Source organism: Cupriavidus sp. 01L415, assembly GCF_056400065.1.
The window spans coordinates 111728-156758 of the sequence record NZ_JBFTSP010000010.1 but is presented as its reverse complement, the minus strand read 5'-3'; the positions used below and the strand labels follow the sequence as shown (position 1 = coordinate 156758).

Sequence of the window (45031 nt, the reverse complement as noted above, 5' to 3'; positions counted from 1 at the left end):
GACCAACTGCGACGCAGCATTGCCGAATACATCCGGTATTACAATCACGACCGCATCAAGCTAAAGCTAAATGGGCTGAGCCCTGTGCAATACAGGACTCAGCCCTTGGCCGCATAACTTACCCGTCCAACTTTACGGGGTCAGTTCACTGCCCCCTTGTTTATTTCGATCGTGCCGCTTGTTCCCTTACTCCTTGTGGAAGAACTGCGCCAGCGACCACTCATCCGTCCGCGCCTCATACTTCAGCCCCTTGCGCATCGCCCACATGGCCAGCTGGCTGTGCGACGGGATGATTGCGTGATCCGCCAGCGCGAACTTTGCCGCCGCGCGGGCATTCTCCTCCCGGGCCTTGTCGCTCGTCACCGTGGTCAGCGACTTCTCGATCAACTGGTCCAGTTGCGGATTGCTGTACTTGCCCCAGTTCCAGGTGCCATAGCCGGTTTTCGGATTCGGCGTGCCTGTGATCGAGCGCAGCGCCACATCGGCCGCGGCCGAACCCCAGCCCAGCATCTCGAACGAGAAATCGCCTTGCCGCGCGCGCGTGAAGTACGCGGCCACCGGCAGCGTTTCCACCTTGGTCTGGATGCCGATGCGCGTCAGCATGCTGGCCGTGGCCTGTGCTACCTGGGCATCGTTCAGGTAACGGTTGTTGGTCGCGTGCAGCGTCAGGCCGAAGCCGTCCGGGTAGCCGGCGGCGGCGAGCAGCTTTTTGGCGCCGTCGGGGTCGTACGCGTCGGGCTTGGTGCCCGGATGGCCAAAGATCTGCGGCGACACGATCGACGACGCCGGCACCGCCAGACCCTCCATGATCCGGCTGACGATGGCATCACGATTCAGGGCCTTGCTGATCGCGTCGCGCACGCGGGCGTCCTTGAACGGGTTCTTGCCGAGCGGCTTGCCGGCCTTGTCGGTCACGTATGGCGGGTTATCGCGCGACTGGTCCATCTGCCAGAAGATCGTGCGCCAGGAGACCGCCTGTTCGATCTTGAATTTCGGATTCTGCCTGAGCTTCGCCACGTCGGCGGACGGCACGCTTTCGATCACGTCGACGTCGCCGGCCAGCAGTGCGGCACTGCGGGCGCCGTTGTCCGTCAGGATGCGGAAGGTCGCATGGTCCCATTCCGCCTTGGGGCCCCAGTAGTCGGGATTCTTCGCCATCACGATTTCCTGCCCGCGCGCAAAGCGCACGAACTTGAACGGGCCCGTGCCGATCATAGCCTTGCCGGAATCGAAGTCCGCCTGGGTCAGGTTGGCGGCGACCTTTTTCGGCATGATCGGCACGCTGTTCAGGTCGTTGGCCAGGTTGGCGTAATTGGGCACGCTCATGGTCAGGCGGACGGTCAGCGGATCGGGCGTGTCGATGCGCGCGATCGGCTTGGTGTAGCTTGTGAACGAGCCCGGGCTGTTGGTCAGCTTCTCCGGTCGCTCCAGCGACGCCTTGACGTCCTCGCTCGTGAACGGTGCGCTGTCGTGCCATTTGACGTTCGGACGCAACTTGATTTCCCACGTGATGGCGTTGACGGGCTTCCACGACAGGGCCAGTCCGGGGATGTAGCGCGCGTTCTTGTCCATGAACACGAGCGACTCGAAGATGTGCAGCGCGATGGCGTTGTTCGGGCCCGAGTTGTTCCATTGCGGGTCCATCGACGTGACGTCGGCGGCCAGGCCGATGCGCAGGTCCTCGGCATGCGCCACGCCCGCCGGCAGCAGCGTGAACGTGGCTGCGCCAAGCACGGCGGACAAGGTGGCCTGCAGCAGCGTGCGGCGGACGGCGGCGGATCGATCGCTGGCTTTCATCGGTGGGCTCCTCGTTCAGGGTCAGGCGGTGTCAGGGGCTTGCAGTGGCTTGCATACGCTCGCTTGCACTCGCGTTCGCTCGCATTGTGCCGGCAAATGTACATCGTTGCGCAATGCGGCGCAGCCCCCTGGCGGCGAGGCCGGTAAAATCGCGCCCATGTTTGCCAATTCCCGCACGATAACGTCGGCGCAGTCCGATATCCATGAGCATCTGGCCGCCCGCGTGGCGCGCCATCTGGCCGAGCCGTTCCGCAAGCCCGTGGGCGCGCCAAGCCAGCGCGCGTTCGATATGGCCATCGACGCCTGGCAGCAGGCCGGCGGGGCGCCGCTGATCCTCGACGCCGGCTGCGGCGTGGGGGAGAGCACGCTACGGTTGGCGACGCGCTTCCCGGATCACTACGTGATCGGGGTGGATCAGTCCGAGAAGCGGCTGACCGCTGGCAAGGACTGGTGGGAGGCGGCGATGCCTGCCAACTTCCACTGGGCCCGCGCAGATCTGGTTGACGTCTGGCGCCTGATGCAGGAGGCAAAGGTGCCGGTGGCGCGGCACTATGTGCTGTATCCGAACCCCTGGCCCAAGATCGGCCACCTTGGCCGGCGGTGGCAGGGCCACGCGGTGTTTCCGGCGCTGGCGGCCTGCGGCGACTATCTGGAATGCCGCAGCAACTGGAAGATCTACATCGACGAGTTCGCCGCGGCGCTGACGATGGTGGGCCGCCCGACAACGACCGAGGCCTGGCAGCCCGAGACGCCGATGACACCGTTCGAGCGCAAGTACGGCGCATCGGGGCAGGCGCTGTGGCGATGCGTCAGCGAGAGAACGTGACCTCTTGATCCCGCTCACGTAAAAAAGCCCGCTTTCGCGGGCTTTTGGTTCAGTGGAACAGCGGTTGCTGGGTCGGCGCGTCCTCGGGTAGTTCGGCGTGCACGATCTCGCCCGAGCGGTCTGCGTAGAGCGGCGTGCCGCAGTCCTCGCAGTACTCGGGGTCGAACAGCGCGGCATGGCGGAAAATTTCCTCCACGCCGGCGTTACGCAGTTCCTCGCAGATCTGCTCGAGCGGGTTGCCTTTCTCCTCGGCGTCCACCTCGCCGGCCTCGCGGCCATAGACGGGCCAGACGATGCCGTAGATCACATCCTTCTCGCCGCGCATGGTGAAGCCGACGCGGTATTCCTCGACGACTTCCTCGCCAAACGATGCCACCACCGCAGCCAGTTGGCCCGCTGGGACGTCCAGCGTGCCGCACAGGTAGTTGACGGCGGCGCGCACGGTCAGCGGGCGGATGCTCTTGTCCGATTCGCGGCACGACAGGAAGAAGGCGTCCGGCAGCAGCAGTTCAAACTCGCAGCCGGGCAGAAGCACGGCCACCGACGGCTGCACCTGATTGCGCCATTGCTCCAGGCAGACCGTGCGTTCGGCGTGATGCTCCTTGGCATCCTCCTGCCAGCGGAACAGTGCGCCTTCGTGCGGTGCCACCACCACGGCCAGCAGATAGCGCGGATCGGCCAGGATGGGCGCCGTCTCGGGCAGGTCTTTCAGGTCAACCTTGGGCACGGTGCCGGCAAGTGCGGCCGACGCCAGCTTGTGCGTCAGGGCGAAGGTGTCGCTGTGGGTGCGCGGGAGCTGGTCGATGCTGTACAGATAAGGGGACAGTGCAACCTTGGTGCTGGTGGCCAGTACGTGCGCCTGCAGGTGCACGGCCAGGGTCTGCGCCAGTTCGGGCTTTAGCGCGCCGGAGGGAATCGCGTAGCGGGTGTGGGCCAGGATCGGCGCGGCAATCAGCAGGGCATCGTGCAATACGCCATCGATCTCGAGCGTGGCCGATTCGGCGAGCGTCTCGGCCTGCTCGGCCAGCACGTCGGACGCATCGGCGTTGTGCTTGAACAAATGTTCCAGTGCGGCGTCCAGTGCGGTCTGGCTGCCGTTCTTCAGGAGACGGCCAAGCCGTTGCGACAGCCGCCGCTCCCAATACCCGTCCTCCATGCGACTGCCCGAGGCGTCCAGGGCGAGCGCGTCGGCCACCAGTCGCTCGGCATCGGGCGAGAGTCGGGGGGAAGACTTGGGGCGAAAACCTGCCATATGTAGAGACCGTCCGTTTTTCGTAAAACGGTATTCTACTCGCTGCGTTGACAAACACAGCGGCCCGGTGCAGGGCACGTCGCGATGGCCACGACCGATCGTGGCCGGGCGGTGCCCGAATGCGTGCCTAGGGTCGCACGCTTACTTCTGTGCGGCGGGGGCGTGGGTTTCGGTGCCGTGCTGTTCTCCGCCCATGGAAACGTCGCCACCGCCCTTGGTCAGCAGGTACAGGCAGGCGCCGGCCACGACGATGAAAGCGATGAGAATCTTAACCATGGATGTCTCCAGTCAGGGCGGGCGCTTGAAATTCTGCTGCGCCTCAAGGGTTGAGCGCCGGGGTGAACGCCAGTAAGTACATGACGGCCGGCGGTGTGAAGGCCAGTCTGGCAGCGCAGGCTTGCGTGGAACTTACGCGAGGGGGTGGGGATTACCCGGAAGCTGGAAAGGAAAACGGCGCACCGGGTGGTGCGCCGTTGGCTTGCCGCGCGGGCCGCGCCCCCGTGGGGGCGGGCACCGATCACGTGCTGACTACGCTGCCAGCAACTGGCGCAAAACAAACGGCAGGATGCCGCCGTGGTTGTAGTAGTCGACTTCGATCGGCGTGTCGATGCGCAGCAGGACCGGCACGCGCTGCGTGTCGCCATTGGCACGATGGATCACCAGCACCACATCCTGTTGCGGCTTCAGTTCGCCCTCGATGCCTTCCACGTCGAACGTTTCGTTGCCGATGATGCCGAGCGACTGCACGCTGTCACTGCCCTTGAACTGCAGCGGCAGCACGCCCATGCCCACCAGGTTGGAGCGGTGAATCCGTTCGAAGCTGCGCGCGATCACGGCCTTCACGCCGAGCAGTTGCGTGCCCTTGGCCGCCCAGTCGCGCGACGATCCCGTGCCGTACTCTTCGCCGCCAAATACCACCGTGGGCGTGCCCTCGGCGACGTACTTCATGGCGGCGTCGTAGATCGACATCTCGTCGCCGGTCGGCTGGTGCAGCGTAATGCCGCCTTCCACACGCGAGCCGTCGGCCTTCAGCGGGATCATCAGGTTCTTGATGCGCACGTTGGCAAACGTGCCGCGCATCATTACCTCATGGTTGCCGCGGCGCGAGCCGTAGCTGTTGAAGTCGGCCTTCAGCACGCCGTGAGACAGCAGGTACTTGCCTGCCGGCGACGTGTCCTTGATGGAGCCGGCCGGGGAGATGTGGTCGGTGGTCACGGAATCGCCAAACACGCCCAGGGCACGCGCGCCGCGCACGCTGGCGCTGGCTTCGCCCGGCTGCAGCGTGAAGTCCTGGAAGAACGGCGGCTCGGCGATGTAGGTGGACGTCGGCCAGTCGTAGACCTGGCCCTTGGTGCCCTTGATGGCGGCCCACAGCTTGCTCGGCTTCTTCACCTGCTCGTAGTTGCCCTTGAACGTCTTGGCGTCCAGCGCGTACTTCAGCAGCGACTGGATCTCTTCCGAAGTCGGCCAGATATCGCCCAGCCAGATGTCCTTGCCGCCGCGGCCCTTGCCGACCGGCTCGGTCATCAGGTCGCGTGTGACATTGCCGGCGATGGCGTAGGCCACCACCAGCGGCGGCGATGCCAGGAAGTTGGCGCGGATGTTCGGGTGGATGCGTGCTTCGAAGTTGCGGTTGCCCGACAGCACGGCGGCAGCCACCAGATCGTTCTGGACGATGGCTTCGTTCAGCGCCGGGGTCAGGTCGCCGGCGTTGCCGATGCAGGTCGTGCAGCCATACGCGGTCACGCCGAAGCCGAGCTTGTCCAGGTACGGTAGCAGGCCCGTGGCGGTCAGGTACTCGGTCACCACGCGGCTGCCCGGGGCCAGCGAGGTCTTGATGTGCGGCGCAACGGTCAGGCCGGCTTCTACCGCCTTCTTGGCCAGCAGGCCGGCCGCCAGTAGCACGCTCGGGTTGGACGTATTCGTGCACGAGGTGATGGCGGCGATCAGTACGTCGCCGCTCTTCACCTTCACGCCGTCGGACGTGGTGTACTCGCGGTCCAGCTCGGCGGCGTCCTTGTTGAAGCCGTTCTCGGCCACCGGCTTGGTGAACAGCGATGCGAACGTGCTCTTGACGTTGCCGATCTCGATGCGGTCCTGCGGGCGCTTCGGGCCGGCCAGCGACGGGGCCACGGTGCCCAGGTCCAGCGACAGCGTGGTGCTGTAGTCGATGTCACCGGCGCGCGGCACGCCGAACATGCCCTGCGCGCGGAAGTAGCCTTCGAATGCGGCGATTTCCTCTTCGGTGCGGCCCGTGCCCTTGAAGTAGTCGATGGTTTTTTCGTCGACCGGGAAGAAGCCCATCGTGGCGCCATATTCAGGGGCCATGTTGCCGATGGTGGCGCGATCCGGGGTAGTCAGGCTGGCCGTGCCTTCGCCGAAGAACTCGACGAACTTGCCGACGACTTTCTCGCGGCGCAGCATTTCGGTGATGGTCAGCACCAGGTCGGTGGCGGTCACGCCTTCGCGCAGGCGGCCCTTCAGTTCCACGCCGACGACGTCAGGCGTCAGGAAATAGACCGGCTGGCCGAGCATGCCGGCCTCGGCCTCGATGCCGCCGACACCCCAGCCCACCACGCCGATGCCGTTGATCATGGTCGTGTGCGAATCCGTGCCGACCAGGGTGTCCGGGTAGTACACGCCTTCCTTCTTGTGCACGCCGCGGGCCAGGTATTCCAGGTTCACCTGGTGGACGATGCCGAAGCCGGGCTGCACCACGCCGAACGTATCGAAGGCTTGCATGCCCCACTTCATGAACTGGTAGCGCTCGTTGTTGCGCTGGAATTCCAGTTGCATGTTCAGGTCCAGCGCCTTCTTCTCGCGGAAGTGGTCGATCTGCACCGAGTGGTCGACCACCAGGTCCACCGGCACCAGCGGCTCGATCTTCTTGGGGTTCTTGCCCATCTTCTCGGCCACGTTGCGCATGGCGGCCAGGTCGGCCAGCAGCGGCACGCCCGTGAAGTCCTGCAGCACCACGCGTGCGACCACGAAGGGGATTTCGTCAACGCGGTCCGCGTTGGGCTTCCAGTTGGCCAGTTGCCGGACGTGTTCCTCGGTCACCTTCTTGCCATCGCAATTGCGCAGGACCGATTCCAGCACCAGGCGGATCGACATCGGCAGACGCTCGATCTTCACGCCCAGCGCTTTGCCCAGCTGGGGCAGGGAATAGTACTGGCCGCGGCCGCCGGAGCCGATCTTGAATTCTTTCAGTGTGTTATTGAGATTGTGGGGCATTGCCTGACTCCAATCGAAGGATGACGCGGGACTCGACTTCTGGACTTTCTTCTTCTTCAGACCCCGGTGCACGTAAGGGTTCCGCCGCCTGTACGCGGCGCGGCCGGAGCCCGGACGCGCACCGTTGCAACAAACTCAGAGCGACCGCGTGGCGGGTGGTCCGCCACGCGGGGTACGGCAAGGTATGACTTTACTGCTTCGGCGCGGCCTGGGCAGCCGGCTGTTGGGCGTCGGCGGCCTGTTGCGGAGCCGCCGGGGCCATCAGCAGCGGCGTGGTCGCCGGGGCGCGCAGGGCGCCGGCTTGCGTCGGCGCGGAGCCACCGGCCTGCATGTCGGCGTTCTGGCATTCGTCAGCCAGGCGCTGACCCAGGTTCTTGTTGAACAGCATCGCCTTGCTCGGGATCACGACCAGATCCAGGCCGGACCGGGCATCGAAGTAGCGATCGGCTCCGGTGACGGTGCTCTGGCGCGGCAGGCGGTAATCCTTGCCCTGCCAATGCACGGTGAGCACCTCGTCGCGCTGCATGTTGCCGCTGATATAGAGGGCGTTGCCCAGTTCGCATTGCCACTTCTCGCCCGACGGCGTGACAGCGGCTTCCGCGGGGGCGGCCTTGGCGGACTTCTTGGCAGGCGCCTTCTTGGTGGCTGCCGGCTTCTTGGCGGGTTCCTGCGCCATGGCGGTGCTGGCAGCGGTCAGGGTGAGGGCGCCAAGCAGGGTGGCAAGCACGATCTGTTTCATTATGGGTTTCCTTCCGGATTTCAAAGTAGTCAAAAAAAGCTCGTTCTAATAATGGTCCGGGCGGGGCACCGGGGGGCGCTCCGGCAACTTTCCGCCGCTATTCTCTACGATTTGTCTGACCGGGCGAAGTCCATCATTCATTGGTTACATAATCGGACGCGGATCGTTTGCCATGGGGCACATGGAGCCCGGAAAGGGCAGCTTCCGCGCGCGGCCACGTCACCTGCGCGTCGGTCCCGCCTCAGTCAAAAAACAGGTCTGCCACCGGGCCGGGCAGGCTCTTGCCCGTGGCGTGGGCGCGCTGCAGCAAAGACCAGTAGTAGCGATAGCTGGCGCGGTCGTGCAACTGGCCATCATGGCGGATCGGCGCCCAGTTGTTCTCATGGGCTGCCAGCAGGATCTGGCTGGCGGCGCCAATCTCGCCGTCGCTCGGGCGGAACGCCGCCACGATCGGCGCAATCTGGCCCGGATGGATACTCCACTTGCGCAAGTAGCCAAATTCGGCGCGGGCGCGCTGGGCATCGTCGCCGGCTTGCTGGGGGTTCTGCACGTCCGTGCTGACGTTGTGCGAGGGCACCTTGCCGTGCCGGTGGCAGGCGGCGGAGATTTCCAGCATCGCGCGGCGGATCAGCGGGTGCTCGAACTGGCCGGGCGAGCGCATGGCGTTGCCCGGGATGGCGCCGTGGTGGGCGGAAACAAAGTCCATCAGACCAAAGCTCAGGCATTCCACCTGAACCAGCGCGGCAATGTCGAAGGCCTGCTCGAGTGCTGCGTGTGTCTCAATCAGCACGTGAATCGGGATGTGCCGCGCAATGCCGGCCGACTTGGCCACGTGGTTCACGTGGTCGGTGATACGGGCCACCTCGACCACATCGGTCACCTTGGGCACGACCACATAGGCCAGCCGCGCACCGGCCGCGGCCACCAGGATGTCGATGTCTTCACGCCAGCTTGGGTGGGCGGGATCGTGGATGCGCACGCCCACGCGGTTGTGCGCGTTGTCCGCGCTATTGATGAGCTGTGCGCAAAGCATCGCGTGCTCGCGCTCCAGGCCCACGGCTGCGCCGTCCTCGCAGTCGAACGTGATGTCGAACACGGGTCCAAGCTCTTGCTGCAAGGCAAGCGACTTGCGCATGAGCTTTTCGCTGCCGGCATAGTGGTCACACACTGGCAACTGGACCGGAATGGCTTCGCCCTGGAACAAGACCTCGGATGGATGCACGTTGAATACGTATGAGAACAGGGGTTAATGAGAAGACAAAGTCGACGCCCAAGAAAAAACCGGGGTCCGCGCCGATCTTCGAATCGATGCGGGACCCCGGTTTTTCATGAGCGGGAAGCTCCGGAGATCAGCCCAGCAGGTGTTGCACGCCGGCACGCTCTTCTTCCAGTTCCTTGAGCGTGATGTTGATCTTTTCCTGGCTGTAGGCGTCGATTTCCAGGCCCTTCACGATTTCGTACTTGCCGTTGGCGGTGGTCACCGGGAAGCCGAACATCACATCCTTCGGAATGCCGTATTCACCGTTCGACGGGATGCCCATCGTGACAACCTTGCCGTTCGTACCCAGCACCCAGTCGTGCACGTGGTCGATGGCGGCATTAGCGGCCGAGGCAGCCGACGACAGGCCGCGCGCCTCGATGATGGCGGCGCCGCGCTTGCCGACGGTCGGCTGGAACACGTCGTTGTTCCAGACCTGGTCGTTGATGATGTCCTTGACGTTCTTGCCGTCGACGGTGGCGTAGCGGTAGTCGGCGTACATGGTCGGGCTGTGGTTGCCCCACACGAACAGCTTTTCGATCGACGACACCGGCTTGCCGGTCTTGGCGGCGACTTGCGACAGGGCACGGTTGTGGTCCAGGCGCAGCATCGCGGTGAAGTTCTCGCGCGGCAGGCTCGGGGCCGACTTCATGGCGATGTAGGCATTGGTGTTGGCCGGGTTGCCCACCACCAGCACCTTCACATTGCGGCTGGCCACTTCGTCCAGTGCCTTGCCCTGCACAGTGAAGATCTGGGCGTTGGCTTCGAGCAGGTCCTTGCGTTCCATGCCCTTGCTACGCGGACGGGCACCCACCAGCAGGGCCACGTCGACGTCCTTGAAGGCGACCTTGGGGTCGTCGGTGATGACCACGCCAGCCAGCAGCGGGAACGCGCAGTCTTCCAGTTCCATCACCACGCCCTTGACGGCGGCCTGGGCTTGCGGGAGGTCGAGCAGTTGGAGGATGACCGGCTGATCTTTGCCGAGCATGTCGCCGTTGGCGATGCGGAACAGCAGGGAATAGCCGATCTGGCCAGCGGCGCCGGTGACTGCGACGCGCATTGGGGCTTTAGCCATGAGTAATTCTCCAAACGAAAAGAGGGGGAAACCGGTCGGCGGCGGCCGCGGAAAGGGGGCGGCGCGTCACCGGGTGCTGGTCGCGTGTCGCCACGGGGCAGGCGGGCATCCGCCGGGAGCCCGCGGCATTGCCCGTGGCCGGCGACAAGGTGCGCGCGAGCCATTTGCATGCGTCGAGGGCGACAAGGCGTAAGTCTACTACTGCTGCGTGGTGTGCCGCATCCGGACGGATTCGCGAGCAGGGTTTTGAGCTCCCTGGGCGGAAGTCGGCCAGCGGCGGCTCCGCGGACTGCGCGAGTGTAGGGCGGCCCCTGATTGATGTCAATTCATATGTCTTATATAAGACATAAGACATTTCATAGCGCGCTGGACGCGATTCTCGCTTTTGTGGTGAAATCCGGCCTATGTCATCCCTGCCTACGCCCTTGTCCGCCGCGACCAACCCTGGCGCGCCGGAATCTGGCACTGCCCCGAGCGGTGCCGGGGCGCAGCCGTCCGCGAATTCCCCGTCGTCCCTGCCTGCCGCGCAGGGCGTGCCAGCCGGCGCCAATCCGTCGCCGACCTTCAGCCCCCTGTACCAGCAGATCAAGGCCCTGATCACGCAGAGCCTGCAGTCCGGCGAATGGAAGCCGGGCGACATGATCCCCAGCGAGATGGACCTGGCCGCCCGCTACAAGGTCAGCCAGGGCACGGTGCGGAAGGCCATCGACGAACTGGCCGCTGACAACCTGGTGGCGCGCCGGCAGGGCAAGGGCACCTTCGTCACGACGCACTACGAGGATGTGGTCAAGTTCCGCTTTCTGCGGCTGGTGCCGGACGAGGGCGAACCCCATTACGGCGCCAGTCGCGTGCTGGAGTGCAAGCGGCTGCGCGCGCCGGCCGAGATTGCCCGGTTGCTGGATATCCGCACGGGCGACAGCGTGGTGCAGATCCGCCGCGTACTGACTTTTTCGAATGAAGCCACGGTGCTGGATGAAATCTGGCTGCTGGGCGCGAACTTCAAGGGCCTGACGGCCGAGAAGCTCAACGAGTGGAAGGGCCCGATGTACGCGCTCTTCGAAGCCGAGTTCGGGACGCGGATGATCCGCGCCACGGAAAAGATCCGGGCCGTCGGTGCCGATAATACGGCTGCGGAGTTGCTGTCCGTGGAGCCGGGCTCGCCGCTGCTGTCGGTGGAACGTGTGTCGTTCACCTATGGCGATCGTCCGGTGGAGGTTCGCCGCGGACTGTATGTCACTGCGCGGCACTATTATCAGAACGACCTGAGTTGATGACCGGAAGCGATGGACGGGCAGGGCGGCGTGCCGATTGTTGCGGCATGTGGCCACGCTTGTGCCTACCATTGCGGATGGCGAGTGCAATCGCCGGAAATGCCCCGTCCGGCTATCGTGCGCGAATTGTTGCGTGCGATTGTCGGGCACGCCGGATTGGTGCGCGATAGCTGAAAATTATTGGTGCGCTGCGCAACAAAGGCGCTAAAATCATCGGGATTTGCTCCAGTGCATCCATTTGCATCCAGCGACACCCACGCGCAGGATCCAAACCAGTGCGTCCACGGTACCTGCTGTGGCGCATGTATGCAATCCGGGGCAATGGCAGTTTCGTTCTTTTGCAGTTTTTTTCTTACCGCAAATGGGGTCTCGCATGGCTGAAGCCGTCAAACAAGCCAGGCCGGAGTTCCGGAACATCGGTATCGCGCAAATCTCGCGCTACCGGTTGCCCTGGGCCGGCAAGGTATCCATCCTGCATCGTGTCAGCGGTGCAATGATGTTTCTCCTCCTTCCTTTCGTTCTGTACCTGTTTGAGCAGAGCGTCACCTCCGAACTGAGTTTCGCAAAGTTCTCGGCCCTGCTGTCCAACGGCTTCGTCAAGCTGGTGATCCTGGCGCTGATCTGGGGTTATCTGCATCACTTCTGCGCCGGCATCCGTTTTCTGCTGCTCGATGTGCACGTTGGCGTTTCCAAGCCCGCGTCCGCCAAGTCTGCCGTATCCGTGCTGATCGTCAGCCTGCTGCTTACCCTGATTTTCGGGCTGAAGCTTTTCGGCCTGTTCTGAGGAGAATCAAGTGGCAAACAACAATATCGGTCCCAAGCGTCTCGTCGTTGGCGCGCACTACGGTCTGAAAGACTGGCTCGCGCAACGCGTCACCGCCGTCATCATGGTGATCTTCACCGTGGTGCTCGCCGCGGTGTATCTCGCCTTCGGCAATCCTTCGTACGAAGGCTGGTCGGGTCTCTTCGCCAATCAGTGGATGAAGATCCTGACGTTCCTCACCATCCTCTCGCTGCTGTTCCACGCCTGGATCGGCGTACGCGACATCTGGATGGACTATGTGAAGCCGATGGCCGTGCGCCTCGTGCTCCAAGTTCTTACGATTCTGTGGCTCGTCGGTTGCGCGGGCTACGCTGCTCAGATTCTCTGGAGGGTGTAATAAATGGTCGCAGTCAAGACTGGATTGCCGCGTCGTCGGTTCGACGTGGTCATCGTCGGGGCGGGCGGCGCCGGGATGCGCGCATCCCTCCAGCTCGCAGAAGCCGGCCTGAACGTGGCCGTGCTGTCGAAGGTTTTCCCGACCCGCTCGCACACCGTCGCGGCGCAGGGCGGCATCGGTGCCTCGCTCGGCAACATGAGCGAGGACAACTGGCACTATCACTTCTACGACACGATCAAGGGCTCCGACTGGCTGGGCGACCAGGACGCCATCGAGTTCATGTGCCGTGAAGCGCCGAATGTCGTGTACGAGCTCGAGCACTTCGGCATGCCGTTCGACCGTAACGCCGATGGCACGATCTACCAGCGTCCGTTCGGCGGCCACACCGCCAACTACGGCGAGAAGCCCGTGCAGCGTGCCTGCGCCGCGGCCGACCGTACCGGTCACGCGCTGCTGCACACGCTGTATCAGCGCAACGTCCGCGCCAAGACCCACTTCTTCGTCGAGTGGATGGCGCTGGACCTGATCCGCGACGAGGACGGCGACGTCCTGGGCGTGACCGCGCTGGAAATGGAAACCGGCGAAGTCTATATCCTCGAAGCCAAGACCACGCTGTTCGCGACCGGCGGTGCCGGCCGGATCTACGCGGCTTCCACCAACGCCTTCATCAACACCGGTGATGGCCTGGGCATGGCGGCGCGTGCCGGCGTGCCGCTGGAAGACATGGAATTCTGGCAGTTCCACCCGACCGGCGTGGCCGGCGCGGGCGTGCTGATCACGGAAGGCGTGCGCGGCGAGGGCGGCATCCTGCGTAACAAGGATGGCGAACGCTTCATGGAGCGCTATGCGCCGACGCTGAAGGATCTGGCGCCGCGTGACTTCGTCTCGCGCTCGATGGACCAGGAAATCAAGGAAGGCCGTGGCTGCGGCCCGAACGGCGACTACGTGCTGCTCGACCTGACCCACGTCGGTGCCGAGACCATCATGAAGCGCCTGCCGTCGATCCGCGAGATTGGCATGAAGTTCGCCAACGTCGACGCGATCAAGGAACCGATCCCCGTCGTCCCGACCATCCACTACCAGATGGGCGGCATTCCGACGAACTTCCACGGGCAGGTGGTGGTGCCGAAGAACGGCAACCCCAACGAGGTCGTCAACGGTTTCTACGCGATCGGCGAATGCTCGTGCGTGTCGGTGCACGGCGCCAACCGCCTGGGCACGAACTCGCTGCTGGATCTGGTGGTGTTCGGTCGTGCGGCCGGCAACCACATCATCGCCAACGCCTCGAAGCAGAAGGAGCACAAGCCGCTGCCGGCCGATGCCGCCGACCGCGCCATGTCGCGCCTGGCCAAGCTGCAGGCGACGTCCTCGGGCGAGTACACGCAGGACGTGGCCAACGACATCCGCCGCAACATGCAGTCGCATGCCGGCGTGTTCCGGACGCAGAAGCTGATGGACGAGGGTGTCGAGCGCATTCTGGAAGTGGCGGAGCGCGCCAACAATATCCACCTGAAGGACAAGTCGAAGGTCTTCAACACCGCGCTGGTGGAAGCCCTCGAAGTGGCCAACCTGGTGGAAGTGGCCAAGGCGACGATGATCTCGGCCGCGGCCCGCAAGGAATCGCGCGGCGCCCACGCGCACAGCGATTTCCCGAACCGCGACGACCAGAACTGGCTCAAGCACACGCTGTTCTACAGCGAAGGCAACCGCCTCGACTACAAGCCGGTGAAGATGGAGCCCCTGACGGTGGAATCCGTTCCCCCGAAGGCCCGTACCTTCTGAGCACCGCATCGTAGAGAAAACAGGACCCACAGAAATGAAGCGTATTTTCGAAGTCTACCGCTACGATCCGGACAAGGACGCCGCACCCCGCATGCAGACCTACGAGGTGGAACTCGACGGTCACGAGCGCATGCTGCTGGACGCACTGGTCAAGCTGAAGAAGCTGGATGAAACCATCTCGTTCCGTCGCTCGTGCCGTGAAGGCGTGTGCGGCTCGGACGCGATGAACATCAACGGCAAGAATGGCCTGGCCTGCCTGACGAACATGCGCGAGCTGCCGGACCGCATCGTGCTGCGTCCGCTGCCCGGCCTGCCCGTCGTGCGCGACCTGATCGTCGACATGACGCAGTTCTTCAAGCAGTACAACTCGATCAAGCCGTTCCTGATCAACGACGAGCCGCCGCCCGAGAAGGAGCGTCTGCAATCGCCGCAGGAGCGCGACGAGTTGGATGGCCTGTACGAGTGCATCCTGTGCGCCAGCTGCTCCACGTCGTGCCCGTCGTTCTGGTGGAACCCGGACAAGTTCGTCGGCCCGGCCGGTCTGCTGCAGGCTTACCGCTTCATCGCGGACAGCCGCGACCAGGCTACCAACGAGCGTCTGGACAACCTGAACGACCCGTACCGCCTGTTCCGTTGCCACAGCATCATGAACTGCGTCGACGTGTGCCCGAAGGGTCTCAACCCGACCAAGGCCATCGGCAAGATCAAGGAACTGATGGTCCGCCGCGCGGTATAAGGGCGCGGTATAAACTGCCTTCTGCCACCACGCAGAGCCAGCGCAGTGCCGTAGTTTGCAGTTGATGTAGTCGATGTAAGCGGCGCGTCAGCCCGGTGAGGTATATCCGGGGACGCGCCGATCGCAAGAAGGCTGACCATGAGTCTTTCCACCACTTTCTCCCATCAGGCCGATCCGCACAAGCGCGCCCGTCTTCGCTGGCGTGCCCGCCGCGGCCTCCTGGAGAACGACATCATCGTCGAACGTTTCTTCAACCGTTACGAGGAGAGCCTGTCCGATCAGGATGTGGCATCGCTTGGCGAGCTGTTCGAGCTGAGCGACAACGAGTTGATGGACCTGCTGCTTGCCCGCAAGGAGCTGGACGGTGAGCTCGACACGCCCCCGATGCAGCGGGTCCTTGGCCTGCTGCGTTCGGTCTGAGTTTGGTCAACACTATTATTCACAGTATTTGAAGGAACCGACATGACGCCGTCCGATGTGAAAGCCACGCTATCGTTTTCCGATGGTTCCCCCAGCGTTGAGCTGCCGATCTACAAGGGCACTGTTGGCCCGGACGTGATCGACATTCGCAAGCTGTACGGACAAACCGGCAAGTTCACCTATGACCCGGGGTTCATGTCGACAGCTTCGTGCAACTCGAAGATCACCTACATCGATGGTGACAAGGGCGAACTGCTGTATCGCGGCTACCCGATCGAGCAACTGGCACAGAAGTGTGATCACCTCGAAACCTGTTACCTGCTGCTGAAGGGTGAGCTGCCCAACGCCAAGCAGAAGGAAGAATTCGTAAACAGCGTGATGAACCACACGATGGTTCACGAGCAGCTGCAATTCTTCCTGCGTGGCTTCCGCCGCGATGCCCACCCGATGGCCGTGCTGACGGGCCTGGTGGGTGCCATGAGCGCGTTCTACCACGACGCCATGGACATCGACGATCCGCACCAGCGCGAGATCTCGGCCATCCGCCTGATCGCCAAGATGCCGACCCTGGTCGCCATGGCGTACAAGTACAACATCGGCCAGCCGTACATCTATCCGCAGAACGACCTGTCCTATTCGGGCAACTTCATGCGCATGATGTTCGGTACGCCGTGCGCCCCGTACACCGTGAACCCGGTGCTGGAGCGCGCGCTGGACCGCATCTTTATCCTGCACGCCGACCACGAGCAGAACGCCTCGACCTCGACGGTGCGCCTGGCCGGTTCGTCGGGCACGAACCCGTTTGCCGCCATCGCCGCCGGCGTGGCCTGCCTGTGGGGTCCGGCCCACGGCGGTGCGAACGAAGCCGCGCTGAAGATGCTGGAAGAAATCGGCAGCGTCGACCACATCAACGAGTTCATCCGCCAGGTGAAGGACAAGAACTCCGGCGTGCGTCTGATGGGCTTTGGCCACCGCGTGTACAAGAACTACGATCCGCGCGCCAAGCTGATGCGCGAAACCTGCCATGAAGTGCTGAACGAACTGGGCCTGCACAACGACCCGCTGTTCAAGCTGGCCATGGAACTGGAAAAGATCGCGCTGGAAGACGAGTACTTCGTGAGCCGCAAGCTGTACCCGAACGTGGACTTCTACTCGGGTATCGTGCAGCGCGCGCTGGGCATCCCGACCTCGCTGTTCACCTGCATCTTCGCCCTGGCACGTACGCCGGGCTGGATCTCGCAGTGGGAAGAGATGATCACCGATCCGGAATACAAGATCGGTCGTCCGCGCCAGCTGTTCAACGGCAACGCCGCCCGCGACGTGCCGGATATGGCCAAGCGCTGATCCTCGGGCGGCACTCGCCGCCTTGCAGTGCAGCAAATTCGAACGCCCCGGCTTGCCGGGGCGTTTGTCTTTGGGTTGCAACAGGTTGCGTCATGCCGGTCAACCGTCATCGTACGTGTCATGCACAACGGTTGGGAATGTGCCTTTTAGCGGTGATTCATGCCGAAACAGGGTTGCACCTCTCGGTATTAGTTGTCGGTTTTTCCGCAAGCACGGGGACTTTCGCCCCATCCGGTTGCAACTTCCCTCTATAATGCGGGCTGCTTTTCCGACCGGCAGCCGGGCCACCCTTCCGGTGCGTCGAGTTTGGAAAGCGGGGCAGGCGAAGCGCTTGCGCAATAGAGAACGCATCACAACGTTGTCTTTCCGAACTTTGGGCGTCACGGGTATCCGGGGCGCTGACACATGCCGGGCCCCGCACGCTTCACTTGTCTCTATCGCAGGCCCGTCTTCCGCTTCGGGTCTTCTCTCCGCCACCTCCGGCGGACGCTCCCCGCGGGTGTTGTTCGATTGCGCTGGTCATGCCGCCTCTGCCCGGAATGACCCATACATAATCGAGGAGCTCCTGATGACGCTGTCCCGTCTCACGTCCACTGCCATGGCCGCCGTGCTCGCCACTGCCGGCGCAACTGCTTTCACCTCGGCGAACGCCGAAACCGTCAAGATCGCCATCGCCGGCCCCATGAGCGGCTCGGTCGCCCAATACGGCGACATGGTCAAGGCGGGCGCCCTGACCGCCATTGAACAGATCAATGCAGCGGGCGGCGCCGGCGGCAACAAGCTGGAAGTGGTGCTGATGGACGATGCCTGCGAGCCGAAGCAAGCCGTGGCGGTGGCCAACAAGATCGTCAGCCAGGGCATCCACTACGTGATCGGTCATGTGTGCTCGGGTTCCACCATTCCCGCATCGGACATCTACGAAAACGAAGGCATCGTGATGGTCACGCCGTCGGCCACCGCGCCGCAGCTGACCGAGACGAAGAAGCGCAAGTTCGTCTTCCGCACGATCGGCCGTGACGACCAGCAGGGTCCGGCAGCCGCCCAGTACATCATCGGCAAGGTCAAGCCCAAGAAGGTCGCCGTGCTGCACGACAAGCAGTCGTACGGCCAGGGCATCGCCAGTTCGGTGAAGAAGGACCTGGAAGCGGCCAAGATCCCCGTGGCGGTCTTCGAAGGCATCAACGCCGGCGATTCCGACTACTCCGCCGTCATCACCAAGCTGAAGGCGCAAGGCGTGGACTTCGTCTACTTCGGCGGCTACCACCCGGAAATGGGCCTGCTGCTGCGCCAGGCGCGCGAGCAGGGCGTGAAGGCGACCTTCATGGGTCCCGAGGGCGTGGGCAACAAGGACGTGACCGCGATTGCCGGTCCGTCGTCGGAAGGCATGCTGGTAACGCTGCCGGCCGACTTCTCCGCCGACCCGGCCAACGCCGGCCTGGTGAAGGCCTTCGCCGACAAGAAGCGTGACGCCAACGGTCCGTTCCAGATGCCTGCCTACGCCGCCGTGAAGATCATTGGCGACGCCATCGCCGGCGCCAAGAGCACGGACCCGGCCAAGGTGGCGGCGTACATGCACAAGAACGCCTTCCAGACCCCGATCGGCAAGGTCGAGTACGACGATCGTGGCGACCTGAAGTCGTTCAAGTTCGTCGTCTACACGTGGCACAAGGACGCCACGAAGACCGCCGCCAACTAATCCGGCGCCACTCCTGGCAAACGCCCCGCTCGCGACCCGGCGAGCGGGGCGTTTTGGTATCGGTTCGATGTCGGCTTGCCGCCACATGACGGCGGCCAGCGCGCCGCATCGGGCTCTCCGATCCAAAAGGTCCCTCGCATGAACGAATTCCTTCCACAGTTCACCCAGCAGCTGGTCAATGGCCTGACGCTGGGCGCGATCTATGCCCTGATCGCCATCGGCTACACGATGGTCTACGGCATCATCGGCATGATCAACTTTGCCCATGGCGAGATCTACATGATCGGCGCGTATGTGGGCCTGGTCACCCTGACCGCCATCGGCGCGCAGGCCGGCTATCCGCTGCCGCTGGTACTGGGCGCGGCGCTGCTTGTCTCCGTTGCCGTCACGGGCTGCTACGGCTTTGCCGTCGAGCGCGTGGCGTACCGCCCCTTGCGCGGCGGTCCTCGGCTGGTGCCGCTGATCTCCGCCATCGGCATGTCGATCTTTCTCCAGAACTATGTCCAGATCGGGCAGGGCGCACGTGACGTTTCCGTGCCGTTGCTGATCTCGGGCGCCATCGAATTCCAGATGGGCGGCGACTTCACCGTGACCGTGCCGTATTCGCGCCTGCTGATCGTGGGCGTGACGCTGGTGCTGATGGTGGCGCTGACGCTGTTCATTGGCCATTCCCGGATGGGCCGTGCCTGCCGCGCGTGCGCCGAGGACATGCGCATGGCCAATCTGCTGGGCATCGATACGAACCGGGTGATCTCGTTCACGTTCGTGCTGGGCGCGATGCTGGCCGCCGTCGGTGGCGTGCTGATCGGCCTGACGATCGGCAAGCTCAATCCGTTCATCGGCTTCATTGCCGGCATCAAGGCTTTCACGGCCGCGGTGCTGGGCGGCATCGGCAGCATCCCGGGCGCGATGCTCGGTGGCGTGCTGCTCGGGCTGGCCGAAACCTTCGCCTCCGGCTACATGCCGGCCGAATACAAGGATGTAGTCGCCTTCGGCCTGCTGGTCCTAGTGCTGCTGTTCCGTCCGACCGGCCTGCTCGGCAAGCCGGATGTGGAAAAAGTCTGAGGGGAGCGCAAGATGACAAATCAGATTTCGGCAACGCCGGCCGGCCGCACACCGGCGGCCAACGGGGCCTTGCCCGGGCAGACGCTCATGAACGCCGTGACGGCAGCCGTGATGACGGCGATCCTCACCATCCCCGTCCTCGGCCTTCAGTTGAAGCTCGACGGCTACAAGGTCGTGCTGGAGTCGCACTGGCGTCCGGTCTGGATCGCCGTGGCCGCGGTGTTCCTGTTCCAGCTGTTCAAGCCGATGCTGACGCGTGCGCGCAGCGCCGTGAAGCTGCCGACGCTGCCCGCGATGGGTGCGCAGCAGCAGCGCACCGCCGTCTGGGTGCTGCTGGCCGTCGGGCTGGTGTTCCCGTTCTTTGGCTCGCGCGGCGCAGTGGACGTGGCCACGCTGGCGCTGATCTACGTGATCCTGGGCCTGGGCCTGAACATCGTGGTCGGCTACGCCGGCCTGCTCGACCTGGGCTATGTGGGCTTCTATGCCGTGGGTGGCTACACCTACGCGCTGCTCAACCAGTACTTCGGCCTGACGTTCTGGGAATGCCTGCCACTGTCCGCCGGCCTGGCCGCGACGTTTGGCTTCATCCTTGGCTTCCCGGTGCTGCGCCTGCGCGGCGACTACCTGGCGATCGTGACGCTGGGCTTCGGCGAGATTATCCGCCTGCTGCTCAACAACCTGACCAGCCTGACCGGTGGCCCGGATGGCGTGTCGGGCATTCCGAAGCCGAGCGTGTTCGGCATCGAGATGGCGCGCAGCGCAAGCGTGGAAGGCGCGAAGACGTTCCATGACTTGATCGGCATTCCGTACGCCGGCCAGCACATGGTGATCTTCCTGTACCTGCTGGCGCTGCTGCTGGTGGGCTTCACCCTGTTCGTGACCAGCCGCCTGATCCGCATGCCGATGGGCCGTGCCTGGGAAGCGTTGCGCGACGACGAGATCGCCTGCCGCTCGCTGGGCCTGAATCCCACGCGCATCAAGCTTTCCGCATTCACGCTGGGCGCCTCCTTCGCGGGTCTGGCCGGTGCGTTCTTCGCGGCGCGCCAGGGCCTGGTCAATCCGGAGTCCTTCACGTTCATCGAGTCGGCGCTGATCCTGGCGGTGGTGGTGCTGGGCGGCATGGGTTCGCAGCTGGGCGTGATCCTGGCGGCGATCCTGCTGACCGCGCTGCCCGAGGTGGCGCGCGATTTTGCCGAGTACCGCATGCTGATCTTCGGCCTGGTGATGGTGCTGATGATGATGTGGCGTCCGCAGGGCCTGCTGCCCGCGAGCCGTCCCCACGTGGAGTTGCCGCAATGAGCGCGGAAATGCTGAAAGTATCCGGCCTGCAGATGCGCTTTGGCGGTCTGCTGGCCGTGGACGGCGTCGATTTCGATGTGCGTCGCGACGAGGTCTTTGCCATCATCGGCCCCAACGGCGCGGGCAAGACCACGGTGTTCAACTGCGTGGGCGGCTTCTACAAGCCCACGGCGGGCGAGGTGACCCTCGACGGCCACGCGATCGCCGGCCTGCCGAGCCACCTGGTGGCACGACGCGGCCTGGTGCGTACGTTCCAGAACATCCGCTTGTTCAAGTCGCTGACCGTGGTGGAAAACCTGCTGGTCGCGCAACATCTGCAGGTCAAGTCGGGCTTGCTGCGCGGCCTGCTGGCCACGCCGGCCTATCGTCGCGCCGAGCGCGAAGCGCTGGAGCGCGCCGCCGAATGGCTGGAACGCATGGGGCTGACATCGGTGGCCAACCGCGAGGCGGGCACGCTGTCGTACGGTCATCAGCGGCGGCTGGAGATCGCGCGCTGCATGATCACCCGGCCGCGCCTGCTGATGCTGGACGAGCCGGCTGCCGGCCTGAACCCGCAGGAAAAGATCGAGCTGCAACAGCTGATCGACCGCCTGCGCCATGAGTTCAACATCTCCGTGCTGCTGATCGAGCACGACATGAGCCTGGTGATGGGCGTATCGGACCGCATCATGGTGATGGAGCACGGCCGCCCGATCGTGACGGCCGCGCCGGACGAGGTGCGCAACGACCCGCGCGTGATCAAGGCCTACCTGGGAGAGGACTGATGCTGAAGCTGGAACAGGTCCATACCCACTACGGCGCCGTCGAGGCGCTGTCTGGCGTATCGATCGAAGTCAACAAGGGGGAGATCGTCACCCTGATCGGCAGCAACGGCGCCGGCAAGACGACGCTGATGATGACCGTGTGCGGATCGCCGCGCGCCTCGGGCGGCCGCGTGCTGTTCGAGGGGCAGGACATCACGCGCCGCGACACGCACGAGATCATGCGCATGGGCATGGCGATCTCGCCGGAAGGGCGCCGGGTGTTCCCGAGCCTGACCGTGCTGGAAAACCTCAAGATGGGCGCATTCTTCGGCAGCCGCCATGAGATCGAGGCCGGCATCGAGCACGTGTTCAAGCTGTTCCCGCGCCTGAATCAGCGCTCGGGCCAGCGTGCCGGCACGATGTCCGGGGGCGAGCAGCAGATGCTGGCGATCGGCCGCGCGCTGATGAGCCGTCCGCGCCTGCTGTTGCTGGACGAGCCCACGCTCGGCCTGGCACCGCTGATCATCGCGCAGATCTTCGACATCATCCGCACCATCCGTGACGAGGGCGTCACGGTCTTCCTGGTGGAGCAGAACGCCAACAAGGCCCTGCAAGTGGCGGATCGCGGCTATGTGCTGGAAACCGGCCGCGTGGTGCTGGCCGATACCGGCGCAAACCTGCTGGCAAACGACCGCATTCGCAGCGCCTATCTCGGCGGCTGATTCCGGCCCCCGAGCCCCCGTCGTGCCCCCGTTTGTGGGCACGGCGGCGCTTCGTCCGCTTCCTCCGCTTCCTCCGCGTTCCGGGCCGCCCGCCTGGGTCGTGTGCGTTGCCACCTTTTCGCCATCTGCGAAATCCCCCTTTCGCCAATGACCGCCGCAGGTCGCGTCCGGCGCGCCCGTTCCCGGCCGGCGCACATGGCATAATCGATTGCGATGTCAAGCAATCACCGGCGACGCGGGAAAAGCAGCACAATAGTCTGCTTGCCCACGATGGCATCCGGAAAAAACAAATCCCCTGCAAACCAACGCGCGGATCTGCGCCGTTCCTGTCCGGACGGTCGGTCTGCCCCCTCGCATCATGGCCAAGACGCTCTACGACAAACTCTGGGATGACCACACCGTCCACGTCGAGGAAGACGGCACCACGCTGCTCTACATCGATCGCCACCTGCTGCATGAAGTCACCAGCCCGCAGGCGTTCGAAGGGCTGAAACTGGCGTCGCGTCCGGTCTGGCGCATCAGCGCGAACCTGGCCGTGTCCGACCATAACGTGCCGACCACGGACCGCTCGCAAGGCATCGCGGACCCGGTGTCGAAGCTTCAGGTCGATACCCTGGACGCCAACTGCGACAGCTTCGGCATCACCCAGTTCAAGATGAACGATCACCGCCAGGGCATCGTCCACGTGATCGGGCCGGAGCAGGGCGCCACGCTGCCGGGCATGACCGTGGTCTGCGGCGATTCCCACACCAGCACGCATGGCGCGTTCGGCGCACTGGCGCACGGCATCGGCACGTCGGAAGTGGAGCATGTGCTGGCCACGCAGACGCTGCTGGGCAAGAAGGCCAAAAACATGCTGATCAAGGTGGAAGGCAAGCTGCCGCGCGGCTGCACCGCCAAGGACATCGTGCTGGCCATCATCGGCAAGATCGGCACGGCCGGCGGCACGGGCTTCACCATGGAGTTCGCCGGCTCGGCCATTCGCGACCTGACCATGGAAGGCCGCATGACGGTCTGCAACATGGCGATCGAAGCCGGCGCACGCGCCGGGCTGGTTGCCGTGGACGACACCACGCTGGAATACGTGAAGAACCGTCCGTACGCGCCGCAGGGCGTGGAGTGGGAGCAGGCGGTGGGCTACTGGCGCACGCTGCATTCGGACGACGGCGCCCACTTCGACAAGGTCGTGGAGCTGCGCGCCGAGGATATCCGCCCGCAGGTGACCTGGGGCACGTCGCCGGAGATGGTCGTCAGCATCGAAGACCGCGTGCCGGACCCCGAGAAGGAAAAGGACCCGAATAAGCGCAACGCCATGGAGCGCGCGCTGGAATACATGGGCCTGCAGCCGAATGTGCCGATCGAAGCGATCAACGTCGACAAGGTGTTCATCGGCTCCTGCACCAACAGCCGTATCGAGGACATGCGAGCCGCCGCGTGGGTGGTGCAGAAACTCGGCCGCAAGGTGGCGTCGAATGTGAAGCTGGCGATGGTCGTGCCGGGCTCGGGCCTGGTGAAGTCGCAAGCCGAGCGCGAAGGGCTGGACAAGGTCTTCAAGGCCGCCGGCTTTGAATGGCGCGAGCCGGGCTGCTCGATGTGCCTGGCCATGAACGCCGACCGCCTGGAAGCGGGCGAGCGCTGCGCGTCCACCTCCAACCGGAACTTCGAAGGCCGTCAGGGTGCGGGCGGACGTACCCATCTGGTCAGCCCGGCGATGGCCGCCGCAGCCGCCATCGAGGGTCATTTCGTCGATATCCGCAAGCTCGGCTGATCGGGCGGGTCAACCACGACTTTCGAACAGAGAGAACATGAAAAAGATCGTGATCACGCTGCTGGCATGCCTGGGCATGCTGCAATTGGCTGGCTGCAACACGATGGCCGGACTGGGCAAGGACACGCAGGCGGCGGGCCGCTCGCTCGAGAACGCTGCCAAGAAGTAAGGACACCACCATGGAAAAGTTCACCGTACACAGCGGCCTCGTGGCGCCGCTCGATCGTGAGAACGTCGATACCGACGCGATCATCCCGAAGCAATTCCTGAAGTCGATCAAGCGCACGGGCTTTGGTCCGAACCTGTTCGACGAATGGCGCTACAAGGACGTCGGCCAGCCCGGCCAGGACAACAGCAAGCGTCCGCTGAACCCGGACTTCGTGCTGAACCAGCCGCGCTACCAGGGCGCGTCGGTGCTGCTGGCGCGCAGCAACTTCGGCTGCGGCAGCTCGCGCGAGCATGCGCCGTGGGCGCTTTCGCAATACGGCTTCCGCGCCGTCATCGCGCCGAGTTTCGCCGACATCTTCTTCAACAACTGCTACAAGAATGGCCTGCTGCCGGTGGTGCTGACCGACCTGCAGGTCGATCACCTGTTCAACGAGACCAATGCGTTCCCGGGCTACAAGCTGACCATCGATCTCGACAAGCAGGTGGTGCTGACGCCGGGCGGCGAGAGCTATTCCTTCGATATCGCCCCGTTCCGCAAGTACTGCATGCTCAACGGTTTTGACGACATCGGCCTGACGCTGCGCCAGTCGGACAAGATCAAGGCGTACGAAGCCGAGCGCCTGACGAAGATGCCGTGGCTGGGCAATCGCCTGGTTGGTTGAAGACACACTACGAATACAGGAAGACAGATGAAGATTGCAGTCCTGCCGGGTGACGGCATTGGTCCCGAGATCGTTGCCGAAGCCGTCAAGGTGCTCAACGCGCTCGACGAGAAATTCGAAATGGAAACGGCGCCGGTGGGTGGCGCTGGCTACGAGGCCGAAGGCCATCCGCTGCCGGAGAACACCCTGAAGCTGGCAAAGGAAGCTGACGCGATCCTGTTCGGTGCCGTGGGCGACTGGAAGTACGACAGCCTGGAGCGTCCGCTGCGTCCGGAGCAGGCCATCCTGGGCTTGCGCAAGCACCTGCAGCTGTTTGCCAACTTCCGCCCGGCGATCTGCTATCCGGAACTGACCGGCGCCTCGAGCCTGAAGCCCGAGCTGGTGGCGGGCCTGGACATCCTGATTGTGCGCGAGCTGAACGGCGACATCTACTTTGGCCAGCCGCGCGGCCTGCGCGAAGCCCCGGACGGCCTGTTCAAGGGTCATCGCGAAGCCTTCGACACGATGCGCTACAGCGAGCCGGAAATCCGCCGCATCGCGCACGTGGCGTTCCAGGCTGCGGCCAAGCGCGGCAAGAAGCTGTGCAGCGTGGACAAGGCCAATGTGCTGGAGACGTTCCAGTTCTGGAAGGACATCGTGATCGATGTCAGCAAGGAGTATCCGGACGTCGAGCTGTCCCACATGTACGTGGACAACGCCGCGATGCAGCTGGTCAAGGCGCCGAAGAGCTTTGACGTGATCGTCACCGGCAACATGTTCGGCGACATCCTGTCGGACGAGGCTGCCATGCTGACGGGTTCGATCGGCATGCTGCCGTCGGCATCGCTGGACGCGAACAACAAGGGTTTGTATGAGCCGTCGCACGGCTCGGCGCCGGACATCGCCGGCAAGGGCGTGGCCAATCCGCTGGCCACGATCCTGTCCGCCGCGATGATGCTGCGTTACTCGCTGAATCGCGCCGAGCAGGCGGATCGCATCGAGAATGCCGTCAAGAAGGTGCTGTCGCAGGGCTATCGCACGGGCGACATCCTGACGCCGGGCTGCAAGCAGGTTGGCACCCGCGAGATGGGCGAAGCGGTGCTCGCCGCGCTGTAAAGCGGCGTCGACTTGGCAGGGCGGCTTCGTGTCGAGGCGTCCTGCCGGCCGGACCCCCCGGTTCTCCCGGTTGGCAGCGCATTTTTCACAGGTTTGTCTGCTGCGGCAGCGCGGCAAAATCGTGTAGACTCCCCCGCATGGCCCGAATCAACCAGTCCATCCTGACTGCCTCCGTCGCTCCCGCCGCCACCCGCGGCACGGGCGGCGCGGATTCGCTCGGCCCGGCGGTTACCGCAACGACGATTAAAACCATTACCAAAAAAGCGATCGCCTAGATCGTTCGTCGTGCCTGCCCGTCTTCCCCGCGCAGCCACGCCGGGCGAGGAAAATGGCGGGGAAGTTCACATCACATCCGAGGTAAGTCATGATTGTAGGTCTCGTCGGTTGGCGAGGAATGGTCGGCAGCGTCCTGATGCAGCGCATGCAGGAAGAGGGCGATTTCGACCATATCGAGCCCGTTTTCTTCAGCACTTCCAACGCTGGCGGCAAGGCCCCTGCGATGGCAAAGAACGAAACCACGCTGAAAGATGCCAACGACATCGAGGCACTGAAGAAGTGCGACGTGGTGCTCACCGCCCAGGGCGGCGACTACACGAACGATGTCTTCCCGCGCCTGCGTGCGGCCGGCTGGAACGGTTACTGGATCGATGCGGCGTCCTCGCTGCGGATGAAGGACGATGCCATCATCGTGCTGGATCCCGTCAACCTCGGCGTGATCAAGGATGCGCTGTCGAAGGGCGTGAAGAACTTCATTGGCGGCAACTGCACGGTCAGCTGCATGATGATGGGTCTGGGCGGCCTGTTCGAGCATGATCTGGTGGAGTGGATGACCTCCATGACGTACCAGGCCGCATCGGGCGGCGGCGCCCAGCACATGCGCGAGCTGCTGACGCAGTTCGGTACGCTGAACGCCGCGGTCAAGCCGCTGCTGGACAACCCGGCTTCTGCCATCCTGGAAATCGACCGCACCATCCTGGCCACCCAGCACGGGCTGTCGGCGGACGAAACGAAGCAATTCGGCGTGCCGCTGGCCGGCAACCTGATTCCCTGGATCGACAAGGACCTGGGCAACGGCGTTTCCAAGGAAGAGTGGAAGGGCGGCGCCGAGACCAACAAGATCCTGGGTCGCGGCGAAGGTTTCGTGGGCGCCACTGGCGCAGCCCCGATCGCCGTGGACGGCCTGTGCGTGCGGATTGGCGCGATGCGCTGCCATTCGCAGGCGCTGACGATCAAGCTGCGCAAGGATGTGCCGCTGGACGAGATCGAAGGCATGCTGGCGGCCAACAACCAGTGGGCCAAGGTGGTGCCGAACACGCGCGAAGCCAGCATGACGGACCTCACGCCGGCTGCCGTGACGGGTACGCTGACCATCCCGGTCGGCCGCCTGCGCAAGATGCAGATGGGTGGCGAGTACCTGTCGGGCTTCACTGTGGGTGATCAGTTGCTGTGGGGGGCAGCCGAACCCTTGCGGCGTATGCTGCGCATTCTGATCGAGGGCTGAGCCTCCGGTGAGCCCCGCCGCTTTCGTTGCGGCGAGGCAACAGAATTCTCTGCTTTCCCTGCAACGCCGCGCCACAGCGCGGCGTTGTTGCATCCGAGTGCCTATTTTTCCCGGGCTTGCGTCACAATACAGCCGGCATACGCTTGGCTACGGGGTCTTCGTCGCTGTTCTGCGGTGGCGAAAGGGCGAGGTATCCGGGCAGACGTTTCCGTCCGCACCGGCCATCCGCCCGCCAGCCAGGCATTTTGGGTCGGGTTATTTTTCGCTACTAGAAACATAAATGGAGCACGAGGTGAGTGTGAGCCTACATCGCCGGAAAGATGCGCCTACTGTCCGTCAGCGCTGGTCAACGCTGGCCGTCACGGCACTCGGTTTGCTGCTGATGCAGCCGGCCGCGTATGCCGCGGGGTTCGGACAACTACGGGTACAGTCCAACCTGGGGCAGCCGCTCCAGGCTGAAATCGATATCAGCGGCGTCTCGGCCGAGGAAGCGGACAGCCTGACTGTCAAGCTGGCCTCGCCCGCCGCCTATGCCAGGGCAGGGCTGACGTACTTGCCCGCTGTTTCCAGCGTACGGCTCCAGGTGGAGCGTCGCCCCAATGGCAGTTACGTCGCCAGCGTCAAATCCAACCAGCCGATCAGCGAGCCGTTTGTCGACATCCTTGTCGACATGAGCTGGTCCAGCGGCAAGGTGACGCGCGCGTACACGTTCCTGCTCGATCCGGCCGGCGTCAAGTCGACCTCCCAATCGTTCTCGCCGACCACGGTCGTGCAGGCCGCCACGCCGGACGCGTCGCCGGCCCAGGCGCCCGCCGCTGCCGCGTCGGCACCCGCCGCCACATCCGCCGCACCGGCGACCGAGGCTGCGCGCCCCGCACCCGCTGTGCGCCAGCCGCGCCGTGCCGCTGCCGCCCCGTCCCCGACCGCGACGGATGGCGCCCCCGCCAACGGCAACTACACGATCCAGCGTGGCGACACCCTGTACGGTATTGCCGGCGAGGCCGCTCAGGACGGCGTGTCGCTCGAGCAGATGCTGTTCGCGCTGTATCGGAACAATCCGAATGCCTTCATCGGCGGCAATATCAACCGGATCAAATCCGGCGCTGTGCTGAAGGTGCCGAGTGCCCAGCAGGCCCAGTCCGTGAGCCCGCGTGTGGCGCACCGCGAAGTCGTGGCCCGCACGCAGGGCTTCGACAGCTACCGCAGTCGTTTGGCTGCCGCCGCTGCCGCCAAGTCCGTGGAAGCCGGCACCGGCCGCGAGCAGTCGGGCAACATCACCGCGCGCGTGCAGGACACCACGGTGCCTGCGGCAGGTCCGCGTGACGAACTGAAGCTTTCCAAGGCCGACCGTGGCGCGCAAGCCAAGGCGCAAGCCCAGGCGGAAGCTGACGTCGCCAACCAGCGCAAGCTCAAGGATGCGGAATCCAAGCTGGCCCAGCTGGAAAAGAACGTCACCGATATGCAGCGCCTGATGGAGCTGAAGAATTCGGAGATCGCCAAGCTGAATCAGGCAAGCCAGGCGGCGAAGGCGGCTCCGGCCGCGCCGGCTGCCGCAACAGTAGCTGCCGCCGTGCCGGCCGCGACCGCTGCCGCACCGGCACCGGCTGCCAGCACCGAGCCGACGGTGGTGCCGGCCGAACCCGCCAAGACGACGGACGCCCCGAGCACGGCGACGCCGGTGCCTGCGCCGGCCGCGACGGCTGCGGCCTCGGCACCCGAAGCCTCGGCTTCGGCGCCGCAAGCCCAGGCCGCCGCATCGGCGCCGGCCGCTGCAGCCCCGGCCCCCGCGGCCAGGAAGCCGGTGTCGCCGCCGGCCCCGGTGCCGCAACGATCCTTTGTCGACGAACTGCTGGACAACCCGATGCTGTCGCCGGGTGCCGGCCTGCTGGCCGTGCTGCTGGGCGGCTACGCGTTCTACCGTCGCCGCCAGAAGCAGAAGGCGAGCGAGAGCACCGGCTTCGGCGACAGCATCTTGTCGCAGGAAAGCACCGTGATGGCGGGTGGTCACTCGCTGTTCGGCACCGCCGGCGGCCAGAGCGTGGACACCTCGCAGCACAGCGTGTTCGGTGCGGATTTCCGGATTGGCAACAACTCGCCTGAGGCTACCGAGGTCGATCCGATCGCGGAAGCCGAGGTGTATATCGCCTACGGGCGCGACGTGCAGGCCGAGGAAATCCTGCGCGAAGCGCTGCAACAGAGCCCTGAGCGCCAGGCTATCCGCCTGAAGCTCATGGAGATTTACAACACTCGTCAGGATGTGGAAGGTTTCCGAGTGATTGCAGAAGAAATGTTCGCCCAGACGGGCGGGCAAGGTGCGGACTGGTTGCAGGCCGCGGAAATGGGCCGCAAGCTGGACCCGAGCAATGCGTTGTATCTGTCGGTCGCACCAGACACCTCTGCAGGCGTGGATACCACCACGCCCGTCGCGGACCAGTGGCGCACGCAAGATCCTGCACAGAACCCGCAGCAGCCGCCGAAGGAACCCGCCATGGCGGACCTGGCGCTGCCGCTGGACGCCTTCCCGGCGCCTGCGCCGGGGGAGCCCATCGTGGCGCCGGAGTCGGCCTCGCTGGTGTTCGGTGACGAACTCCGAGCGGAACCGGTGGCACGACTGGACGACGTACTCGACGAAAGCCACGACACCGGCCTTGATATGCCGGTGAACGAGGCAAGCCGGCATCTGGCCGAGGTACCGGCACTCGACACCCCGACGCGTTCGCGTCCGCTGGATTTCGACATGTCGGGCATCTCGCTCGACCTGAACGCGGACCAGCAGACGGAAGGCCGCTCGCTGGCGGAGTCCACGGTGCCGCTGCCGGCGCCGACGATGCTGCAGAACGGCCGGCTGGTCGAGCCGATCGACCTGACGCGTGTGACGTCCGAGGGCGGTGCCGATACGACGCATGGCGTGTCCGCCAGTACCCTGTCCGCCACGGGCATGGACGGTGGCCGTGACATGCAGATCAAGCTCGATCTGGCCCGCGCCTACATCGAGATCGGTGACAAGGAAGGGGCCCGCGAGCTGCTGCAGGAAGTGGTGGACCAGTCGCAAGATCCGCTGCAGGCTGAAGCCCGCACGCTGCTCCGCGAAGTGGCCTGACGCCGTGACGGCCTGCAAAGGCCGGTATGATTGAGGGCTTGCGCGGCGTCTCGACGCCGTAGCCCGAAGCGATGCGCCGGAAGCGTCCCTTCCGGCGCATTTTCTTTTTGGGTTCGGCCAGATTGGTTGGCCACTTCACGCATCCATGAACCGCATCGCCATCGGCCTCCACTACGACGGGTCAGCCTTTTCCGGCTGGCAGTCGCAGCCCCACCGCAATACCGTGCAGGACCACCTGGAAGACGCGATCGAGCGTTTTGCCGGCGTGCGGCTGCTGACCACGGTGGCGGGTCGGACCGATGCCGGCGTGCACGCGCTCGGGCAGGTGATCCATCTTGATACCGAGTTGTCGCGCGAGAAATTCTCGTGGGTGCGCGGCGTCAATGCTTTCCTGCCGCCGTCCATCGCCGTGCAGTGGGCCGAGCCTGTTGACGAGAATTTCCACGCGCGCTTCCTGGCGTTCGAGCGCAAGTATTACTACGCGCTCTATACCGGCCCGCATCGCGTGCCGATGATCCACGGTCGCGCCGGCTACCAGATGCTGCCTCCCGGCCAGCGGCTGGATGTGGAGGCGATGCGCACCGCCGCCAGCCATCTGCTGGGCGAGCACGATTTTTCCGCCTTCCGCGCTGCCGAATGCCAGGCCAAGTCGCCGGTCAAGACGATGTACGACGTGACGATCAAGGCGGACGGCAACTGGGTTTTCCTGCGCTTTCGCGCCAGCGCGTTTCTCCATCATATGGTGCGCAACCTGATGGGCTGCCTGGTGGCGGTGGGGCGCGGGCGCTATCCGGCCGACTGGATGGCCGGCGTGCTGGCGGGCCGCGACCGCAGCAAGGCCGCGCCGACCTTCATGCCTGACGGCCTCTACCTGGCTGACGTAAAGTATCCTGAGCCCTACGACCTTCCCAGGGCGGACCCGTCCGCCAGCGTTTTCCACGGAGTATTTGCCGATGACGGCGCCTGAAGCGGGCGGCGTGCCCGCCCGTACCCGTATCAAGATCTGCGGCCTCACGCGCGAGGACGATGTGCGCGCGGCTGTCGATGCCGGCGCCGACGCCATCGGCCTGGTGTTCTATGCCGGCAGCCCGCGTCACGTCGATGTGGCACGTGCCGCCGAACTGGCCGAGCGCGTGCCGCCGTTCGTCTCGGTGGTCGGCCTGTTCGTCAATGCCGATGCCGAGGAAGTGGCACATGTGGCCGAGCGAGTGCCGTTGACGTTGCTTCAATTCCACGGCGACGAGACGCCTCAGCAGTGTTCCGACATCGCCCGGCGCTGCCGACTGCCATTCATGCGCGCTGCCCGTGTCCGACCGGGCCTCGATTTGGTAGAATTCGCCGATCAATATCGTGACGCCGCCGGCCTGTTGCTCGACGCCTTCGTGGAAGGCTACGGCGGTGGTGGCCACGTCTTCGACTGGACCCTGATTCCCGCCCAATGGCTTCCGTCCAATCCGCCCCGCACGGGCACCCCGACCGCAAACGGCGCTCCTCGCATCGTTTTGAGTGGTGGGTTGAACGCGCAAAACGTCGCTGGCGCGATTGAACGCGTGCGGCCCTACGCTGTGGATGTGAGCAGTGGCGTGGAGGCCGCCAAGGGCGTGAAAGACCACGCCCGCATTGCAGCGTTCGTGCGTGCCGTGCGCATGGCGGAGGCAGGGTGAGTCAGCCGGAATTTCCCGATATTCCCGGCATCACCTGCCCTGGCCCGACGGCCGCATCCCACATCGAATCCTCGCGTGTCTGCCCGATTGGCGCAGGCACGTCATCCTGAGAGCCTGGATATGTACGACTTGCCCGATTCCCGCGGCCACTTCGGCCCCTATGGCGGCACTTTTGTTTCCGAGACCCTGGTCCACGCGCTGGACGAACTGCGCGATGCCTATGCGCGCTACCAGCAGGACCCGGAGTTCGATGCCGAATTCCGGCGCGAACTGAAGCACTTCGTCGGCCGCCCGTCGCCGATCTATCACGCGCAGCGCTGGAGCGAATTGCTCGGCGGCGCGCAGATCTACCTCAAGCGCGAGGACCTGAATCACACCGGCGCCCACAAGATCAACAACGTGATCGGCCAGGCGCTGCTCGCCAAACGCATGGGCAAGAAGCGCGTGATCGCCGAAACCGGTGCCGGCCAGCACGGCGTGGCCACGGCGACGATCGCCGCGCGCTTTGGCATGGAGTGCGTGGTCTACATGGGTTCCGAGGACGTGCGCCGTCAGGCGGCCAACGTCTATCGCATGAAGCTGCTGGGTGCGACGGTGGTGCCCGTGGAGAGCGGCTCGCGCACGCTCAAGGACGCGCTGAACGAAGCGATGCGCGACTGGGTGACCAACGTGGAATCCACCTTCTACATCATCGGCACCGTGGCGGGCCCGCACCCGTATCCGATGATGGTCCGCGATTTCCAGTGCGTGATTGGCGAGGAGGCCAAGGTGCAGATGCCCGAGATGACCGGCCGCCAGCCGGATGCGGTCATCGCCTGCGTGGGCGGCGGCTCCAATGCGATGGGCATCTTCTACCCGTATATCGAGCACAAGGACGTGCAGCTGATCGGCGTGGAAGCAGCCGGCGACGGCCTGGACACGGGCCGCCACGCGGCATCGCTGACCGGCGGCACGCCGGGCGTGCTGCACGGCAACCGTACCTACCTGCTGCAGGACGAGAACGGCCAGATTATCGAGACCCACTCGGTGTCCGCCGGGCTGGACTACCCGGGCGTGGGCCCCGAGCATGCATGGCTCAAGGACAGCGGTCGCGCACAGTACGTGCCGATCACCGACGAGGAAGCGCTCAAGGCCTTCCACGACTGCTGCCGCATCGAGGGCATCATCCCGGCGCTGGAATCGAGCCATGCCATCGCCTACGCATGCAAGCTGGCGCCAACACTGCCTGCCGACAAGCTGCTGCTGGTGAACCTGTCCGGCCGCGGCGACAAGGACATGCACACCGTGGCCGAGCGTTCGGGGCTGAAGCTCTGATGCGCGCGCTGCCACCCAACACACCGCTGTCCGCAGGCGAAGAGGGCGGCGCAGGCGCCGACGCGATCGATATCCTCGACACGTCGACGCTGCGCCTGTACCGGGAAGACGTGCTCGAAGGGATCGCGAAGATCCCCGACGGCTCGATCGACCTGGTCGTGGCCGATCCGCCGTACGGACTGGGCAAGGACTACGGCAACGATTCAGACCGCCTCTCCGGCCAGGCCTACCTGGAATGGTCGGAGCGCTGGATGAATGCCATCGTGCCCAAGATCGCCCCGCGCGGCTCGCTCTACCTGTTCTGCACCTGGCAGTACTCGCCCGAACTGTTCGTCATGCTCAAGCAACGCCTGACGATGATCAACGAGATTATCTGGGACCGCCGCGTGCCGAGCATGGGCGGCACGACGCGCAAGTTCTCGTCGGTGCACGACAACATCGGCTTCTTTGCCCGCCAGCGCGACTATTACTTCGACCTGGACCCGGTGCGCATCCCGTATGACGCCGAGACCAAGAAGGCGCGCAGCCGGCCCCGCTTCGAAGGCAAGAAGTGGCTGGAGGTGGGATACAACCCGAAGGACCTCTGGAGCGTGTCGCGCATTCACCGGCAGGACCCGGAGCGGGCCGATCATCCGACCCAGAAGCCGCTGGAGATCGTCGAGCGCATGGTGCTCTCCAGCTGCCCGCCGGGCGGGCTGGTGCTGGACCCGTTCACTGGCAGCGGTACCACGGCGGTGGCTTGCGTGCGGCACGGCCGGCGGTTTGTCGGCTTCGAGATGAATCCGGAGTACGCGGAGCTGGTACGCCAGCGCGTGTCGGCGGCCAGGCCGCTGATCGCGTCCACCACCCCCGAAGCGGCGCCCGCGCCAACCCCGGCCGCGGCCAACGACGACGCCAATGAGGAAGCGTCGGCGGCTCAACACCTTATCTGATTCCCTGACATGTCCCGCATCCAGAAGACTTTCGCGGCGCTGGCCGCGCAGCAGAAGAAGGGCCTGATCCCGTTTATCACCGCAGGCGACCCGGAGCCCGGCCTGACCGTGGACCTGATGCACGCGCTTGTGGCCGGTGGCGCCGACGTGATCGAACTCGGCGTGCCGTTTTCCGACCCGATGGCCGACGGCCCGGTGATCCAGCGCGCCTCCGAGCGCGCCCTGGCGCATGGCGTATCGTTGAGACAAGTGCTGGCGTGGGTGGCCGAGTTCCGCAAGACGAATGCCGCCACGCCGGTGGTGCTGATGGGCTACGCCAACCCGATCGAGCGCATGGGCGAGGAAGTGTTCGCGAAGGCGGCCCAGGCTGCCGGCGTGGACGGCGTGCTGGTGGTGGACTATCCGCCCGAGGAGAGCGAATCCTTTGCCGCGCTGATGCGCGCCAACCAGATGGATCCGATTTTTCTGCTGGCGCCGACGTCCACCGACGCACGCATCGAGGCCGTGGCCAAGGTGGCCAGCGGCTACCTGTATTACGTGTCGCTGACGGGGGTGACCGGGTCGGCGACGCTGGACCTGGACAGCGTGGCGGCGCGCCTGCCGCTGATCAAGCGCCATGCCAACCTGCCGGTGGGTGTGGGGTTTGGCATTCGCGATGCCCAGACCGCCCGGGCGATCGGCAGCGTGGCGGACGCCGTGGTGATCGGCAGCCGCCTGGTGCAACTGCTGGAAGATGCACCGCGCGGCCAGGCGGTAGAATCGCTGCGCGGGTTTATCGCTGAAATTCGTCAGGCACTGGATGCCTGAACGTGATGCCGCGCCGACACGGCTCGCCCAATATTGTGATGTATTGATAACAACGATCGGGTTTTGCTTCGGCTAGACGGCCCCGGCGTGGTAAATTCGCGGCCTGATTCCCTGCCGTCCCTGTACCAGACCCTGCCGAGGGGGCTGGCGCGCGGGCGGCAGCTATCCGAAAGGAGCTTTCATGAGCTGGTTGGATAAACTCCTGCCTCCCAAGATTCAACAGACCGACCCCTCCACCCGCAAGGGCATTCCGGAAGGGCTGTGGGTCAAGTGCCCGTCGTGCGAGGCCACGCTGTACCGGACCGATGTCGAGGCCAATCTGCACGTCTGCCCGAAGTGCGACCACCATATGCGCATCCGCTCCCGCGAGCGCCTGGACGCGCTGCTGGACGCCGAGGGCCGCTATGAGATCGGCCAGGAAATCGTGCCGGTGGACGCGCTGAAGTTCAAGGACACGAAGAAGTACCCGGACCGCATCAAGGCCGCCATGGAGGACACCGGCGAGACTGACGCGATGGTGGTCCTGGGTGGCGCAATCCACACCATCCCGGTGGTGGTGAGCTGCTTCGAATTCGAGTTCATGGGCGGTTCCATGGGTTCGGTGGTGGGCGAGCGCTTTGCCCGCGGTGCCCAGGCGGCGCTGGAGCAGAAGGTGCCGTTCATCTGCATTACCGCCACGGGTGGTGCGCGCATGCAGGAAAGCCTGCTGTCGCTGATGCAGATGGCCAAGACCACGGCCATGCTGAACCAGCTGTCGAACGCCAAGCTGCCGTTCATCAGCGTGCTGACCGATCCGACCATGGGTGGCGTATCGGCCAGTTTTGCGTTCCTGGGCGATGTGGTCATCGCCGAGCCGAAGGCGCTGATCGGTTTTGCCGGACCGCGCGTGATCGAGCAGACCGTGCGCGAGAAGCTGCCGGAAGGCTTCCAGCGTGCCGAATTCCTGATGCAGAAGGGCGCGATCGACATGATCGTCGATCGCCGCAAGCTGCGCGCGGAACTGGCGCAACTGCTGGCGCTGCTGCAAAAGCAACCGGCGGACGCGGTAGCCTGAAAGATTGGCGTGAATGCAGGACAATGGCGCGGGTGCTGACCCGCGCCATTTTGTTTTCTGGGGCGAACCGCCACCACGCCTGCGACGTCGAAGCAGAAGCAACCTGAAGTTCGAATCCACAAGCATGCCCATTTTCCATCATCTCCCCGACTGGCTGACCCACCTGGAAACCGCTCACCCCGTGGGCATCGACATGGGCCTGACCCGCATCACGCGCGTCAAGGAAGCAATGGGCCTGCGGATCGACGCCGTGGTCTTCACCGTCGGCGGGACCAATGGCAAGGGCTCCACCTGCGCGATACTGGAGCGCATCCTGCTGGAGGCGGGCTACAAGGTTGGCCTGCATACGTCGCCGCACCTGATCACCTTCAACGAGCGCGCGCGCATCAATGGCGAGCAGGCCACCGATGCCCAGTTGCTGCCGCACTTCGAGGCGGTGGAGCGTGCACGGACGAGCTTTGCCGACCCGGTCAGCCTGACGTACTTCGAATTCACCACGCTGGCCATCATCCACGCGTTCGCCGCAGCGGGGCTCGACGCGATCATCCTGGAAGTGGGGCTGGGCGGCCGGCTGGACGCCGTCAATGTGATCGATACGGACTGCGCTGTCATCACCAGCGTTGACATCGACCACACCCAGTACCTCGGTGACACGCGCGAGAAGATCGGCTACGAGAAGGCCGGCATCTTCCGCCCGAATGTGCCCGCCATCTGCGGCGACCCGATGCCCCCGCAATCGCTGATCGACCACGCCGAGGCCATCGGCGCCGACCTGTGGCTCGTGGGCCGCGATTTTCGCCATCAGGCGGCCAAGGGCCAGGAGCGTCAGCAATGGGACTGGGCGGGACGTGACCGCAAGCTCAATGGGCTGGGATACCCGGCGCTGCGCGGAGCCAATCAGCTCCTGAACGCGTCCGCCGCGCTGGCGGCACTTCAGGCCATGCGTCCGCAGTTGCCCGTCAGTGCGCAAGAAGTCCGCAACGGGCTGGCTTTCGTGGAGTTGCCAGGCCGCTTCCAGGTCATGCCGGGCCGTCCTGCGGTGATCCTCGATGTCGCGCACAATCCCCATGCGGCCGCCACGCTGGGCCAGAACCTCGAAAACATGGGGTTCTTCCGCTACACCTACGCGGTGTTTGGCGCCATGGCGGACAAGGACATCGCCGGGGTGCTGCACCACGTGGCGGACAAGGTTGACCACTGGTGCCTGTGCGACCTGCCTACGGACCGCGCCGCCAGCGCCGCCGAGGTGCTGGAAAAGCTTGAGGCGGGCGGCTTCCGGGAAGGCCCGGACAATACGGCCGCGTGCTTCTCGAGCCCGGAAATGGCATATCGAGATGCCATCGAGAGAGCGACCGAGAATGATAGAATCCTAGTCTTCGGGTCGTTCTATACGGTTGCCGGCGTGATGGCATATCGCGCCACCCAGGCGAACTAGTCGACGACATCGCACCGAACCACTCTTTGGGCATCTATGGGCCTGCTTTCGCTGTTCTCGTCCCGCAAGGGCACTGACCCGGCACCCGGACGCGGTCGCCGCACGCGCTCGGACGCGGGCGCCGGCATCGCTTCGTCGCGCCGGCTGGCGGAGGAATACGCCGACGACACCCTCGACCCCGATTTTCCCCAGAAGCAACGTGCACGGCGCCGCCTGATTGGCGCGGTGGTACTGCTGGTGGCGGCGGTCATCGTCCTGCCCATCGTGTTCGAACACAAGCCGCGCCCGGTGTCGGAAGACGTGGCCGTCAAGGTCGCGAACGGGCAGGGCGTCTCCCAGAAGCCCAAGGTCGAGGCCCGCAAGGCCGATCCGCTGCCACCTGCGCAGAACCCGTCCCGCAATGACGCCGCGCTCGATGCTGGCGAGGAACTGGTCAGCGCCCCCGCGGCCGCGACGTCGGACAAGCCGCGGGCCGATGCAAAGGCTGATGCGAAGCCGGATGCCAAGGCCGATGCGAAGGTCGCCGACGCGAAGCAGGACAAGGCGGACAAGGCCACCGGCAGTGGCAAGTACCTGATTCTGATTGGCGCGTTCTCGTCGGAGGAACGTGCAAAAAACTGGCTGGCGAAGCTCAAGGCGAGCAAGGTGCCGGCCTACTTGGAAAAGAAAGTGCTGGCCGATGGCGAGCGCATCCTGTTGCGTGCCGGCCCGTTTGCCGATCGTGATGCCGCCGATGCGGCCGACAAGCGGGTCAAGGCCGTGGGCCTGACCTCCAAGGTGGTCGAGCAGTAACGCCCACTATTGCCGGGCGCCACATCGCCCCCATTTGTCAGGGACACGCGCCAGACGCATGGCTTTTACTTTTTTCGACTACGGCGTTGCCTTTATCGTGGTGGCCTCTGGCCTGATCGGCATCCTGCGTGGCCTCGTGCGTGAGGTCCTGGCGCTGGTCGGCTGGGTGGTGGCCTTCGTGCTGGCCTATCACTTCGGCGGCATGGCGGCGCAGTGGATGCCTGAATCGCTGCCTGGGGGGCAACTGACGCGCAGTGCACTGGGGTTCCTGGTGGTGTTCTTCGGCACCTGGATCGTCGCGGCACTGGCCGGCACGATTCTGGGCCAGCTTCTGGAGACCACAGGCCTGAAGCCGGCGGACCGCGGCCTCGGGTTGTTTTTCGGCCTGGCGCGCGGCGTGCTGATCGTGATGCTCGTCGTTGTGCTGGCGGGGCTCACGAAGCTGCCTGAGGAGCCGTTCTGGCGTGACGCGGTGTCGCGCCCCTATGTGTTGCAGGCCATGAACGAATTGCGGCACTGGCTGCCGCCGGATCTGGCCAAGTATGTGAAAGCGTGAGGCGTGGCCGACAGGCCCACCCGCGTGGCAGTAACAATGCGGGTCCCGTCCGCCCAAGACGGGACCGCGCCCCTGAATCATTCGCCTTTCCTGGGAGTTCGGCATGTGCGGTATCGTCGGCGTGGTTTCCACCAGCCCTGTCAACCAACTCATTTATGACAGCCTGCTGCTGTTGCAACACCGCGGACAGGATGCAGCTGGCATCGCCACGGCCAACGGCAGCACCTTCCACATGCACAAGGCCAACGGCCTCGTGCGCGATGTGTTCCGCACCCGCAATATGCGCGGCCTGCCGGGCACGTCCGGCATCGGCCAGGTGCGCTATCCCACGGCCGGTTCCGCATCGAGCGAGGAAGAAGCCCAGCCGTTCTACGTGAACGCGCCGTATGGCGTCATCCTGGCCCACAACGGCAACCTGACCAACTCGGAGCAGTTGCGCGAGGAAATGTTCCGCCGCGACCGCCGCCACATCAACACGCATTCGGATACCGAAGTCCTGCTGAACGTGCTGGCCGACGAGCTGCAGCGGGCCAGCAATGGCAAGGCGCTGGATCCGGAGACCATCTTCAAGGCCGTGGCCGGCATGCATCGCCGCGTGAGGGGTGCGTACGCCATCACGGCGCAGATTGCCGGCTATGGCCTGCTGGCGGTGCGCGATCCGTTCGGCATCCGGCCGCTGTGCATCGGCAGCGTCGACACGCCGGCGGGCAAGGAATACCTGATCGCTTCCGAATCCGTGGCCCTGGAAGGCATCGGCTACCGCATGGACCGCGATGTGGCCCCGGGCGAGGCGATCTTCGTCGATCTCGACGGCAAGCTCTACAGCAAGCAGTGCGCGGAGAACCCCGTGCTGACGCCTTGCATCTTCGAATACGTCTACCTGGCCCGTCCGGACTCGTGCATCGACGGCGTGCCCGTCTACGATGCGCGTCTGCGCATGGGTGACTACCTGGCCGAGAAGATCCGCCGTGAGGTGTCCGGTGGCGACATCGACGTGGTCATGCCGATTCCCGATTCCAGCCGTCCGGCCGCCATGCAAGTGGCCAACTCGCTGGGCGTGGATTACCGCGAGGGCTTCTTCAAGAACCGCTACGTGGGCCGCACCTTCATCATGCCGGGCCAGGCCGTGCGCAAGAAGTCGGTGCGCCAGAAGCTCAACGCGATGGGCGTGGAGTTCAAGGGCAAGAACGTGCTGATCGTAGATGATTCGATCGTGCGTGGCACGACGTCGTTCGAGATCGTGCAGATGGCGCGCGACGCCGGCGCCAACAAGGTGATCTTTGCCTCGGCCGCGCCGCCCGTGAAGTTCCCGAACGTGTATGGCATCGACATGCCCACGCGCAGCGAGCTGGTGGCCCATGGCCGCACCGACGAGGAAGTGGCACGCATGATTGGTGCCGACAAGCTCGTGTACCAAGACGTGGAAGCCATGAAGCAGGCCGTGCGCGACATCAATCCGGCGCTGCGTGACTTCGATGCATCGTGCTTCGATGGCCGCTACGTCACGGGCGATATCGACGAGGCCTACCTGCTGCGACTGGAAACGGCCCGCAGCCAGGCGGACCGCGACGGCACCAACGGCGATACGGAACGCTCGCAGCTGCATCTGCAGCGTTCGAGCGGCAACGAGTAAGACCAAGACCAACCCTCATATCTGGGCAGCAAAGCAGCATGAGCGAACCGTTCAATCCTGACTCCCTCGGCATCGATACCCTCGGCGTACGCGCCGGCACGTTGCGTACCGGCGAATTCATGGAGCACTCGGAGGCGATGTACCTGACCTCCAGCTTCTGCTTCAACAGCGCCGCCGAGGCTGCCGAGCGCTTTGCAAACTCGGAGGAGGGCTACACCTACTCGCGCTTCACCAACCCGACGGTGTCGATGTTCCAGTCGCGCCTGGCCGCGCTGGAAGGTGCCGAGGCCTGCATGGCCACGGCATCGGGCATGAGCGCGATCCTGTCGGTGGCGCTGGCGTCGCTGCAGGCCGGCGACCACCTGGTCAGCTCGCGTTCGATCTTCGGCTCGACGATGACGCTGTTCAATACCATCCTGGCGAAATTCGGCGTGGAGACGACCTACGTCGACAGCGGCGATCTGTCCGCGTGGCGCGCGGCGGTGAAGCCGAACACGAAGCTGTTCTTCCTGGAAACGCCGTCGAACCCGTTGACCGAGGTGTCGGACATCGCGGCCGTTGCCGACATCGCCCACAATGCCGGTGCGCTGTTCGTGGTGGACAATTGCTTCTGCTCGCCGGCGCTGCAACAGCCGATCCGGTTCGGTGCCGATGTGGTCGTGCATTCAGCCACCAAGCATATCGATGGGCAGGGGCGCGTGCTCGGTGGCGCCGTGCTGGGCAAGCACGACTTCATCATGGGCAAGGTGTTTCCGTTCGTGCGCACGGCAGGCCCCACGCTGTCCGCGTTCAACGCCTGGGTGATGTTGAAGGGCATGGAGACGCTGGCGATCCGCATGGAGCGCCACTCGCAGAGTGCGCTGGCGATTGCCGAGTTCCTGGAGTCGCACCCGGCCGTGAACCGGGTGTTCCACCCGGCGCTGAAATCGCATCCTCAGTACGAGATTGCACAGCGCCAGCAGAGCGGCGGCGGCGCCGTCGTGTCGTTCGAGTTGAAGGGCGCCACGCCGGAGCAGCAGCGTGCCAATGCCTGGCGCGTGATCGATAACACCAAGGTCTGCTCGATTACCGGCAATCTTGGCGACACGCGCACGACGATCACCCACCCGTACACGACCACGCACGGCCGCGTGGCGCCGGAAGCCAAGGCGGCGGCCGGCATCAGCGAAGGACTGATCCGCCTGGCGGTAGGCCTGGAGTCGGTGGTGGACTTGAAGGCGGATCTGCTGCGCGGGCTGGGAAGCTAAGAGCGGCGAGGACATCGTCAAACAGGAAGGGCAGCCAGACCGGCTGCCCTTTTTTGTCATGTCCAGCGCTCAGCGCAGCAATCGGCGTCGCAGGAGCACCAACGCGATGACCAGTGCCGCAATCGCATASGCGGCCAGCACCGCCAGGTGCAGCGGTGCGTTCTCGACGGGGCGGCCCAGCATCAATGGCCGGATCAGCGCCACCGCGTGGGCGAGCGGCAGCACGCTGGTCGCCGCCCGCGCGCCCTCAGGCAATTGCTCGAGCGGGAAGAACACGCCCGAGAGCAGCAGCATCGGCGTCATCACCAGCGTCTGGTAGAACATGAAGAAATCGTAGCTCGGCGCGAGCGCCGTCACGATCATCGCCAGGCTGGCAAATGCGATGCCTGCCAGCACGATCACGGGCAACGCCGCCAGCGCGCTGGGAAATTGCGCGTAGCCCAGCGCGCTGGCCACGAGCATGATCGCGACGCCCGACAGCACGGCCTTGCTGGCGGCCCACAGGATCTCGCCCAGCACCACATCGCCCAGCGTCAGTGGCGCGTGCATGATCGCCTCCCACGTGCGCTGCACATGCATGCGCGAGAACGCGGAGTACATCGACTCGAAGCTCGCCGACATCATCACGCTCGAAGCCGTCGTACCGGCGGCCAGGAAGGCGATGTACGACACGCCATGCACCTGGCCCACCAGCAGCCCGAGCCCGAGCCCCAGGCCGAAGAGATAGATCATCGGGTCGGCCAGGTTGCCGATCATCGACGGGATGGCCAGTTTCTTCCAGACCATGTAGTTGCGGTACCAGACCATCATCCAGTTGCGTGCATTGCGTGGCAGCAGCGGCTGGGGATAGTGCTGGCGGGGCGGGGCGGCGGATGCCGGACGGGCGATCGCCGTTGCCTCCGGTGTGCGGGGATCTTGTTCGCTCATGTCAGTCTCTCATGTCGCGGCCGGTCAGCTTGAGGAACACGTCCTCCAGGTTGGCAGGCCGGTGCAGGTAGCGCACGCCGCCCTTCCCGTTCAGGGCGTTCAGAAGCGGGGCGGGGTCGCGCACGTAGCAGAACAGCGTTTCGCCGCGCATTTCGGTGCGTTCGGCCAGTGGCGTGAGGTTGGCGCGCAGCGGCTCGAGTTCGTCGCCATAGACTTCCACCACGTCACAGCCGATTTCCCGGTCGATCAGCTCATGCGGCTTGCCTTCCGCGATCTTGCGGCCGGCATCGATCACGCACAGGTGGTTGCAGAGGCGCTCGGCCTCTTCCATGAAGTGCGTGGTGAGCAAGATGGTCTTGCCGGCCGACATCAGGGATTTCAGGCGCTCCCAGATCAGGTGGCGTGCCTGCGGGTCCAGACCCGTGGTGGGTTCATCCATCACCAGCAGATCCGGGTCGTTGATCAGCGCGCGCGCTACGGTCAGCCGCCGCCGCATGCCACCGGACAGGTCACGCACCTGGGCATCGGCGCGATTCTCCAGCCGTGCGAACTCCAGCAGCTTGGGTACCCGCCGGGCGATTTCCGCCGACGACAGGCCAAAGTAGCGGCCGAAGATACGCAGGTTCTCGATCACGGAGAAATCGGGGTCGAGGTTGTCGAATTGCGGCACCACGCCCACGCGCATACGGGCCTGCGGCGCGCGCTGGGGAATCGGCTCGCCGCACAACATCAGCGTGCCCGACGCGGGCGTGGTCAGCCCCAGCAGCATGCGCAGCGTGGTGGTCTTGCCCGCCCCGTTGGGACCGAGCAGGCCGAAGCACTGGCCGCGTTGCACTTCGAGGTCGAGGTTGTCGACGACGACAGTGTCTCCGTAGAGTTTGCGCACATTGCGCATTTGCAGGATGGCAGTCAAGGCGGGGCCTCGTGAGTGCGATATCCCGCCATTATGCCGGTCATCGCGCGGGGCATCCGGTGGCGCAATGCAGCAAGAAACAGCCGTTGCAGGTATCGTTCCGGGATGCGTCCGAAGACGATGCCAGTCCATGGTGCGCGGCGCAACCTTCACAGGAGACATCGGATCATGAGCGTTGAAAAAGTGCTGGCCCAGTGGCAGGCCGCCGAGGAACGGGTGCGGGCACGACTGGCGCCGCCGGGGCTGATCACGCGTGACGAACTGCGTGCGCGCTCCGGTCCGGAGTTCTTTGACGATATCTTTTCAGGGACGCTGCCGGGCATTCCCATCGGCGATCTCGTCGATTTCGTGCCGATGGAATACGAGCCGGGCCGGTTCGTCTTCCAGGGAACGCCGGGGCCGCAGCACTACAACCCGTTGGGCACCGTCCATGGTGGCTACGCGGCCACGCTGCTGGATTCTTGCGTCGGCTGCGCCGTGCACACCATGCTGCCGGCGGGGAAGGGTTATACGACGCTTGAGCTCAAGGTGAACTACGTCCGCCCGCTGACCACGCATACCGGCCCTATTCGCGCGGAGGGCAAGGTGGTGAGTCTGACCAGCCAGATCGGCATCGCCGAAGGGCGTCTGGTCGATGTGCAAGGCAAGCTGTACGCCTATGCGACGACCACGTGCCTGCTGTTCCCGCTGCCGGCCTGATGGGGCGGCAAGCGCGCAGGGTGGTTTCGTACTAGCCTTGCACGCTGGGCCTGGCCCATTCAACAAGATCCATGACAAGAATTCCCAAGGAGGCAACATGTCTTTCGAGCACTGGCTGGCCTTTGCGCTGACAAGCCTGGTTCTTCTCATCATCCCCGGTCCCACCATCCTGCTGGTCATCGGTGACGCGCTGGCGCATCGTGGCCGCAGCGCCTTCGCCACGGTAGCCGGCGTGGCCGCCGGAGATCTCACCGCCTTTACGCTGTCGATGGCCGGCCTGGGCGCCGTGCTGGCGACCTCCGCCGCGCTCTTCACGGCCCTGAAATGGGTCGGTGCCGCCTATCT

The 45031-nt window shown here is 64.8% G+C and carries 43 protein-coding genes (1 of these 43 only partly in view); 34 read left to right on the top strand and 9 right to left on the bottom strand.

What is annotated here, in order from left to right; translation table 11 throughout:
- Positions 1-6: 6 nt before the first annotated feature.
- A complete protein-coding gene (locus tag AC1DOX_RS17215; protein ID WP_441618306.1) occupies positions 7-117 on the top strand; it encodes an IS3 family transposase in 111 nt (36 codons plus the stop codon).
- Positions 118-186: 69 nt separating this feature from the next.
- On the opposite strand, the gene AC1DOX_RS17210 is transcribed toward AC1DOX_RS17215, so the two are convergent.
- Positions 187-1797 carry an ABC transporter substrate-binding protein gene (locus tag AC1DOX_RS17210; RefSeq protein WP_441624060.1) on the bottom strand — a complete coding sequence of 537 codons (1611 nt, stop codon included), beginning with the start codon at positions 1795-1797 and terminating at the stop codon, positions 187-189.
- 157 nt (positions 1798-1954) lie between these two features.
- Between AC1DOX_RS17210 and trmB the strand changes: the two genes are divergently transcribed.
- Entirely contained in the window at positions 1955-2623 is a 669-nt protein-coding gene (gene trmB / locus AC1DOX_RS17205; RefSeq protein WP_441624058.1) for a tRNA (guanine(46)-N(7))-methyltransferase TrmB, read from the top strand.
- Between the two features lie 49 nt (positions 2624-2672).
- On the opposite strand, the gene AC1DOX_RS17200 is transcribed toward trmB, so the two are convergent.
- The 6 genes from AC1DOX_RS17200 to AC1DOX_RS17175 form a co-directional block, all read right to left on the bottom strand.
- Positions 2673-3875, bottom strand: coding sequence for a DUF2863 family protein (locus tag AC1DOX_RS17200; protein WP_092134610.1), 1203 nt, complete (start codon positions 3873-3875; stop codon positions 2673-2675).
- Positions 3876-4016: 141 nt separating this feature from the next.
- Entirely contained in the window at positions 4017-4151 is a 135-nt protein-coding gene (locus tag AC1DOX_RS17195) for a hypothetical protein (RefSeq protein ID WP_255371071.1), read from the bottom strand.
- A gap of 252 nt (positions 4152-4403) precedes the next feature.
- Positions 4404-7109, bottom strand: a complete 2706-nt coding sequence (gene acnA, locus AC1DOX_RS17190; RefSeq protein WP_092134609.1) for an aconitate hydratase AcnA — start codon at positions 7107-7109, stop codon at positions 4404-4406.
- Between the two features lie 190 nt (positions 7110-7299).
- Positions 7300-7848: a hypothetical protein gene (locus AC1DOX_RS17185; RefSeq protein ID WP_092134607.1), complete on the bottom strand. Its 549-nt coding sequence runs from the start codon at positions 7846-7848 to the stop codon at positions 7300-7302.
- 241 nt (positions 7849-8089) lie between these two features.
- Positions 8090-9070, bottom strand: coding sequence for an HpcH/HpaI aldolase/citrate lyase family protein (locus AC1DOX_RS17180; protein WP_441624055.1), 981 nt, complete (start codon positions 9068-9070; stop codon positions 8090-8092).
- Between the two features lie 127 nt (positions 9071-9197).
- Positions 9198-10181: a malate dehydrogenase gene (locus AC1DOX_RS17175; protein ID WP_092134604.1), complete on the bottom strand. Its 984-nt coding sequence runs from the start codon at positions 10179-10181 to the stop codon at positions 9198-9200.
- Positions 10182-10585: 404 nt separating this feature from the next.
- Here AC1DOX_RS17175 and AC1DOX_RS17170 point away from each other — a divergent pair, with 404 nt between their 5' ends.
- The 30 genes from AC1DOX_RS17170 (at position 10586) to AC1DOX_RS17025 (ending at position 42147) form a co-directional block, all read left to right on the top strand.
- Entirely contained in the window at positions 10586-11452 is an 867-nt protein-coding gene (locus AC1DOX_RS17170; protein ID WP_477101459.1) for a GntR family transcriptional regulator, read from the top strand.
- Positions 11453-11825: 373 nt separating this feature from the next.
- Complete coding sequence (gene sdhC / locus AC1DOX_RS17165) at positions 11826-12236, top strand: succinate dehydrogenase, cytochrome b556 subunit (protein ID WP_092134601.1); 411 nt, start codon at positions 11826-11828, stop codon at positions 12234-12236.
- 10 nt (positions 12237-12246) lie between these two features.
- Positions 12247-12612 carry a succinate dehydrogenase, hydrophobic membrane anchor protein gene (gene sdhD, locus AC1DOX_RS17160; protein ID WP_092134599.1) on the top strand — a complete coding sequence of 122 codons (366 nt, stop codon included), beginning with the start codon at positions 12247-12249 and terminating at the stop codon, positions 12610-12612.
- 3 nt (positions 12613-12615) lie between these two features.
- Positions 12616-14394 (top strand): succinate dehydrogenase flavoprotein subunit, encoded by a 1779-nt coding sequence (gene sdhA / locus AC1DOX_RS17155; RefSeq protein ID WP_092134597.1) that lies wholly within the window; start codon positions 12616-12618, stop codon positions 14392-14394.
- A 34-nt stretch (positions 14395-14428) separates the two neighbouring features.
- On the top strand, positions 14429-15130 hold the full coding sequence (locus AC1DOX_RS17150; protein ID WP_092134596.1) for a succinate dehydrogenase iron-sulfur subunit: 702 nt from the start codon (positions 14429-14431) through the stop codon (positions 15128-15130).
- Positions 15131-15268: 138 nt separating this feature from the next.
- Complete coding sequence (locus AC1DOX_RS17145) at positions 15269-15550, top strand: FAD assembly factor SdhE (RefSeq protein ID WP_092134594.1); 282 nt, start codon at positions 15269-15271, stop codon at positions 15548-15550.
- Positions 15551-15592: 42 nt separating this feature from the next.
- The gene (gltA, locus tag AC1DOX_RS17140) at positions 15593-16894 is read left to right on the top strand and encodes a citrate synthase (RefSeq protein WP_092134593.1); all 1302 of its coding nucleotides are present in this window, start codon (positions 15593-15595) and stop codon (positions 16892-16894) included.
- 568 nt (positions 16895-17462) lie between these two features.
- Positions 17463-18590, top strand: coding sequence for a branched-chain amino acid ABC transporter substrate-binding protein (locus AC1DOX_RS17135; RefSeq protein WP_092134591.1), 1128 nt, complete (start codon positions 17463-17465; stop codon positions 18588-18590).
- A 138-nt stretch (positions 18591-18728) separates the two neighbouring features.
- Positions 18729-19655 (top strand): high-affinity branched-chain amino acid ABC transporter permease LivH, encoded by a 927-nt coding sequence (gene livH, locus AC1DOX_RS17130; RefSeq protein WP_092134590.1) that lies wholly within the window; start codon positions 18729-18731, stop codon positions 19653-19655.
- Between the two features lie 87 nt (positions 19656-19742).
- Positions 19743-20954 (top strand): high-affinity branched-chain amino acid ABC transporter permease LivM, encoded by a 1212-nt coding sequence (locus AC1DOX_RS17125; protein ID WP_441624062.1) that lies wholly within the window; start codon positions 19743-19745, stop codon positions 20952-20954.
- Positions 20951-21718, top strand: coding sequence for a high-affinity branched-chain amino acid ABC transporter ATP-binding protein LivG (gene livG, locus AC1DOX_RS17120; protein ID WP_092134588.1), 768 nt, complete (start codon positions 20951-20953; stop codon positions 21716-21718). The genes AC1DOX_RS17125 and livG overlap by 4 nt, the downstream gene beginning before the upstream one ends.
- On the top strand, positions 21718-22419 hold the full coding sequence (locus AC1DOX_RS17115; protein WP_092134586.1) for an ABC transporter ATP-binding protein: 702 nt from the start codon (positions 21718-21720) through the stop codon (positions 22417-22419). Before livG ends, AC1DOX_RS17115 begins: the two co-directional genes overlap by 1 nt.
- Positions 22420-22777: 358 nt before the next feature.
- Positions 22778-24187 (top strand): 3-isopropylmalate dehydratase large subunit, encoded by a 1410-nt coding sequence (gene leuC / locus AC1DOX_RS17110; protein WP_092134585.1) that lies wholly within the window; start codon positions 22778-22780, stop codon positions 24185-24187.
- A 37-nt stretch (positions 24188-24224) separates the two neighbouring features.
- Positions 24225-24356, top strand: a complete 132-nt coding sequence (locus tag AC1DOX_RS17105) for an entericidin A/B family lipoprotein (RefSeq protein ID WP_092134583.1) — start codon at positions 24225-24227, stop codon at positions 24354-24356.
- A 10-nt stretch (positions 24357-24366) separates the two neighbouring features.
- Positions 24367-25017: a 3-isopropylmalate dehydratase small subunit gene (gene leuD, locus AC1DOX_RS17100; protein ID WP_092134582.1), complete on the top strand. Its 651-nt coding sequence runs from the start codon at positions 24367-24369 to the stop codon at positions 25015-25017.
- Between the two features lie 27 nt (positions 25018-25044).
- Positions 25045-26112 carry a 3-isopropylmalate dehydrogenase gene (gene leuB / locus AC1DOX_RS17095; protein ID WP_092134580.1) on the top strand — a complete coding sequence of 356 codons (1068 nt, stop codon included), beginning with the start codon at positions 25045-25047 and terminating at the stop codon, positions 26110-26112.
- A 137-nt stretch (positions 26113-26249) separates the two neighbouring features.
- Positions 26250-26387 (top strand): hypothetical protein, encoded by a 138-nt coding sequence (locus AC1DOX_RS17090; RefSeq protein ID WP_176860863.1) that lies wholly within the window; start codon positions 26250-26252, stop codon positions 26385-26387.
- Positions 26388-26476: 89 nt separating this feature from the next.
- On the top strand, positions 26477-27613 hold the full coding sequence (gene asd, locus AC1DOX_RS17085; RefSeq protein ID WP_441624045.1) for an aspartate-semialdehyde dehydrogenase: 1137 nt from the start codon (positions 26477-26479) through the stop codon (positions 27611-27613).
- Positions 27614-27905: 292 nt separating this feature from the next.
- Entirely contained in the window at positions 27906-30713 is a 2808-nt protein-coding gene (locus tag AC1DOX_RS17080; RefSeq protein ID WP_477101462.1) for a motility hub landmark protein FimV, read from the top strand.
- A 145-nt stretch (positions 30714-30858) separates the two neighbouring features.
- Positions 30859-31680, top strand: a complete 822-nt coding sequence (gene truA, locus AC1DOX_RS17075; protein ID WP_441620032.1) for a tRNA pseudouridine(38-40) synthase TruA — start codon at positions 30859-30861, stop codon at positions 31678-31680.
- On the top strand, positions 31667-32377 hold the full coding sequence (locus AC1DOX_RS17070) for a phosphoribosylanthranilate isomerase (protein ID WP_092134576.1): 711 nt from the start codon (positions 31667-31669) through the stop codon (positions 32375-32377). Before truA ends, AC1DOX_RS17070 begins: the two co-directional genes overlap by 14 nt.
- Before the next feature lie 120 nt (positions 32378-32497).
- Positions 32498-33691, top strand: coding sequence for a tryptophan synthase subunit beta (gene trpB / locus AC1DOX_RS17065; RefSeq protein ID WP_092134574.1), 1194 nt, complete (start codon positions 32498-32500; stop codon positions 33689-33691).
- The gene (locus AC1DOX_RS17060; RefSeq protein ID WP_441620030.1) at positions 33691-34623 is read left to right on the top strand and encodes a DNA-methyltransferase; all 933 of its coding nucleotides are present in this window, start codon (positions 33691-33693) and stop codon (positions 34621-34623) included. The genes trpB and AC1DOX_RS17060 overlap by 1 nt, the downstream gene beginning before the upstream one ends.
- A gap of 9 nt (positions 34624-34632) precedes the next feature.
- On the top strand, positions 34633-35430 hold the full coding sequence (gene trpA, locus AC1DOX_RS17055) for a tryptophan synthase subunit alpha (protein ID WP_441620028.1): 798 nt from the start codon (positions 34633-34635) through the stop codon (positions 35428-35430).
- A 181-nt stretch (positions 35431-35611) separates the two neighbouring features.
- Positions 35612-36484 carry an acetyl-CoA carboxylase, carboxyltransferase subunit beta gene (accD, locus tag AC1DOX_RS17050; protein WP_092134570.1) on the top strand — a complete coding sequence of 291 codons (873 nt, stop codon included), beginning with the start codon at positions 35612-35614 and terminating at the stop codon, positions 36482-36484.
- Between the two features lie 124 nt (positions 36485-36608).
- A complete protein-coding gene (folC, locus tag AC1DOX_RS17045) occupies positions 36609-37919 on the top strand; it encodes a bifunctional tetrahydrofolate synthase/dihydrofolate synthase (protein ID WP_441620025.1) in 1311 nt (436 codons plus the stop codon).
- Positions 37920-37955: 36 nt separating this feature from the next.
- The gene (locus AC1DOX_RS17040) at positions 37956-38711 is read left to right on the top strand and encodes an SPOR domain-containing protein (protein ID WP_441620023.1); all 756 of its coding nucleotides are present in this window, start codon (positions 37956-37958) and stop codon (positions 38709-38711) included.
- Positions 38712-38769: 58 nt separating this feature from the next.
- Entirely contained in the window at positions 38770-39267 is a 498-nt protein-coding gene (locus AC1DOX_RS17035; RefSeq protein ID WP_092134567.1) for a CvpA family protein, read from the top strand.
- A 103-nt stretch (positions 39268-39370) separates the two neighbouring features.
- Complete coding sequence (purF, locus tag AC1DOX_RS17030; RefSeq protein WP_092134565.1) at positions 39371-40900, top strand: amidophosphoribosyltransferase; 1530 nt, start codon at positions 39371-39373, stop codon at positions 40898-40900.
- Positions 40901-40938: 38 nt separating this feature from the next.
- Entirely contained in the window at positions 40939-42147 is a 1209-nt protein-coding gene (locus AC1DOX_RS17025; protein ID WP_441620021.1) for an O-succinylhomoserine sulfhydrylase, read from the top strand.
- A 69-nt stretch (positions 42148-42216) separates the two neighbouring features.
- On the opposite strand, the gene AC1DOX_RS17020 is transcribed toward AC1DOX_RS17025, so the two are convergent.
- On the bottom strand, positions 42217-43074 hold the full coding sequence (locus tag AC1DOX_RS17020; protein ID WP_441620019.1) for an ABC transporter permease: 858 nt from the start codon (positions 43072-43074) through the stop codon (positions 42217-42219).
- Position 43075: 1 nt separating this feature from the next.
- Positions 43076-43969: a nodulation factor ABC transporter ATP-binding protein NodI gene (nodI, locus tag AC1DOX_RS17015; protein WP_441620056.1), complete on the bottom strand. Its 894-nt coding sequence runs from the start codon at positions 43967-43969 to the stop codon at positions 43076-43078.
- A 186-nt stretch (positions 43970-44155) separates the two neighbouring features.
- Between nodI and AC1DOX_RS17010 the strand changes: the two genes are divergently transcribed.
- The gene (locus AC1DOX_RS17010; protein WP_441620017.1) at positions 44156-44686 is read left to right on the top strand and encodes a PaaI family thioesterase; all 531 of its coding nucleotides are present in this window, start codon (positions 44156-44158) and stop codon (positions 44684-44686) included.
- Between the two features lie 97 nt (positions 44687-44783).
- Positions 44784-45031: the start of a LysE family translocator gene (locus AC1DOX_RS17005; RefSeq protein WP_441620015.1), read on the top strand. It continues 370 nt past the right edge of the window; 248 of the gene's 618 nt are visible here — the first part of the coding sequence; it begins with the start codon at positions 44784-44786; its stop codon lies off the right edge, out of view.

Bases quoted from the DNA above. Each gene is read 5' to 3' on its own strand.
- AC1DOX_RS17090 (WP_176860863.1), top strand. From the start codon at position 26,250: ATGGCCCGAATCAACCAGTCCATCCTGACTGCCTCCGTCGCTCCCGCC.
- truA (WP_441620032.1), top strand. From the start codon at position 30,859: ATGAACCGCATCGCCATCGGCCTCCACTACGACGGGTCAGCCTTTTCC.
- trpA (WP_441620028.1), top strand. From the start codon at position 34,633: ATGTCCCGCATCCAGAAGACTTTCGCGGCGCTGGCCGCGCAGCAGAAG.
- asd (WP_441624045.1), top strand. From the start codon at position 26,477: ATGATTGTAGGTCTCGTCGGTTGGCGAGGAATGGTCGGCAGCGTCCTG.
- AC1DOX_RS17125 (WP_441624062.1), top strand. From the start codon at position 19,743: ATGAACGCCGTGACGGCAGCCGTGATGACGGCGATCCTCACCATCCCC.
- AC1DOX_RS17105 (WP_092134583.1), top strand. From the start codon at position 24,225: ATGAAAAAGATCGTGATCACGCTGCTGGCATGCCTGGGCATGCTGCAA.
- AC1DOX_RS17010 (WP_441620017.1), top strand. From the start codon at position 44,156: ATGAGCGTTGAAAAAGTGCTGGCCCAGTGGCAGGCCGCCGAGGAACGG.
- trmB (WP_441624058.1), top strand. From the start codon at position 1,955: ATGTTTGCCAATTCCCGCACGATAACGTCGGCGCAGTCCGATATCCAT.
- AC1DOX_RS17145 (WP_092134594.1), top strand. From the start codon at position 15,269: ATGAGTCTTTCCACCACTTTCTCCCATCAGGCCGATCCGCACAAGCGC.
- nodI (WP_441620056.1), bottom strand. From the start codon at position 43,969: ATGCGCAATGTGCGCAAACTCTACGGAGACACTGTCGTCGTCGACAAC.
- AC1DOX_RS17035 (WP_092134567.1), top strand. From the start codon at position 38,770: ATGGCTTTTACTTTTTTCGACTACGGCGTTGCCTTTATCGTGGTGGCC.
- AC1DOX_RS17170 (WP_477101459.1), top strand. From the start codon at position 10,586: ATGTCATCCCTGCCTACGCCCTTGTCCGCCGCGACCAACCCTGGCGCG.
- AC1DOX_RS17175 (WP_092134604.1), bottom strand. From the start codon at position 10,181: ATGGCTAAAGCCCCAATGCGCGTCGCAGTCACCGGCGCCGCTGGCCAG.
- leuC (WP_092134585.1), top strand. From the start codon at position 22,778: ATGGCCAAGACGCTCTACGACAAACTCTGGGATGACCACACCGTCCAC.
- AC1DOX_RS17200 (WP_092134610.1), bottom strand. From the start codon at position 3,875: ATGGCAGGTTTTCGCCCCAAGTCTTCCCCCCGACTCTCGCCCGATGCC.
- acnA (WP_092134609.1), bottom strand. From the start codon at position 7,109: ATGCCCCACAATCTCAATAACACACTGAAAGAATTCAAGATCGGCTCC.
- AC1DOX_RS17040 (WP_441620023.1), top strand. From the start codon at position 37,956: ATGGGCCTGCTTTCGCTGTTCTCGTCCCGCAAGGGCACTGACCCGGCA.
- AC1DOX_RS17185 (WP_092134607.1), bottom strand. From the start codon at position 7,848: ATGAAACAGATCGTGCTTGCCACCCTGCTTGGCGCCCTCACCCTGACC.
- folC (WP_441620025.1), top strand. From the start codon at position 36,609: ATGCCCATTTTCCATCATCTCCCCGACTGGCTGACCCACCTGGAAACC.
- AC1DOX_RS17150 (WP_092134596.1), top strand. From the start codon at position 14,429: ATGAAGCGTATTTTCGAAGTCTACCGCTACGATCCGGACAAGGACGCC.
- leuB (WP_092134580.1), top strand. From the start codon at position 25,045: ATGAAGATTGCAGTCCTGCCGGGTGACGGCATTGGTCCCGAGATCGTT.
- livH (WP_092134590.1), top strand. From the start codon at position 18,729: ATGAACGAATTCCTTCCACAGTTCACCCAGCAGCTGGTCAATGGCCTG.
- sdhA (WP_092134597.1), top strand. From the start codon at position 12,616: ATGGTCGCAGTCAAGACTGGATTGCCGCGTCGTCGGTTCGACGTGGTC.
- livG (WP_092134588.1), top strand. From the start codon at position 20,951: ATGAGCGCGGAAATGCTGAAAGTATCCGGCCTGCAGATGCGCTTTGGC.
- AC1DOX_RS17025 (WP_441620021.1), top strand. From the start codon at position 40,939: ATGAGCGAACCGTTCAATCCTGACTCCCTCGGCATCGATACCCTCGGC.
- AC1DOX_RS17135 (WP_092134591.1), top strand. From the start codon at position 17,463: ATGACGCTGTCCCGTCTCACGTCCACTGCCATGGCCGCCGTGCTCGCC.
- trpB (WP_092134574.1), top strand. From the start codon at position 32,498: ATGTACGACTTGCCCGATTCCCGCGGCCACTTCGGCCCCTATGGCGGC.
- purF (WP_092134565.1), top strand. From the start codon at position 39,371: ATGTGCGGTATCGTCGGCGTGGTTTCCACCAGCCCTGTCAACCAACTC.
- AC1DOX_RS17060 (WP_441620030.1), top strand. From the start codon at position 33,691: ATGCGCGCGCTGCCACCCAACACACCGCTGTCCGCAGGCGAAGAGGGC.
- AC1DOX_RS17210 (WP_441624060.1), bottom strand. From the start codon at position 1,797: ATGAAAGCCAGCGATCGATCCGCCGCCGTCCGCCGCACGCTGCTGCAG.
- leuD (WP_092134582.1), top strand. From the start codon at position 24,367: ATGGAAAAGTTCACCGTACACAGCGGCCTCGTGGCGCCGCTCGATCGT.
- sdhC (WP_092134601.1), top strand. From the start codon at position 11,826: ATGGCTGAAGCCGTCAAACAAGCCAGGCCGGAGTTCCGGAACATCGGT.
- AC1DOX_RS17195 (WP_255371071.1), bottom strand. From the start codon at position 4,151: ATGGTTAAGATTCTCATCGCTTTCATCGTCGTGGCCGGCGCCTGCCTG.
- gltA (WP_092134593.1), top strand. From the start codon at position 15,593: ATGACGCCGTCCGATGTGAAAGCCACGCTATCGTTTTCCGATGGTTCC.
- AC1DOX_RS17115 (WP_092134586.1), top strand. From the start codon at position 21,718: ATGCTGAAGCTGGAACAGGTCCATACCCACTACGGCGCCGTCGAGGCG.
- AC1DOX_RS17070 (WP_092134576.1), top strand. From the start codon at position 31,667: ATGACGGCGCCTGAAGCGGGCGGCGTGCCCGCCCGTACCCGTATCAAG.
- accD (WP_092134570.1), top strand. From the start codon at position 35,612: ATGAGCTGGTTGGATAAACTCCTGCCTCCCAAGATTCAACAGACCGAC.